Here is a 55,918-nt window from a genome sequence, read left to right as displayed (position 1 = left end):
CGGCGTCACCCGCGGTGTGTTCCGTGCGGACGTCGACGCCCGGATCGCGACGTTCGGTCTGGTCGGCATGTGCGCGTGGGCGTACCAGTGGCTCAACCTGAGCGGCCCGCTGAGCGTCGACGAGGTGGCCCGCCAGTTCAGCGCGATGGTCCTGGAGGGCCTGTACGCCTGACGAGCAGGGCGAACCCTTGAATTGGCCGCACTCGGTGTGGTAGATACCTTCCAGTCGGAATGATTGGGGGGTTCGTGACTCGAGCGGTTCGGGCAGGCATGGACTTCGTCACGGCGCTGGACCGGGGCAGCCTCGGCGGGCTCGCCCGGCTGTGCGCGCCCGGCGCGACCTGGTGGGTCGACAGCGGACCCGACCGGCGCGGCGGCGACCCGGAAGTATCGCCCGGCGGCAGCGGACGGTTCCCGCTGCACGGGCTGATGCTCATGGACGACAAGCTCACCCTGATGCGGTCGCTCGGGCCGAAGGCGTTCCCGACCGGCTGCCGGCAGGTCCCGCGCCGGGTGATCGCCGGGACCGGCACGTCCGTCATCGAGGTCGAAGGCCACGGCGTGCACGCCTCGGGCCTGGACTACGCCAACCGGTACGCGTTCGTGTTCGACGTCGACGCGGCCGGGGCGATCGTGTCGGTGCGCGAATACCTCGACACCATCCACGCCCAGCACGTCGTCGGCGGCGCCGCCCCGGTGCCCCGCACCACCCTGGACCGCGTCCCGCCGCCCGGCGCGCAACGACCGCAGAGCCGGGCGGAGGAGCTGGCGCTCGCGCTGTGGCCGGCCCTGGAGGCCGGTGACATCGCCGCGTTCGGTGCGCTGTTCGGCGTCGGCGCCACGTGGTGGACGGACTCCGGGCGGGACCGGGAGCGCGGGCGGCTGCACCGTACCGGCGACATCGCCGCGAACGGTCCGTTCCACGGCACCGTCGCCATCGCCGACAAACTCGCCGCGATGCGGGCCAGGATCGCCTCCGGTGCCTACGCCTCCGCCGCCGTCGCGGTCACCGCGCACCGGTGGGTCGCCGACGACACGCTCGTCGCCATCGAGGCGAGCGGCGACGCGACCCTGGGCGGCGGGCTGCGGTACCAGAACCGCTACCTGTGGGTCGTCGACGTGCGACCGGACGGCATCGCGCAGGTCCGCGAGTACTGCGACACCCTGCACATCGCCGACCTGATGGGTTACAGCGCATGACCGGGCTTCCCTACACGGACCTCAACCACGTCCTCACCACCACGCGGTCGGTGCGGCTGCGGCTGGACTACGACCGCCCGGTGCCGATCGACGTGATCGGCGAGTGCCTCCAGCTCGCGTTGCAGGCCCCGACCGGCGGCGCCGCCGAGGACTGGCGCTGGGTCGTGGTCGGCGACCCCTCCCTGAAGGCCGAGCTGGCCCGGCTGTACCTGGACGCCTATCTGGAATACGTGCACAAGCCGCTGCACAGCGCCGAGGGCACCGAGAGCCGGACCGTGCGGGGCCGCCTCGGCGGGGTCGACGAGCTCGGCGCGGTCAGCGCCCGGACCGCGCGGATCCTCAGCGGCGCCGAGCACCTCGCGCACCACATCGGCCGGGCGCCGTTCCTGGTCGTCCCGTGCGCGACCCGGCCCAACCCGGCCAAGGGCGGCCCCGGCACGCACTCGGCCGTGTACGGGTCGCTGTATCCGGCGATCTGGCAGTTCAACCTCGCACTGCGGGCCCGCGGGCTCGGCACCGTCATCACGACCCTGCACCTGCACCACGCCGCGGCCGCGGCCGCGCTGCTCGGCATCCCCGACGACGCCCTGCAGATCACCATGCTCCCGATCGCCTACACCCAGGGCACCGACTTCAAGGTCGCCGCCCGCAAGCCCGTCAGCAGCGTCGCCTTCCTCGACCGGTGGGGCGACCCGCTGCCCTACGAGGACAAACCCGTCGACCGCCTGACGGGAGAGGACACCACATGAGCGAGTTTTGCGAGCGAATCATGTTGCAGTGCGGTCTGGTGCCTCATGGCGCCGGCGAGCGGAGCGAGGTGGCGGCATGAGCGTCCCCGCCGTGATCACCGACATCGACGAGGTCCTGACCACCACCCGCGCGGTGCGCCGCCGCATGGACTTCACCCGGCCCGTCGACCGCGCCGTCGTGGAGCACTGCCTGCGCCTGGCCCAGCAGGCACCGATGGGCTCCAACCTCGAGGACTGGCGCGTCGTCGCGGTCGACGACCCCGCGCTGAAACGCCGCATCGGGGCGCTGTACACCGAGGTCTGGCACCAGACCGTCGAAGGGCCCCTGGCCGGCGGTGAGGCGGCGACGACCACCCGGCTGTCGCCGTCGGTGCGGCCCGACCCGGTGTCGCAGGACCGGCAGGCGCGGATCCTGACGGCCGTCAAGTACCTCGTCGACCACCTCGAGGAGGTGCCGGTCCTGGTCGTGCTGTGCAGCACCAAACCCGTCCCGCAGCGCCCGCTCGGCGGCACGGCGTCGGGCTACTACGGCTCGATCTTCCCGTTCGCCTGGTCGTTCCAGCTGGCGCTGCGCTCCCGCGGCCTGGGCTCGGTGATGGCGACCGCCCTCGCGCACAAGGCGAAACAGGTGCAGGAGGTGCTCGGCCTGCCCGAGGACTGGCGGCCGATCACGCTGCTGCCGGTCGCCTACACCAAGGGCCTCGACTTCCGGCCCGCCGCCCGCGCCGACCTCGCCGACGTGACGTTCTGGAACGGCGCCACCGAGCGGGCCGGATCCGCGCTCACGACAGAGCCGTCCGCGTGAGGGCCGCGTTCGTCACCGAGCCGTCCGCGGCAGACCCCGTCGCCGCCATCCAGGTCGGCGAACTCGACACCCCGGCCGTCCCCGACGGCTGGGTCCGCGTCGACGTGCGGGCCGGCGCGCTCAACATGCACGACCTGTGGACACTGCGCGGCGTCACCCGCCGCCCGCACACCGGCCCGCACGTGCTCGGCAGCGACGCCGCCGGGGTCGCCGAGGGCCGGGACGTCGTGGTCTACCCGGTGCTGCCCACGTCCGACGGCCGGGCCGTCGCGCACGCGACCCTGCTGCCCGACGCCGGCCACGGCGTGCTCGCCGAGCACATCGCCGTCCCGGCCGGGCACGTCGTGGCGCGTCCCGAGCATCTGGACTGGGCGGAGGCGGCGAGCCTGCCGACGGCGTGGCTGACCGCCTATCGGATGCTGTTCACCAAGGCCGCCCTCGCACCCGGTCAGGTGGTGCTGGTGCAGGGCGCCGGCGGGGGAGTGGCGACCGCCGCGGTCAGCCTCGCCGCCGCGGCCGGCGCCACGGTCATCGTCACCTCCCGGTCGGCGGAGAAACGCGAGCGGGCCCTCGCGCTCGGCGCCGCCGCGGCCCTCGAGACCGGCGCGCGGACCCCGCAGCCCGCCGACGTCGTCATCGAGACCGTCGGCGCCGCGACGTTCGAGCACTCGACCCGCTCCACCCGCGTCGGCGGGACGATCGTGGTCTGCGGCGGCACCAGCGGCTTCACCGCGAGCCTCGACCTCACCCGGCTGTTCGCCCGGGAGATCACCGTCCACGGGTCGACGATGGGGTCCCTGGAGGAGTTCCGGGCGCTGCTCGGCTTCGTCACCGAGCACCGGCTCCGGCCGGCCGTCGACAGCACCGTCGACCTCGCCGAGGCGTCCACCCAGGCCGCCCGGATGCTGTCCGGCGCCGCCTTCGGCAAACTCTGCGTGCGTGTCGCATGACCGCGGTCGTGATCACCCGTCGCGGCCCGGCGCTGTGGGCGCGGATCGACCGGCCCGGCGCCGGCAACGCGTGCAGCTCCGCGGTGATGGACGGCCTCGACGAGTGGCTCGCCGCAGCCGCGGATCCCGGCGTCCGGGCCCTCGTGCTCACCGGCACCGGCCGCAGCTTCTGCGCCGGCGCCGACCTCACCGAGGCCACGGCGCTCCTCGGTGATCTGCCCGCGCTGCGCTCGTTCCTGGACCGGGGCCGGAAGCTGGTCCGGGCTGTCTTGGCGGCAGGTGTACCGACGATCGCCGCCGTCAACGGTGCGGCCTTCGGCGGCGGCCTGGAGCTGCTGCTCGCCTGCGACATCGCGGTCGCCGCGGACACCGCCCGGATCGGCGACCGGCACATCGCCGTCGGTCAGGTCCCCGGGTGGGGCTCCAGCGTGCTGCTGCCGCACGCCGTCGGCCCGGCGCTCGCCAGGCGGCTGCTCATCGCCGGCGAGACCTGGACCGGCGAGGAGGCCGCACGCCGCGGACTCGTCAGCGAGGTCGTCCCCTCGGCGGACCTCGACCGGCACGTCGACGCACTCGCCGAGCGGATCGCGACCCTCGACGCGGCGGCGGTGCGGCGGATGCTGCGGGTCGCCCGGCCGGTCATCGCCGCCGACGCGTGGGACCGCGAATGGAACACCCTCACCGAGCACGTCGCCGCCCTCGCCACCGAACCGGAGTGACCATGCGACCCGTCCGCCTCACCACCGTGCCCGCCCCCGACGACCTGCTCGGACTGGTGGGCCAGGACCTCGGCGCCAGCGAGCCGCAGGTGGTCACCCAGGACCAGGTGGACCAGTTCGCCGACGTCACCAAGGACCACCAGTGGATCCACGTCGACGTCGAACGCGCCCGCTCCGGCCCGTTCGGCACCACGATCGTGCACGGCTTCCTGACCCTGGCCCTCGTGCCGCGCCTCCTCGCCGACATCCTCGAGGTCCAGACGTACTCGATGGGCGTCAACTACGGCATGGACCGGGTCCGCTTCGTCAAACCACTCCCACCCGGCGTCCAGATCCAGGGCACCGCCACCCTCCTGTCCGCGAAACCGATCGATGCCGAAGCCGGCCGCCCCGCCGGCGTCCAGGCCAAGGCATCGGTGGTCGTGGAGTTCACCGAGACCGGCGAGACCTGCTGCGCCGCGGAAATCCTCTTCCGCTACTACAGCTGACCCCGCCGGTCCTGACCCCTCGCCCCGACGACGGCCGATGAGCACGTCGGGGCCGGGCGGGCGCGGCCCGAGCGTCACCGCCAGTACCCACGGATGCGCCAGGAAGCCCGCCGCCCAGGCACTGAGCCCGGGCCCGCCGGCCGGCTCGACCGCGGGCGGCACGCCGATCGCCCGCTCGACCATCAGCGCGTTCGTGGCGTTCGCCTCGCCACGGCCGGATACGACCGGCGCGAGCATCACCAGCTCGCCCTACCGGTAGATCCTCACCGAAGTCGAGCCCGGCCTCTTCGCTCTCACCCAGAAACGGACGTTACCCTCCGAACCGCCTCTCAGCGGTGAGGTCGGCCAGTAGGTACTCGCCTTTGCGTGCTGCTGAAAACGGCCCGGGCCGGCCAAGCGGGCGCCGCGGTGCTGGGCGCCCGCTTGGCGGGTCAGCCGTTGTTGTCGATCAGGCCGGCGATCTCGTTGTAGATGAGGTGGGCCTTTGCGCCCTGGTTCGCCGGGCAGCCGCCGAGGTGGTGCAGGGCGACCACGCGGTGGGTGCCGCTCAGCACCGGCGAGCCGGAGTTGCCGCCCGAGGTGTCGCAGCTGTAGCTGATGTTGTACGTGTTGTAGTTCGCGTTGCTCACGGCGCAGGTCGGGCCGTTCTGCGTGTTCTCGAAAATCGACAGTCGCTTCGGGTTGCCGTCGCCGTGGCCCGGGATGTAGATGCGCGTGCCGGTGGTGGTGGCGCTCGTCGCCAGGTAGAGCGTGCCGAAGCTCTGGATGTTGGCGAAATTGTTCACCGAGTACAGCGTGTAGTCCAGCTGGCTCGAGCCGCCGCTGCTCACTTTGTACAGCGTGGCGCCGCTGACCTTGGTGCCGGCTCCGGGATTCCCGCCGCCGCACGTGGCGCACTGGTAGTTGAACTGCATCTCACTGGCGGTGACGGCGGCCTGCGTCGAGAAGCAGTGCTTGTTCGTCAGCATCCGGTTGGTGTTGCCGACCCGCCAGGTGGTGCACAGCCCGCCGCCGCCGATCAGCAGCCGGGCCACGGCCTGGCCGCGGGCGTACTCGGTGGGGTGGCTGTTCTGGTAGCACACCACGTCGCGGCGGGCGTCGGTGCTGCAGACGGACATGATGGAGAAGTTGTACCGGGTGATCTCCGCCTGGTCGTAGCCCCGCCAGAAGCGGTCGACGGTGACGGCGTTCGCACGGGAAGCTCGCTTGCTGTGCACTGTCACCACCGCGGTGTCGCCCTCGACCGACATCGCCCAGAAGCCCGGCTGCCCGTCGGTCGTGTAGTCCGAGCCGGTGTCCCGGCTCAGGTTGCGGTCGTACCGGTAGCTTTCCCGGCCGTCGGGGCTCGACACGGTGACGTATTCGCCGCGGGCCAGCCGGAGGGCACTGATGTGGACCTTGACGTAGGTCGCGCCGGGATGCGAGATGACCTGTGTGCGGCCGGTGGCGGCATTGGCCGGCGCGGCGCCGATGGTGCGAAGTTCGCCGACGGTCGTGACGCCCTCCGCCGAGAACTGGTCCGATGCAGATGCGCGCACGGAGCCCGGCGCGACCGGCTGCACCTCGGCGTGGGCGGCCGACGTCGGCAGCAGACCCAGCCCGAGCACGCAGGCACTGCCTGCGACTGCCGCGGTCCGCAGCCAGCGCAGTACATGTCTCATCGTTCCTCCCCAGGAATCGGCACCTGTAGATGCTTCCCGCCTTCATACAGGAGACCGCAACGACATACAACAGTATCGATGCGTACGACGACGCGCCTGGAGATAGCAGTTTGCTCATATCGCGCGCTCGTACCGACGACAGCGCATGCGATCGGGGAATGGGATTGGTGCTCAGAGTTTGTAGTTGCCGGGCGGCAGCGGACCGGGGCTGGTGCCCGGCAGGTTCGCCAGCAGCGGGCCTCCGTACGTCGCGGCGTCAGTGGGATGGCGCCAGCCGACGTCCAGACTGATCGTGGCCGCGAGGTCGTTGGCCTCAATGAACTCCCACATTTCGTCGCTGAAGTCGTCGTCGCGGCCGAGATGTTCCTCGGGCCGGCCGGGCACACCGTTGTCCCGCATCCACTGCCGCTCGATGGGCAAGGGTTCACCGGACGACTGCTGCGGATCGATGCTGCTGAACCGCCGGACGGTGGCGCCGTTGCGGGCGACCAGCCACGCCGATCCATCCCCCTGTGCGCCGAAGTAGAACGCGTGGGCCTCCCCGTACTCCGCACTCAACCGCTCCAACGTCACCTTCACGTCGTTGTGGCGTTTGCCGAAGGCGTTACATCCGGGCCCGACGACAGGCGTCCAGCCGTTGACCGCCGGGCCGACGTAGACCTTGCCGGCGTCGCGATCGCAGTGCTCGAGGATGTCAATGACGCTGCAAGCCAGGTCATACGTCACAGGCCGCGGACCGGTCAGGCCGATCGATGCCATCACCGCTGTCTGGTCGTTACTGGGGATGCACCACCAGTACGTCCAGCACGACATCACCGGCCGTAGAGCATCGTTCCGCCGCCGGATCCGGACCAGCCGCTCCACCGAAGCGATGTCCGCGGGCTCCAGCGCCGCCTCGCCACCCAGATAGGCCAGCGCGTCGAGCGCTGTCAGCCGCAGGTGTCCAGGACCGTCACGCCGGACGGCGCGCAACGCCGCCAGCGTCTCCGGCGTGTCGTCGAGACGGCGCAGGATTCTCCCGCGCCCTTCCGAACGCGCTGCGGCGCGCAACTGCTCCAACACCTCGCGAACATCAACCACGCGGACAACCTAGCGCCTCCGACGCAGGTCCCTCGGCCTCAATTCCAGCAATTGACCTTTGCCCGGCAAGCGACACGGATGGCATGCCTCAGGCCAACATCAGCCACACTGACATGCCGCGAAGTGTCCGCGACGTTCCGTGACGAGCCTCTCGGTTGCCTTGTGTTCCTGGCATCCATTCGCGCCGATGAGTGCGCCTGCCGGTCGTCGTCGGAACGTCGTACCCGACCGTTCAGTCGACGCGGATGTGCAGCGCGGTGGTGTCCGGTTCCGCGGCGAAGCGCGCGGCGAACTCGTCCTGCAGCGAAAACAGTTCGGCCATCGGCGCCGGTCCGCGGGTGGTGGCGGCGAGGTCCTGGTGCGCTTCCAGGGACCACAGGAACGGGTAGACCGTGATGCCGTGCGACAGCGGCAGCGCGCGGGTCTCCGCTTGCCAGCCCGTCCATCGCAGCGACTCGTAGAACTGCGTTGTGCCGCCCTCGGCGATCCACGACAGCCAGGCGCCATGACCTGCGCCGAGGGATTCCCATGCCAGGGTGTCGGGGGCGAAGTAGCAGACGTCGCCGGCGTTTCCGGGCCGGCCGGACGCCGCCGGATCGGCGCCGTTGACCTCGAACCGCCCACCGAGGACGTCATGACCCACCACGAGCGAAGCAGGCGGTCGACCGTCACCGGGCAGGCCGTTGGCATGCGCCAACGACGGCAGGCCGGCCTCATCACCGCCGCCGAGCACCCTGAGCCAGCCGTCGTCGACGAGCAACCCGCCGGTGTGCAGCGCCAAGGCGCCGAGCCGGGACCGGCTGGAAACCTGCAGCCGATACAGACAGTCCCGGCCGGCCCCGGCAGCAACCGGCAGAATGGTGACCTGCGGATTGGACAGCAGGTGCGCCTCCAGGGCCGGCCACGCGGGCTCCGGCGTCGCTGTCAGCTCTTCCACACCGCGCATCCGATCATCATGCCCTGCGCGATGCGCACTGCGGCGAACGGGCATCCAACGTGATGTTCATGGCTGCCGGTCGGGCGCTGCGGCTCGGCAAGCGCACTGTCCGTGCCGAGGTCAGCGCGGCTGATCACGGGCCAGGGAACCTACTCGCGGACCACCCGGTCGATGCGGCGGTCGGGGATGATCCACATGATCGCCGCGCCGACGAAACACGCCAGGGCGATCCAGACGCCGATGCGTCCGCTCCGGTCGATCGACAGAGCGCTGAGGGCCCCGGCGAGGTAGAGCACGGGGGAGAGCTTGCCCTTGAGGTCACGGCCGACGGCCCGCCTCAGCGGCGAGTCCGGTCCCTGCCCTCGGATGATCACGGTTTGGAGCACGAAGTACGCGATGGCCGCGGCGAGCAGGTTCAGGCCGTACATGACGACCGGGGTCGGCTCGAACCTCGACTCGTCCATCCAGGCCGTCGTGAACGGGAACAGCGACAAGCAGAACAGCAGTGCCAGGTTCGCCCACAGCACGCCGCCGCCGACCTGCCGCACCAGATGGAACATGTGATGGTGGTTGTTCCAGTAGATGCCCACATAGACGAAGCTGAGCAGATAGGTCAGCAGCCCGACGCCGGTCGTGTGAAGAAGCCCGGCGAGGTCGTGATCCTCCGGCACCTTCAGCTCCAGCACCATGATCGTGATGATGATGGCGAGCACGCCGTCACTGAACGCTTCGAGTCGACTGGTCCTCACCGCCCTGCCGCCCGTCGCCCGTTGAGGATCCACTTGTTCGACGCTGTCATGTCCTGCCCCTGTTGCTGATGGCCGATACCGGCTGGGGACCGTGGTCGCCGGTCTTTGTGTCGTCACCGGCCAAGACCGGGCAGCCGTGGAATCTGTGACACCCCGCCGGCGTGTCACACGTCGCCGGGCTGCCCTGTCATGACTGGTGTTCACCCGCGCACCGCATGGAGGAAAAGATGAGTTTCCCCGCCGGCGACGAGACCTTCCTGCATAGGCTCGAGCACAACGTCAGGGCAGAGTTGGCACAGGCCGAGACCAGCCCGCTCGATGCCGCCCTCGCAGTGCCGATCGACGAGTGGATGTTCGACCCGGCGGATGCCGAGCGCGAGGAAGTGGGCCTCCGCAGCCTTCTCGGCGCAGTCGAGGCCCTGGAAGGCGGCCCACGACCCGCCGAGCGGGACCGCGACCGAGGTGCCTGAGAGCTGGCAGCCACATGGCCGCCCGCGACCGTTGTCTCAGGCTGGTGCGCGCTGTGGACCGGCCCGCTACGGGCTGATGCCGCCGGGCGCAGCGTGCGAAACGCCTCGACGGCCGGCTCGCCGCCGGCCCCATCGGCCCGGCCGACCTGCTCACCTTCAGTACACCTCGAAATATCTGACGACCGTCGGTCACAACCGGCGGTGCCGTCCGGTCATAGCTGACGCAGACAGGTAAACCCGCAACAGAGGGAGCGAAAGACATGAAGATCGCCGTGCTGGGTGGCACCGGGCTCATCGGGTCGCAGGTCGTCAAGATCCTGCAGGCCGAGGGGCACGATGCGGTGCCGCTGTCCCCGTCGAACGGGGTGGACCTGCTCACCGGCGAGGGCCTCGACATCGGGCTCAAGGGCGCCGACGTCGTGCTGAATCTGACCAACTCGCCGACCTTCGACGAGGCATCGGCCGACTTCTTCCGCACCACGATGGACAACCTGCTGGCGGCCGCGCAGCGCGAGGGCGTCGGCCACACCGTGATCCTCTCGATCGTCGGCGTCGACCAGGTGCCGGACCTCGCCTACTACCGCGCCAAGGTGCTGCAGGAGGAGATCCTGAAGGCCGGCCCGGTGCCGTACTCGATCGTCCGCGCCACCCAGTTCTTCGAGTTCGTCGACGCGATCCTCTCCTGGACCGCCGACGGCGACACGGTGCGGCTGCCCGGCACGCCGGTGCAGCCGATGGCGTCGGCCGACGTCGCGAAGGCGGTGGCCGACGTCGCCGTGGGTGCGCCGCTGCAGGGCACCCGGAACGTGGCCGGCCCGGAGGTCTTCACGCTCGACGAGTGGGGCCGCGCCGCGCTGGCCGCCAAGGGCGACCAGCGCACGGTCGTCGTCGACCCGACCGCCGGCATGTTCGGCGCGGTGTCCGGCGACGTCCTGACCGCCCCGGAGGGCGCAGTCCTCGCGAAGACCGCCTACCGCGACTGGCTGACCCGCTAGGCGCCGTGATCGGCGGCCGGCGCCTCGTCGAGGTGCTGGCCGCCGATCACTTTCAGAAGCTCGAGTTTCTCGCTGCTCTCGCTGCCGGGTTGCGCGGTGTAGACGACCAGCTGCTGCGACTGGTCCGGATCGATCAGCCGCTGGCAGTGCAGGTCGATCGGCCCGACCTCCGGGTGCATGAGCCGGACCTGGCCACAGTAACGGCTCGCCACCGGGTGCTCGCGCCAGAGCGCGGCGAACTCCGGGCTTTCCGCGAGCAGCGCGCCGACCAGCGCGCCCGCCCGGGAGTCCTTGCCGTCACGGATGTACGACTCGTGCAGGTCCGCGACGATGAGCGGCCCTTCCGCGGGCCGGAGCAGCCGCGTCGCCGGGTCGGTGAACCAGCGATAGTGCAGACTGCGCGCGAGACCGTTGTGGACGCTCTCGTCGCCGATCAGGGCGACGGACAGCGGGGTCTGCAGCAATGTATCGCCGAGCGGGCTCACCACCTGCGCCGCGGCATCTCGCAGACCGTCGAAGACGCGCATCATCCCAGGGTTGACGTGGTTGTCGGTGGAGCGGCGCGGAGTGGCGTACCCGGCCAGCCGGAAGAGATGGTCACGCTCCTGCATGGACAGTCGCAACCCGCGGGCGAGCGCGCCGAGGATCTGCTCGGAGGGGTGTGGGCCGCGCGGCTGCTCGAGGCGGCTGTAGTAGTCGATCGACATGTCGGAGAGCACCGCGACCTCTTCGCGGCGCAGGCCGTGCGTGCGCCTCCGCCGGCCGCGGGGCAGCCCCACATCCTCCGGTTGCAGGGCTTCACGACGGGTGCGCAGGTACTCGGCCAGCCGTTCACGGTCCATGCTCACACCGCCGCGAACTCGACACCGGCGAGACGCTGCGAGACGTCCCACAACCTGGCGGCCCCGGCCCCGTCGCGTGCCGGACGGTAGAGGTCCAGCTCGGCCGGACCGCCGGTGAACTGGCCGAACCCGTCCGGGCCGTAGAAGTGGCCACCCTCCGCCTCGGGGCTGGTGGCCGCGTACAGTGCCGGGAGCAGGCCCCGGTCGACGCCCTGGACCAGCACGCCCCAGCTCGCCAGGCGCCGCATGACGGCCTCGATCGGCGAGGGCTTCTCCCGGCCCAGGTTGGGGCCGGTGGCGTACAGGCCGGTCAGGGTCGTGCCCGGGTGGGCGGCGTTGCTGACGATTCCCCACCCGGCCGCTCGCGAACGCCGGTCGAGCTCGAGCGCGAACATCAGGTTCGCGAGCTTCGACTGGTTGTACGCCCGGACCGGTGCGTACGACCCCTCGCTCTGCAGGTCTTCCCAGTTCAGCTTGGCGTGCCGCGCCGCGCTGCTGGTCATGGTCGTCACCCGGGCCCCGCCGGCGCTCAGCAGTGGCAGCAGCCGGCCGGTGAGCGCGAAGTGCCCGATGTGGTTGGTCCCGAGCTGCAGCTCCAGGCGGTCGGCGGTGACGTGCCGCGTGGCCGGCGCCATCAGCCCGGCGTTGTTGATCAGGATGTGGATCGGCCGCCCTTCGGCGTTCAGGGCGTCCCCGAGCGCCTCGACCGACGTCAGCGCGGCCAGGTCGAGCTCGCGGAGCGACACGTGGGCGCCGGGCGCCTCAGCGCGGATGCGGCGCAGCGCGGCTTCGCCCTTTGCCTCGTCGCGGACCGGCAGGAGGACCTCGGCACCGGCCGCGGCCAGGCGGGTCGCCAGGCCGAGTCCAAGGCCACTGCTCGCTCCGGTCACCACGGCGAGCCGTCCGGTCAGATCAACGGTGTTGTGCATGGCCACCTTCTTCATGCCTCAACGCTGACGCCGCTGGTCGTTCGCAGCCATGTACTGCCAGTACAAGGCTGCGCCGTCAGCCGGTTCCAGGCAGCGGGACACAGTGCAGACAGGCAACCTCCGTCTTCTGTCTCTCGCTGCCAGCAGCCATGACAGGGCAGGCGCTCACGCTGTGACAGTGGCGAACGCCGCGATCTTGTGAGGGTTCATCATCCACAGCACCTGATCGATACCGGTCTCGGAGGCGTTGATCGTGACCATGCCGAGCAGCGCGTCGCCGCGGCGCATGACCGCGCTGGTCTGCCCGTTCGTCGTGACCCACCGCACGTCCACGCCCTCCCAGTACCAGCTGGAGAACGCCGCCGTGTACCTCGCCACCCGGGCCGCACCCACGACCGCCTTGCGGGAGATCTGACGCGCGCCGTTGCCGTCGGAGACGCTCGCCACCTCGGCCGCGAACAGCTTCTCGAGCATCTCGAGGTCGCCGGTGCGGGCGGCATCGAGGAAGGTCGCCAGCAGCCGCCGCTGCGCGGTCTGCGGCACCGGGAGCTTCCGCCCGCCGGCGACGTGCTTGCGCGCCCGGCTGACCAGCTGGCGGACGGCCGGCTCGGTGGACTGCAGGATCGCGGCGATCTGCTGGTACGGGTAGTCGAACGCCTCCCGTAGTACGTACGCCGCCCGCTCGTGCGGCGTGAGCTTCTCCATCAGCATCAGCACCGCGAGCTCCAGCGCCTCCCCGCGCTCGGCGCCCAGCAACGGGTCTGCGCTCGTGTCGACCGGCTCCGGCAGCCAAGGCCCGATGTACGTCTCGCGGCGCGCCCGGGCCGACTGCAACTCGTTGATGGCCAGCCGCGTCGTGGTCGTCGCCAGAAACGCCCCCGGATTGTTGACGACGCTGCGATCGGTCGTCTGCCAGCGCAGCCAGACGTCCTGCACCAGATCCTCGGCCTCGCTGACGCTGCCGAGCATGCGGTACGCGATCCCGAACAAGCGTCGACGCACGCCCGTGAAAATCGACGCCGCGTCGTCGAGATCTCCCACCACCGGCTGTTCCCCCAAGGTCGTTTGCGACTCCCAGGCTAACCGCTGTCCATCACTCGCGAGCCTGAGCGCCGGTCGCATACCGCCTGTTCCGAAGTGCGGCTTCCAGCCGGTCGCGGACGTCGGGCTGGGTGGCGATCCGCTCGTTGAGGACCGCCAGCCGCTCCAGCGCGACCCGCAGCCCCGCGCTGGAGGGCGGCGCGGCGGCGACATCGCCGTCCAGGCATGGCAGAAACACGCGGACATCTGCGCGGGCCCGTCCTCGGCGGTGACAACCCGGTGGATTCCTGTTCGCGGGCGCACAGCGATCCACCGGGTTGTCCGCGCGGTTGACTGCTACCTGCGCAACGGCTTCGAGCACCGCTGTGGGAGTCCGCCGGACCCTGGCGGGAGCTACTCCGTGGGGCCGGTGGGGGCGACGAAGCGGCCGCGGTAGAAGGACAGGGCCGGGACCTTTGTCGGTTTCAGGTGTACGTGGTCGATGTCCAGCAGGACGATGACGTGGTCGCCGCTGGTGATCACGTCGTCGCGGACGCCGGCCAGGATCGCGGGGGTGCCGGGCAGGAGGGGGACGCCGTCGGGGCCGGGGGACCAGGAGACGCCGCTGAGCTTCTCGGCGCCGGACAGGCCTGAGGTGGCGAACCGGCGGGCGATGTCCTCCTGGTCCTGGCCGAGGATGTGGATCGCGATCCGGTCCGCGGCGACGAGCACCTTGAAGCTCGACGACGAGGTCGCGACGCAGAACAGCACCTTGGCGGGGGAGAGGGAGACCGACGTGAACGAGTTGACGGTCAGCGCGGCCACGGCGCCGCCGGCGGCCGTCGCGGTCACGGCGGTGACGCCGGTGGGGAAGTGCCCGCAGACCTGGCGGAACTCGGCGGAGTCGAAGAGGGGCTCGGTCGTCATCGGTCCACCGCCGGGTGAGAAGAGTGAGGAGCGTCGGGGCGCAGGCCGCCTTCGAGCTGGACCAGGCAGAGGGTGTGCCCGCCGGGGTCCTTCACCAGGTGGAGCCGCCCGTGCGGGCTGTCGACGGGGCCGACGGTCGGCATGCCGCCCAGGTCGGACACCCGCGTCAGCGCGTCGTCGAGGTCGCCGGCGTTGAAGTACGTGATCCACTTCGACGGGATGATGTTCGGCCACTCGTTGTCCAGTTCCAGGACGCCGGCGACGGGGACGTCGCCGAGCATGAGGACCGTGTACGGACGGGCGGTCGGCGAGTCGTCGCGCTGTTGCGTGGTGTAGCCGAACAGGTCCTGGTAGTAGGCGACCGAGCGTTGCGGCTCGCCGGTGTCCAGTTCGTTCCAGCACAGGGCGCCGACGGTGTTGAGCGTCTGCACCCCCGCGCGGGACTCACCCTGGTACAGGCCGAACGCCGCGCCGAACGGGTCGATGACCACGGCGCCGGTGCCGGCCGCCGGCAGGTAGCGCGGCGGGGTGACGAGCTCCCCGCCGAGCGTGACCGCCTGGTCGGCGCAGCGTGTGACGTCGTCGACGGCGAAGTAGGCGATCCAGCCCCGGGGGCGTCCGCCGTGCAGGCCCGCGGCGTCGGAGATGCCGGCGACATCGTGCCCGTCGACGCTGCACATCCGGTACGTGGTGGCGCCGAGCTGCTCGTGCCGCACGGTCCAGCCGAGCAGCTCGCGGTAGAAGTCCTCGGCCTGCTGCGGGTCGGTGGTGCACAGCTCCACCCAGACGGCCTCGCCGGCCTGGAACGCCCGCGTCACGCGGTCACGCTCGCGACGATCGTGCGGGCGGAGACCTGGTAGGCGTGTTCGGGGGAGCCGGTGGCGAGGCTCGACTCGACCACCTCGACGACCGCGCGCAGGGTGTGCGGCGGCACGGCGGCGAGCGCGTCGACGAGGGTGTCGACCTCGCTGTCGAGGTCGTCGGCGGCGACCACCCGGGCGACCAGCCCCCAGCCGAGCAGCTGGGTGGCGGTCGCGGTGCTCGCGCCGGTCACCAGTGCGTACGCGTGTGGGCGGGGCAGCGCCTGGGCGATCAGGTGGCCGACGCCGGCGGGTGCGAAGCCGAAGCGGGCCTCGGGCAGCGACAGCCGGGCGTCGGCGGCGGCCACCGGCAGGTGGATGGCGCCGAGCAGGCCGACGCCGAAGCCGATGACTTTTCCGCGGACCGCGCTGACCACGGGCACCGGCAGCCGCCTGATGCGGCCGAGTGCCGTGTCGCTGTCGCGGAGCCCGGCGGCGACGGCCTCCTGGCCGGCGCCGGCGAGCGCGCCGAAGGACGTGGTGTCCCAGCCGCCGCAGAAGTGCCGGCCGGCCATGTCGAGCCGGATCACGGCGCAGGCGTCGTCCGCGGCGGCGGTCTCCATCGTGGCGACGAGCTCGGCGAGCGCGTCGTCGTCGAAGCAGTTGCCGCGGGCCGCGTTGTCGTAGCGGACGCGGGCGACGCGACCGTCGTGTTCGCGGGTCAGGTTGATGGCCACGGGCGGATCATACATACCAGTCGGTATGAACACAACGATGCTGGCAGACGTGGGTGTGTCACACGACCGTCACGGAGGCGACACCGGTTCGACCTGTTGACTTGATACCGGCTGGTCGGTACTTTGTGGCCAGCGTCACGGCCGCGCCCTGCGGCGACATGACGGGTCCATCGTTGTGAAGGACGTCCATAATGCTCATGAACTCCTTGCGATCCCGGCGGCCGTTGGCGCTGGTCGCCTCCCTTGCCCTCGCGAGCGCCAGCCTCACCGCCTGCGGTGACTCGGAGCCCGGCACCGCGCAGTCGGCCGGCCCGTTCACCGTCCGGGCGCTGCTCGCAGCCCAGCCCGCCACCCTCGACCCGATCGTCGGCGCGCGGTCGGCCCAGATCGTCTGGGCCACCATGATCGAGCCGCTGATCAACACCGACGCCAGCCTCAAGCCGATCGACACCGGCCTGCTCACGAGCTGGACCCGCACCGACCCGACCACCTGGACGTTCAAGGTGCGGCCCGACATCAGCTTCAGCAACGGCGAGAAGGCCGACGCGGCGGCGGTCGCCAACACCCTCACGCTCACCCGTGACACCGCGGCGTCGCAGCTCAAGTCGTACTTCACCAACGTGGCCGACATCCAGGCGCCGGACGCGACCACGGTCGTGGTGAAGACCAAGACCTCCCAGTACAACTTCGCCGACCTGCTCACCACCGTCTACCTGGTGCCACCGAAGTACTACCAGGAGAAGGGCACGGCGGGCTTCGCCGCCGCCCCCGTCGGCACCGGCCCCTACGTGTGGGCCGGCTCGAACGCGGGCCGCGACATGTCGGTCAAGAAGAACCCCGACTACTGGGGCTCGAAGAAGGCGATCAACGACGGCATCACCTTCACCTGGGCGAACGAGGCCGCACAGCGGCTCGCCCTGATCCAGAGTAAGAGTGTGGACGTCTCCTTCGACCTGCCGCCGGCCCAGGCCACCACGGCCAAGAAGGCGGGCATCGCGGTGACGAGCACCGAAACCGCTATCAAGATCATCGCGTTCCTGGACTCGACGAAGGCGCCCTTCGACGACCCGAAGCTGCGCGAGGCGGCCGCCCTGGCCATCGACCGGGACGCGATCGTCAAGGGCATCTTCGACGGCCAGGCCGTCGCCGACGCCGGCCTGCTCAACGTCAGCCCCGGCCAGAAGCCGGCGCAGAGCGTGACCGCCGACCCGGCCAAGGCCAAGGAGCTCGTCGGCGCTTCGGCCCCGGCCGTGCAGATCCACTACCCGGCGGCGCAGTACACCAACATCGAAGAGGTCTCCCAGGCCGTCGGTGGCGCCCTCGAGAAGGCCGGCTTCAAGGTCACCTACGTGCCGATCGACTACGGCACCCTCGTGAAGCGGGTCGTCGGCCGCCAGGTCCCCGGCATCGCGATCTTCGCCGGCGTGCCCAACGTCGCCGTCCCGGACTTCTTCACCAGCGGCTTCATGAAGACCAAGTCGATCACCGGCAACTGCCCGGACGCGAAGATCGACGAGCTGTCCCAGAAGGCCCTGGAGCAGACCGACGCCGCGGCGGCTGCCCCGATCTACGAGGAGCTCAACACGATCGGCGTGGTCGAGAAGCACTGCTACGTGCCGCTGTACCGGCAGGTGTTCAACTACGCCACCGCCGGCAGCGTCAAGGGTCTGGTGTTCGGTCCGCTGAACACCGTCGACTTCACGCAGACGACCCGCTGACAATGTCCGACGTCGTGCAGAAGGGGATGCCGGGCGGCGACGCCCGGCACCCCCGCGCCCTGGAACAGACCGCGGACCCGGAGCGGGGCGCGCCGGTGCTGGAGGTCGACGACCTGGTCGTCGAGCACCGCAACCGGCGCACCGGCGAGGTGTTCCGGGCCGTCGACCACGTGTCGCTGCGCATCGGCGCCGGCGAGAGCGTCGCGGTCGTCGGCGAGTCGGGCTCGGGCAAGACCACCCTCGCGATGGCCGCGACCGGGCTCGGCACCCGCGGCGAGGGCGACATCCGGCTGCTCGGGCACTCGCTGTCCTCGGTCGGCCGCAAGCAGCTGCGCCGGCTGCGGCCCGAGGCGCAGGTGGTCTTCCAGGACCCGCACGGCTCGCTCGACCCCCGCCAGTCCGTGCTGTCCGGGCTGCGGGAGCTGCGCTCGCTGCAGCCGGAGCGCACCTCGTGGATCGAGGACACCGCCCTGCTGGAGCGGGTCCGGCTGGAGCCTTCGATCCTCGACCGCTACCCGCACCAGCTCTCCGGAGGACAGGCGCAACGGGTGTGCATCGCCCGGGCGCTGCTGATGCGGCCCCGGCTGATCGTCGCCGACGAGCCGACCTCCGGCCTCGACGTCTCCGTGCAGGCCGACGTCCTCGCGCTGCTCAAGGAGATCCGCGCGACCACCGGTGCGGCCCTGCTCATGATCAGCCACGACCTGGCCGTGGTCCGCTCGGTCTGCGACGTCGTGCACGTCATGTACCACGGCCGGGTCGTCGAGTCCGGGCCCTGCGAGACGGTCTTCGCCCGGCCCGAGCACGAATACACCCGCGAGCTGCTCGCCGCGATGCCAGGCGCACGATGGAGGTCCCGGCAGTGAAGACCGGCACAGTGAACAACGTCGCGGTCCCGATGGCCAAGCCCGGCACGCCCGGGAAGAACGGCAAGAAGGCGCGGGCCGGTGCGCTGCGCCGCGCCGCAGCCCGGGTCGCCGCCCTGCTGGCGTCGCTGCTGATCGCGCTGAGCATGGCGTTCATGCTCGGCCGGCTGTCCGGCGACCCGACCACGACCATCCTCGGCCCGATGGCGACCCCCGAGCAGCGCGAGGCCCTGCGCCACGAGCTCGGCCTCGACCGACCGCTGCTGGTGCAGTACTTCGACTACCTCAAGGGCGTCTTCACCGGAGACCTCGGCGATTCGCTGCAGTTCTACCAGTCGAACACCTCGATGATCATGGACCGGCTGCCGTTCACGCTGCAGCTCGTCGCGGGCGGCATGGCCCTCGCCATCCTCGTCGGTGTCCCGCTCGGCGTGCTCGCCGCCAGGCGCGAGGGCACCTGGTGGGACCGCGCCGCGTCGACGGTCGCCCTGCTCGGCCAGTCCGTGCCGGTCTTCTGGTTCGGGATGATGCTGGTGGTGCTGTTCGCCGTGAACCTCGGCTGGCTGCCGGCCGGTCAGTCCGGCACCCCCGCGCACCTGGTGCTGCCGGCGCTGACGATGTCGGTGTACCCGATGGCCCAGATCGCCCGCCTCACCCGCGCGTCGATGAGCGAGGCGCTCGCGGAGCCGTACATCGACGCCGCCAAGGCCCGCGGCATCACCGGCCGCCGGGTGGTGTGGCGGCACGCGTTCAAGAACGCCATGATGCCGATCCTCACCATCGTCGTGCTGCAGACCGGCATCCTGCTGTCCGGCGCGGTCGCCGTCGAATACGTGTACTCCTGGCCCGGCCTCGGGCAGCTCGCCCTGCAGGCCATCCAGTTCCGCGACTTCCCCCTGGTCCAGGCGATCGTCGTGTTCGGCGCGCTGGTCTTCGTCCTGCTCAATCTGCTCGTCGACGTCATCCACTCGATCGTCGACCCGAGGGTGAGGTGAGAGCGTGAGCCAGCTCGAGCTCGAACTCAAAGCGGCGGAGGCGCCCCGCCGGTCAAAACGGACGTCGGTGTTCTGGCTCGCGCTGCCGATCGCCGTGGTCGCCGTCGCCGTGTTCGTCCTGCCGCTGACCGGCCTGCTCCCCGCCGCCGGCCAGGACCTCGACGCGACCCGGCAGGCGCCCGGCTTCCTGTCCGGCGGCTCCTGGTCACACCCGCTCGGCACCGACAAGCTCGGCCAGGACCTGCTCACCCAGTTCATCGAGGCGGGCCGGCTGACCATCATGATCGGCCTCGTCGGCGCGATCGTCGCGATCGGCCCCGGCACCCTGCTGGGCCTGCTCGCCGGGTACTTCCGCGGCTGGGTCGACCGGGTCATCTCCGTGCTCATCGACGCCCAGCTGGCCCTGCCGTTCATCCTCGTCGCCCTGGCGATCATCGCGAACCGCGGCAGCTCCCTGCCGGTGCTGTTCCTGGTCCTCGCGCTCACCGGCTGGGCCGTCTGCGCCCGCGTCACCCGCTCGGCGACGATGGTCATCCGAGAACGCCAGTTCGTGCTCGGCCTGCGCGCCGCCGGGGCGTCGGAGCTGCGCATCGTGTTCCGGCACATCCTGCCCAACCTCGGCGGCACGATCGTCGCGCTCGGCACGCTGCAGGTCGGCACCGCGATCCTGATCGAGAGCGCGCTCAGTTTCCTCGGTCTGGGTGTGGTACCCCCGATGAACAGCTGGGGTTCGCTGCTGGCCGCCGGCCAGGACGAGCTGAGCACGGCCTGGTGGATCGCGTTCTTCCCCGGCCTCGCCGTCACCGTCCTCGTGCTGCTGGTCAACCTGCTCGGCGACGCGCTGCTCACCCACTACGACCCCCGCAAGAGGCGCCGATGACCAGCCTGCTGCACGTGTCCGGCCTGTCCATCTCGGCCCGGCTCGCCACCGGGCACCTCCGGCTGCTCGACGGTGTCGACCTCGACGTGGGCCGCGGCCAGATCGTCGGCGTCGTCGGCGAGTCCGGCAGCGGCAAGACCACCCTCGCCCGCGCCGTCGTCGGCCTGCTCGAACGCAACGTCACCGTCGAGGCCGGCGCCGTCGAACTGGCCGGGGACGTGGTGGTCGGGCCCGGCGTCGACCGCACCGACCGGATCCGCGGCACCGCCGTCGGCATGGTCTTCCAGGACGCGTCCCGGTCGCTGAACCCGCTGATGAAGGTCCGCACCCAGCTCGGCGAGGTGCTGCGCCGGCACGTCCGCGGCATCACCAAGGCCGACGTCGAGCGGCGCTCGGTCGAGGTCCTCGAGCAGATGCGGATCAGCGACCCGGCCCGGGTCCTGGACAGCTACCCACACCAGCTGTCCGGCGGGCTGCGCCAGCGGGTCGCGATCGGCCTGGCCGTCGTCACCCGCCCGTCGCTCGTCATCGCCGACGAGTGCACCACCGCGCTCGACGTCACCACCCAGACCAAGGTCGTCGGCCTGTTCCGCACCCTGGTCGACGAGCTCGGCATCGGCCTGCTGTTCGTCACCCACGACCTGATGCTCGCCAGCGACCTCTGCGACCGGATCGCGGTGATGAGCCGCGGCCGGGTGGTCGAGCAGGGCGGCGTCGAGGACGTGCTGGACCGGCCGCAGCAGGACTACACCCGGCGGCTGCTCGCCGCCATCCCCTCATGGACCTGACCCGTGGAGCGAGTTGTGCCTGATCAGGGAATCGAGGCGTACGCGGCGTACCTGCCCGCCTACGTGCTCACCGACAACCGGCTCGACGCCGGTGGCCCGCCGAGGACCGGTGGCCCGTCCCGTGGCGTCGCCGCCTATGACGAGGACGTCGTCACGATGGCCGCCGAGGCGCTGCGGCACCTGACCGCCGCCGGCGGGCCGCTGCTGCTGGCCACGACGACCGCGCCCTACGAGGCGAAGACGGCCGCCGGGATCGTGCACGAGGCCCTCGGCCTGGACCCGGGGGTCAGCGCCGTCGATCTGCGCGGGCACCGCTCCGGGGCGACCGCCCTGGACCTGGTGCTGCGGGCCGGTGCCCTCGCCGCCGCGGCCGACGTGCGCACCACCCGCCCCGGCGCCCCCGACGAGCTCGGCCAGGGCGACGCCGCCGCCGCGTTCGCCGGTGGCGGCGCGAGGGCCGCGGCACTGCTGGGACGGGCCGGGCACACCACCGAGATCCTCGAACGGTGGCGGCTGCCCGGCGAACGCCACGACCGGGTCTGGGACGAGCGGTTCACCGCCGAGATCCTCGCCGCCGCCGGCGTCGACGCGGCCCGACGCGCCCTCGCCGAGGCATCGCTGGACGCCGTCGACCACGTGGTGGTGTCGTCGTCGAACCCGCGGGCCGCGGCCGCGCTCCGCAAGGCGCTGCGCGGCGCCGGGCAGGACGCCGCCCTGGAACGCGCGACCGGCTTCACCGGCGCCGCCCACCCGGGGCTGCTGCTCGCAGCGACCCTCGACGACGCCGAACCGGGGCAGACGATCCTGCTGCTGTCCGCGACCGAGGGCGCCGACGCGTTCGTGTTCCGCGTCGGCGACGGGATCCGGGAAGCCCGCACCGGCCCGCCGGTCCGCGAGCAGCTCGCCGCGCGGCAGCAGCTCGGGTACGGCCGGTACCTGCGCTGGCGCGGCCTCCTCGACGTGCAGGGACCGGCCCGGCCCGCGGCACCCGCGCCGGCGGCACCGCCGATGCACCGCCGGGCCGGCTGGAAGTACCGCCTCGAGGGCAGCCAGTGCGGCGCGTGCGGCCGGGTCACCACCCCGCCGACCCGGGTCTGCGCCGCCTGCGGCATCAACGCCAGTGAAAGCCGAATCGGGGCGACGGCGGCGCAGCGAGACGCAGGCATCGCCGGGGCGGGCGAGGCGAAGGTGTCGCTGCGGGACAGGACCGCCCGGGTCGTCTCCGTGACCCGCGACCACCTGACCACGATGCCGGAGCCGGAGGTCGCGGTCGTCATCGCCGACGTCGACGGCGGCGGCCGGCTCAGCGTCTACGCCACCGACGTCCCGCCCGGCGACGTCACCGTCGGCATGGCGATGACCCCGGTCTTCCGCCGGCTGTGGACCACCGACGCGATCCACAACTACTTCTGGAAACTCCGCCCGGCGCCGCTTACGGAAGGTCAGTGATGGGCAGCAGACGCACCACCCACGACGTCGCGATCATCGCGATGGGATGCACCCCGTTCCGGGACCACTGGAACTCCTCCGCCGACGACCTGCTCGTCGACGCCGTGCAGGAGTGCGTCGGGTCGCTGGAGTCGGTCACCCTCGACGACGTCGACGCGTTCTGGGTCGGCACCCAGGGCTCCGGCATGTCCGGGCAGACCCTGGCCCGGCCGCTGCGGCTGACCGGCAAGCCCGTCACCCGGGTCGAGAACTACTGCGCGACCGGCTCGGAGGCCTTCCGCAACGCCGTGTTCGCGGTCGCCTCCGGCGCCTACGACATGGTCATGGCGACCGGCGTGGAGAAGCTCAAGGACTCCTCCTTCTCCGGGCTGTCGGCGGTGTACCCGCCGGACGACGGCACCGCCGTGGACTGGACCGCCCCCGCCGGGTTCTCCCTGCTCGCCCCGGCCTACCAGGAGGCGTACGGCGTCGACGCCCGCGACATGCGCAGCGCCCTGACGAAGGTCGCGATGAAGAACCACGCGAACGGGGCCCTCAACGACCGCGCCCAGTTCCGCAAGGCCGTCACCGTCGAGACCGTCGAGAACTCGCCGAGGATCGCCGGTCCGCTCGGCGTCATGGACTGCTCCGGGGTGTCCGACGGCGCCGCCGCGGCCATCATCGTGCGGGCCGAGGACGCCCACCGGTACACCAGCAAACCCGTCTATCTGAAGGGGATGAGCTTCGTCGCCGGATCCGGTGCGGGCCTCGCCTCCGACGGCTACGACTTCACCAGCTTCCCCGAGGTCGTCGCCGCGGCCCGGCAGGCCTACGAGCAGGCGGGCGTCACCGACCCGGCCGCGCAGATCTCCCTCGCGGAGGTGCACGACTGCTTCACCCCGACGGAGGTGGTACTGATGGAGGACCTCGGGTTCTCCGAGCGCGGCAAGGCGTGGCGTGACCTGCTCGACGGCCGCTACGACCTCGGCGGGGGACTGCCGGTCAACACCGACGGCGGTCTGAAGTCCTTCGGCCATCCGATCGGCGCGACCGGGCTGCGGATGATGTTCGAGTGCTTCACCCAACTGCGCGGCGACGCCGGGGCCCGCCAGGTGCCGGACGCGAAGCTCGCCGTCGCGCAGAACCTCGGCGGCCAGCCGGGCTCCTGCGTCGCGTTCGTCGCCGTCCTGGGCAGCGAGCGATGAGCGGGCCGGAGCGAAGCGGAGAGGCCGCTCATCATGGTCACAGTTCGGAGCTCAGGCGCACGGAGCGAAGCGGAGGGCGAATGAGCGGGGTTCGGCTGGACGGGCGGGTCGTGATCGTCACCGGGGCGGGCAACGGCATCGGCCGGGCGCACGCCCTGTCCCTCGCCGAGCACGGCGCGTCCGTGGTGGTCAACGACCTCGGTGGCGGCCTCGACGGCACGGGCACCGGCGGCGCGGCGGACAAGGTCGTCGAGGAGATCCGCGCGGCGGGCGGCACCGCCACCGCGTCGACGGACTCCGTGGCGACGTCGGCGGGCGGGGCGGCCCTCGTCCAGACCGCGGTCGACGCGTACGGCAAGGTCGACGCCGTCATCCACAACGCCGGCATCCTGCGCGACCGGACCCTGGCGAAGCTCACCGACGATGACGTGCAGGCCGTCCTCGACGTGCACCTCACCGGCGCGTTCAACGTGCTGCGCCCCGCCTGGCCGATCATGGCCGCGCAAGGGTACGGCCGGGTCGTGCTCACCAGCTCGTCGTCCGGGCTGCTCGGCAACTTCGGCCAGTCCAACTACGGCGCCGCGAAGGCCGGCCTCGCCGGGCTGATGCAGGTGCTGTCCCTGGAGGGCGCCCGGCGCGGCATCCTGGTCAACACGATCGCCCCGACCGCCGCGACCCGGATGACCGACGGCCTGCTCGGCGAGCTCGCCGACCGGTTCGACCCGCGGCACGTCGCCGCCGTCGGCACGTTCCTCGCCTCGGAGCAGTGCACCCTCAACCGGCACATCCTCACCGTTGGCGGCGGCCGCGTCGGCCGGATCTTCCTGGGTGTCACCCCGGGTTGGTACGGCGGCGACGAGCCGGCCTCGCCCGACGACATCCTCGGCGCGCTCGACGAGATCTGTTCCCTGGACGACTTCATCGTCCCGGACAGCGGCGCTGACGAGGTCGAACTGATCCAGAAGGTACTTTCCGGAAAGTGAGTGTGTAATGCCGGTCAGCGAAGTGCACCACGTGGCCATGACCGTGTCCGACGTGGACCGGGCCGCAGACTTCTACGAAAAGGCCCTGGGCTACCGCAGGACCCTGCGCAGCGACGTCGGCGGGCCCGGGATCGAGGTCTCCCTCGGCCTCCCCGCCGGCACCACCGGCAAGGTGCAGTACATGCAGGGGCCGAGCAAGATCGGGCAGCTCGAGCTCATCGAGTGGAGCGGCACCAAGACCAGGACCGCGACCGCTGGGCACCTCGAGCTCGGCACGTTCCTGCTCAGCTTCGAGGTGCCCGTCGAGGAGATCGGCGACCTGCACCGGCGGATGACCGAGCTCGGCGCGGAATGCCTCGGCGAACCCAACCGGGTGCTGCTGGACAACTACGGCTACATCACCGCGTTCGCGGCCCGCGACCTCGACGGCAACCTCCTCGAATTCGTGTCGCTGCCGAGCCGGGAGGAGATCCTGGCGTACCGAAGCGGAACCGCGAACTGATGGGCGCCGCCAACTTCGCCGAGACCCTGCGGCTGCAGGCGCTGCGGCGCGCGGACCGGGAAGCCCTCGTCGACGGCGCCGACCGCTGGACCTACGCCCAGCTCGACGCCGACGTCGACCGGCACGCCGCGGCCCTGCTGTCCGCCGGCATCGGTGCTTCGGACCTGGTCGGGGTGCTCGGCCGCAACACCGCCACCTACGTCCTGGAGCTGCTCGCCCTCGCCCGGATCGGCGCGATCTCCGTGCCGCTGAACTGGCGGCTGCACGTCACCGAGCAGACCTACGTCATCAACCAGGCCGGCATCACCTGCCTGCTCTACGACGACGACTTCGCCGACACCGCCGCGGAGCTCTGCGCCAAGACCGGGATCGCGACCGCGGTCGCCAACGGCGCACAGGTGGTCGGCGACGCGCAGCCGCTGTCCGCGCTCCTCGACCGGCAGCCGGCCGGGGTCCGGGTCCCCGACGCCGAGAAGGTGCCCGGGGACATCCACCGGCTGCTGTACACCTCCGGGACCACCGCGCACCCGAAGGGCGTCATCCACACCTGCGGGAACCTCACCGCCAACCACCTCGCCCAGGTCCTCGAACTGGAGCTGACCCAGCACGACCGGATCCTGATCTCGGCGCCGCTGTTCCACGTCAGCGGCCTGGAAGCACCCGGCCTGGCGATCTTCACCGCCGGCGCGACGATGGTGCTCACACCGACGTTCAAGGCCGACGACATCGCCCGGATCGCGACCGGCGAACGCATCACCGGCATGGTCCTCGCCGCGCAGATCCTGTTCGGCCTGCTCGACCTGCCCGAACCCCCGGACCTGTCGGCGCTGCGGTACCTGCTGTTCGCCGGGGTCGCACCCACCGTACGGCGCGACGTGAAGCGGCGCCTGCCGCACGTGCGGCTCATCGACACGTTCGGGATGACCGAACTGTGCAACGGCGTCTGCTACATGGACGCCGCGCACGAGGAGAGCAAGATGGGCGCGCTCGGCGCCCCGTTCCCCGGCGTGCACATCAGGATCGTCGACGATCACTTCCGGCAGGTCCCGCCCGGCACCGAAGGGGAGATCATCATTCGCGGCGCGAAGATCTCACCCGGGTACTGGAACGACGAGGAGACCAACCGGCGCTCCCGCCGCGACGGCTGGTTCCTCACCGGCGACGTCGGCCGCATCGACGCCGACGGCTACCTGTGGTTCGTCGACCGGCGCACCGACCTGATCAAGTCCGGCGGCGAGAACGTCGCCGGCGCCGAGATCGAGCGGGTCATCGCGCAGCACCCGGACGTCGCGGAGGTCGCCGTCATCGGCGTCCCCGACCCGCAGTGGGACGAGGTACCGAAGGCGTTCGTCATCCTCCGCGACGGCGCCACCGCGACGGCTGACGACATCCGCGCGCACTGCGCGGCGAACCTCGCCAAGTTCAAGGTGCCGAAGTATGTCGACGTCGTTGCATCGTTGCCGCGCAACGACTCCGGCAAGGTCCTCAAGCGTTCATTGAGGCAGTCATGAGCACCGCGAACATCGCCGCGATGCTCGCGGGCAACGCGTTGCGCTTCGGTGGCAAGGACGCGCTCGTCTTCGAGGGGCGGCGGTGGACGCACCGGCAGCTCGACGACGACGTCAACGCGCTCGCCGCCGGGCTGTCCGCTTCGGACGTGCGGCAGGGGAGCCGGGTCGCGATCATCGCGAACAACGTGCCCGAGTTCCTCATCCTGTCCCTGGCGCTGTCCAAGCTCGGCGCCGTCTTCGTGCCGCTCAACTACCGGCTCACCCCCGGGGAGCTGGCGCACCTCCTCGAGCACGCCGGAGTTCAGGCGGTCGCGACGGTACCGGAGTTCGCCGGCCTGACCAACGCCGCGATCGCCGACCTGCCCGACGTGCGCCGCCTCGCCCTCGAGCCGATCTCCGCCGCGTGGACCGACCTGCGGGCCCTCATCGAGGCGCACCGGGGGGAGCGGGTCGCCGACGCCGACCTGGCCGACGACGCCCTGCAGCGCATCATCTACACGTCCGGCACGACCAGCCTGCCCAAGGGCGTCATGCTCACCCACGGCAACGTGAACATGAACATGCACGCCCAGATCGTCGAGCTCGGCCTGCGCCCCACCGACCGGATCCTCAACTTCGCGCCGCTGTACCACGTCGGCGGCACCGACCTGCCCGGCTACGGCATCTGGCACGTCGGCGGCTGCATGGTGCTGCAACGCCGCTTCGATCCTTCGTCGGTGCGGCAGGCCATCGAGGCCGAACGCATCACCGGCATGGTCATGGCCGCCACGATGCTCGACATGGTCCGCCGCTCCGACACGCCCGCGGACCTTTCGTCGGTGCGGTGGCTCATCTACTCGCAGGTGACGTCGGCGCTGTTCGCCGTCGCCAGGGAGCTGTTCCCCAACGCGCGGCTGATCGAGGGCTACGGCCTCACCGAGACGTGCAGCGGCCTCACGTACCTCGACCAGGCCCACATGGAGTCCAAGCAGGGCTCCGTCGGTATCCCGGTGCCGTGGGTGCAGGTCAGGGTCGTGGACGCCGACGACAACGACGTGCCGGTGGGCTCGAACGGCGAGGTGGTCGCCCGCGGCCCGAAGGTCAGCCCCGGCTACCTCGACGACCCGGCCGCGACCGCCCACGCCTTCCGCAACGGCTGGTTCCACACCGGCGACGTCGGCTGCTTCGACGCCGACGGCTACCTGTACATCCGCGACCGCCTCAAGGACATGATCCGCAGCGGCGGCGAGAACATGGCGAGCGCGGAGATCGAGAACGTCCTCGCCGACCACCCCCTCGTCCTCGCCGCCTCGGTGATCGGCGCGCCGCACCCCAAGTGGCAGGAGGTCCCGGTCGCGTTCGTCATCGGCCGGCCCGGCCTGACCGCCGAGTCACTCATCGAGCACGCCCGTCAACACCTCGGCAGGTTCAAGGTCCCGAAGGAGATCTACCTCGTCGACGAGTTCCCCACCAACCCGTCCGGCAAGGTCCTCAAACGCACCCTCCGCGACCAACGCCCCACGCTGCACCCCGACTGGACCTACGAGCCGCTTCCGCACGACTGACAGCCATCAGCTCCCGCTGCAACGCGCGGGTGGACAAACCCACGATCACTCTCGTCATGGCTGCGATCACGTCGGTTCGGGCGCGCTCGTCGTCAAGGTCGACTTGGATGCGGTGCGAACGGCCGGTTCGGTCGGTCCTTGCACATCGGTCCTACACTCCCCGGCCGTGGCTCTCGGCGATTTCCGTGAACAGCTGATCACAGACCTGGTGATGCACCCCAACGTGCCTGAGGACCTGCTGGTCGCGATGGCGGCGACGCACGACGCCGAGACCCAGCGGCGGATGCTCTCGCCCTACGGTGCGCTGGCGCCGAAGGTGTTCCAGGTGCTCGCGGACAGCCCGCACACCCTCGTGCGGTTGGGGCTGGGCCGGGTGTCCGGCGTGCCCGACGACGTCCTCGTCCGCCTCGCCCGCGACCCGGTGCCGGACGTCCGGTGGGATCTGCTGTCCCGGCCGCGCTGGGTGCGTGCGACGCTGGCGCGGTACAACCCGCCCGAGGTCTACGAGATCCTCGCCGCCGACGAGTCCCGCAACGTCCAGCATCGGCTGCTGGCCAGTGCCGAGGCGCCCGAGGAGGTACGGCGCGCGGCGGCCGTCCGGCTCGGCTGCCCGGACGTGTTCGACCTGTACCGCGGCGACGACGTCACCGCCGCCCGCGCGCACGCCCGCCTGGCCGCCGATCCCGACCTGTGGACGTGGGTGGTGGAGTGTGACCGGTTCCCGATTCCGGCGCCGCTGGTGCCACGGCTGATCGCGGACGACCGCTCCCGGCGGCCCGAGGTCATCGTGCGGATGCAGCTCACGGCCGAAACGGCGGCGACGCTCGCCGGTGATCCGGACAGAAACGTCCGATTCGCCCTGGCCCGCAACCCGAGCCTGCCGGCGGAGACGGTGCCGGTGTTGCTCGCCGACGACGATTTCGCCGTGCGGTGGCTCGCCGCCGCCAACCCGGCGCTGCCGGCCGAGCTCCTGCGGCGGCTGGCCGCCGACCCGGACCGGGACGTGCGGGCCATGGTGGCGAGCAACCCCGGCCTGCCGGCCGACGTGCTCGTGGACCTGGCCCAGGACGAGGATCTCGACGTCCGCCTGGGCGTGGCGAGCCAGCCCGGCCTGCCCGCCGGAATGCTGACGAAGTACCTGTACCACGACGTGGCCGGGCACCTCGAACGCCTCGACTGGGTGGTCGAGGCACCGCTGGACGAGGTCCTGCACTACGCCAGCAGCGACAGCCTCATGCACCGGTACTCCCTGGCGCACCGGACCGACCTGCCCGACGACGTGGTGGCAACGCTCGCCGCCCACGGTGCGCCGGAGGTCCGGTTCGAGGTGGCCCGAAGCAACCGCGACCGGGTGCCGGTCTCGCTGCTCGTCGAGCTGCTGTGGTCCGGGATGGGCATCGGCCATCGCGAGCCGGCCGCCGTGGCGTTCGCCGACGATCCGCGGCTGCCGGGATTCCTGTTCGAGGAACTGCTGCGCTCGCCGCGCAAAGGCCATCGGGAGGTCGTGTTCGCGTCGCGCTGGATGGACGCCGAGCGGCTCGCGCGGCTCGCCGAGGACAAGGACGAGGAGATCGCCGCGGTGGCCCGCCGGCGGCGGCCGCGGACGTTCGACGAGATGACCGCGAAGGTGGCGGCCGACCTCGCCGATCCGAAGCGTCGCCGGCAGGCGGCGGCGGCGAAGGACCTGCCGGCCGAGCTGCTGTGGCGAATCTGGCGCGAGTCAGCGCCAGCGTGACCGGACGGCACCCTGTCCAGGCGATCCTCCGCACCAGGGACGCGGCCCGCGAGTCGGGCGCGGCGATGGGTCGTGGTGTGTTGAACTGGGCCATGCAGATGCGTCCCGCGGAACTGGCGGCAATCCGTGCCGGCGAGGTCGACGTGGCGTTCCGCCGGTGGGAACAGCCTCGTGTCAAGGTCGGCACCCGGATGCGTACGGCGGTCGGGCTGGTCGAGGTCACGTCCGTCGACCGTGTGCCGGTGAGGTCGCTGACGGCCGCGGACGCCCGCCGGGCCGGCGCGGCGTCGCTGACCGCGCTCCGGCAGGGACTGGACCGCCTCCACTCCGACCGGCCGGTGTATCGGATCGGGCTACGGTACGTGGGTGACGACCCGCGGCACGCGCTGCGGGAGGCGGTGCCCGACGCCGCGGAGATCGACACGATCGTCGCGTGGCTCGACCGGCTCGACCGCGCCTCACCGACCGGGCCCTGGACCCGGGCAACGCTGCTGCTGATCGACGAACTGCCGGCCACTCGGGCACCCGACCTCGCACAACGGATGGGCCGCGACACCCCGGCGTTCAAACAGAACGTGCGCAAGCTCAAGGAGCGCGGCCTGACCGAATCGCTCGACATCGGCTACCTGCTTTCGGCGCGCGGCGCCGCCGTCCTGGACCACGAGGGTCATCCCCGGGCGACCCCGGGCCGGCCGGTGCCGGAGCCGGGCATCCCGCTGCCACGCCTCGGCGCGGCCGCGACCCGCGCGCTCACCACGCACGGCGTGACCCGCCTCGAACAGGTCGCCGAGCTCAGTGAGGCCGAGGTGCAGGCACTCCACGGCGTCGGGCCCTACGCCCTGCGCCAACTCCGAGCCGCGATGGACACGGCCGGGCTGGCCTTCCACAACGGTCCTGCCGCATCACCGCAGGTCACCGTCGTGCCAGAGACGTCCTGACCATCAGGTCGCGAGCCGCCACCGGCAGGGGCCGGACGATCTCGCCCTGCTTGACACGAGGCACCCATCCGCCGCGGTCCGCGACGGCGGCGACCAGGCAGTATTCGTCGGCGACACCCGCCACGCGCGCGACGGACCCGATGGGCATGGCGTCGTTCCTGTCACGGGCCGCCCGCAGCGGTCGCGTGCCTCTATCCAGGACCTGCCGACGACGGACGGCGTGGCGGGCAACCGGGGCCGGGTGGTGCGGGTCTATCTCACCGGTGGGCGTGTACGTTGCGGGCCGGAGGATGGATGCGCGGGATGGCTCGTGGCGGTTGGCTGTTGCTCGCGCCGTGGCGGCGGGCGCCGTTGTTGCTGGTCCGGCGGCCCAGTGTGGCCGTGGCGATCGCGGTCGCGACGGCGGTGGCGGTTCTGCCGGCGGCGGCCGGGCCGGTGTTCCTGTCGTCGGCGGGGAGTGCGACGCTGCGGCGAGGATCTCCCCGGTGTGCCCGGCGGCCCTGGGATCGCAGGTGATCGCTCCAGAGCGGCCCGTCGACCCCACCGTGCTGGCGGCGGCGGTGGCGCAGGAGGCGGAGGCCGCGGCGGAAGGGCTCGGCGACCCGGCCGTGACCCTGGTCAGCGCGGAGGTGGCGGTCGGCGACAACAGGGTCAACATCGCCGGGCGGAACGGCTTCGAAGGACACGTCCAGCGGATCGCCGGCGGTCCCGGCCACGGGTTGTGGCTGCCTGACCGGTTCGCGGCCGAGCACGGGCTGCGGCCCGGGGACACCCTCACGATCTCCCCGAACGTCGAGGAGTGGAGCGCCGACAACGTGCGGCGGGTCTGGGAGCCGACGGCGGTGCCGGTCGTGGCGATCTACCGGGACCTGCGTGAGCGGTCCGGCGACGACCCGTTCTGGTGCGGCATCTCGACGCTGTACCGCGGCGATCCGGCCCAGCAGGCGGGCGGCCTCGGCAGCGACGTGCCGGTGCTCGACCTTCTCCTGGCTGATCGGGCGACCATGCTGGCGGTCGCGAGCGGCGCGCACATCCGGACCGCCCAGCGCATCGAGCGGGCTCCGGCGACGATCGACCTGACCGCGCCCGAGGCGACCCGGCTCGCCGCCGGCATCACCGCGATGCACGACCAGCTGCGCACCACCGCGTACGACGACCGGATCCTGTACCGCACCGCCCTGCCGCCGCTGGCGGGCCGGGCGGCGCTGGTCGAGCGGGAGCTGCGCGGGTCGGTGCTGCCGATCAGCGCCGGCGGTCTGCTGGTGGGGCTGTCGGTCGTGATGGCGGCGGGCGCGTTCTGGGTCCGTCGCCGTGAGCGGGAACTCATCGTCCTCGCCACGTTCGGCGCGACCGCGCGCTGGCTGGGGGTCAAGGCCGCCCTGGAGGCGTTGCCCGCCCTCGCCGCCGGTGCCGTGGGTGGCTGGGGGCTGGCCGGGCTCCTGGTCGCACAGGTGGGGCCGAGCAGTGACGTGTCGGGCGCGGCGCTGGTGCAGTCGATGCTCGCCGCGGCGGCCGCGTTCCTCGCCGCGACGGCGGTGCTCGGCGTGACCGCCGGTGTCGCGTGCCGGCCCCTGACCGGCGAGTCCACCCCCAGAGCGCGGGTCCGGCGCCGGCTGGCCGCGGTGCCGTGGGAGCTGTTGCTGCTCGCGGCGGCGGCAGGCTACTGGTTCACCGGCGGTGACCGGTCCATGGTGCGGCTCGCCAGCCAGTACGGGACCATGGTGCAGATCCCGGGGAAGCTGCTCGTCGTGCCGATGCTGGCGATGCTGTGCCTCTGCGTCCTCGGCGCGCGCCTGGCGACGGCGGCGGTGCGGCGGCGGACCCGCACGACGACGACGGCGCGGTCGGCGGTGCGGCTGCTGTACCGGCGGCGGCTGCGGCACTCCGCCGCGGCGGCGGTGACCCTGGCCCTGATCACGGCGGTGCCCGTCGCGGTGGCGGTCTACGGCGCGACGGCGACCAGGACCGTCAGCGCCACGCTCGCCGCGCAGGCCAGGCTCGGCGCCGGCAGCGACGTGGTGATCACCCTCGCCGAGCCGGGTGCGGTCCCCGCCGTCCCCGCAGCGCTGCGCGGCCGGGCCACGCCGGTGCTGCGCGTGGACTACGTGCAGCTCGACGACCGGCAGGTGTCGCTGCTGGCGGTCGACCCGGCGACGTTCGCCGACATCGCGTTCTGGGACGACCGTCTCGACGACACCACGCTCGCCGAGGCGACCCGCGGCCTGGGCGCACCTGTCAAGGCGGCGATCGCATCGGCGCCGGTGCCGGACGGCGCGGCCACGATGACGTTCGGCGCCGACCCTCCGGTCGACCTCGAGGTCACGTCCCTGTCGACGCTGCCTGCCCCGCGCGGCGGGTATCCGGTCCTGCTCGTCGACCGGGCGGCCGTCGGTCAGGAGGTGCTGGCCCGCGCCGTTCCCCAGTTGTGGGTGCGCGGCGACCCGGCACCGATCCGCGCGGCCGTCGACGCGGCGGGCCTGCGGGTCGTGTCGTTCTCCGTCGCCGGCGACCGCCACGCGAGCACGTTCTACCAGCCGGTGACGTACACGTTCGCCTATCTGTCGGCGCTGTCGCTGCTCACCGCGACGGTGGCGATGGTGGGCTTCCTGCTGTACCTGGAGTCGCGGCTGCGCGTGCTGCGCCGCGGGTACGTGATGCTCCGGCTGATGGGGCTGCGCTCCGCGGTGCAGGGGTGGCTGCTGCTGGCGGAGTTCGCGGGTTCCCTCGTCGCCGGGTGCGCGGCCGGGCTCGGCCTGGCGGTCACCGCCGCCGTGGCGGTCCGCGACCAGCTCAACGTCGACCCCGCCGCGCCGCCGGGCACCGTGCTGTCCTTCCCCTGGTCGGTGATGGCCGGCCTGCTCACGGCGGTCGGCTGCTTCGCCGTCCTGGTGGCGGTGGTGACCCATTGGCGGCTCACCCGCAGCCGGATCTCGGAGGTACTGCGTGACATCGACTGAACAGGGCGCCGGCTGCGTGGGTGTCTCCCGCTCGTATCGTGTCGACGGCCACCTGGTGCCCGCCCTGGTGCACGTCGACGTCAGCGCCCCGGCCGGCATGATCACCGCGGTGATCGGCCCGTCGGGCTCCGGCAAGTCGACCCTGCTGCGCCTGCTGACCGGCATGGACAGCCCGGACGAGGGCACGGTCACGATCGCCGGGCAGGACATCGGCACGCTGTCGGCGGCCGGCCGTGCCCGGCTGCGCCGGTCGCGGCTGGGCCTGGTGCGCCAGGACCCCGGCGACAACCTCCTCGCCTATCTGACGGTCCGCGAGCACCTGCGGCTCGCCGCACAGATCCGCGGTGTGCCCGAGGTGACCGGCGAAGCGCTGCTGGAGCCGCTCGGCATCGCCGGCAGGGCCGGGCATCTGCCCCACCAGCTGTCCGGCGGCGAGCGGCAACGGGTCGCGATCGCGTTCGCCGCTGTCGGTCCGCCGTCGGTGCTGGTGGCGGACGAGCCGACCGGCCAGCTCGACCACGGCAACGTCGACGCCGTGGTCGCCGCCCTACGGGTCATCGCCGACGCCGGCGTGGCGGTCATCGCGGCCACCCACGACCCCGCCGTCTGGCAGCGCGCCGACCGGGTGGTCCGGCTGCAGGCCGGCCGGGTCGTTCAGGAGGCGATGTGATGACGCCGGTGGTGACGACCCACTCGGTCACGCGCCGCTACCCGGGCGCGGGAAGGGTCACCGCGCTCGACGGGGTCTCGGTGGAGATCCACGCCGGCGAGCTGACCGTCGTGGCGGGCCCGTCCGGCTCGGGCAAGACCACCCTCATCAGCGTCCTCGCCGGACACGAACCCCCGGACACCGGCACCGTGACGACGCGGCTCGGCAGCCGGTGGCACGAGACGAGCTTCGTGCCGCAGTCCCTCGCCCTCCTGCCGGAGCTGAGCATCCGGGAGAACGTCGAGCTGCCCGCGCTGCTGTCGACGCACACCGGCTACCCGACCGGCGAGCTGCTGCGGACCCTCGACATCGCCCACCTCGCGGATCGGCTGCCGGCGCAGGCGTCAGGCGGGGAGCAGCAGCGCGCGTCCCTCGCCCAGGCCCTGCGCCTGTCGCCCGTGCTCCTGTTCGCCGACGAGCCGACCGGCCATCAGGACCCCGCCCGCGTCCAGCTGCTCCTGGACGTGCTGCGCTCCCACGCCCACACGGGCCACGCCGTGGTCGTCGCGAGCCACGACGAACAGGTGATCGCCGGCGCCGACCGGGTCCTGACCCTGCACGACGGCCGCCTCGCCGCGGACACCCGCCGCGCCGCCGGGAACCTGGGCGGTGTGTCGCAACCGCGGTGAGGTCGAACCCCAGTGCCGCGACCTATCGTGCGTCCTCGATGCGTCCGGCGGTGCTCGCGGTGTTGCGGAGCAGGGCGAGGGTGTGCACGAGGTTGAAGCGCCGGGTGCCGCGGCCGAGCTCGTCCCACGGCTTCTTCCACGACATCCGCCGGACCACGTCCCAGGCTGTCGCGCTGCCGTCGGTCAGGCCGCGGACCGCGTCGACCTCTGCCCGGTGGAAGGCCTTGAGCTCCTCGGCGCGGGTGGCGACGTCGCGGTACGGGAACTGGTGCGCCGGGCAGGCGATGGTGGCGCCGAGGTCCCGGATGCGGTCCAGGGAGGCGAGCAGGTCGCCGGCGGGGTCGTCGCCGGTGCGGCTGACGATGGCGAGCTGGGTCGGGCCCTCGGCCATCATCGTGTCGCCGGTGAAGACGATGCCGCGGGTGTCGTAGTAGACGGTGTGCCCGTATGTGTGGCCCGGGGTGTGCACGGCGCGGATCGTGACGTCGCCGAAGTCGAGCTCGGTGCCGCCGGCGGGCAGTGTGGCGTCCAGGCGCAGCGACTCGTGGTGCTCGGCGACCTTCACCGCGTCGGCGTACATGCTGTCCACGACGTCCTGCGGCGCGCCGGTGAGGTCCAGGGCGGTGCCGAGCTGGTCGAGGAAGCCGCCGCGGAGGCGGTGCATCCCGGCGAAGTCGTCGGCGGCCCCCATCAGGACGCGGGCGCCGGACACGGTGCGGACCCGGTCGGCGAAGCCGACGTGGTCTGGGTGGTTGTGGGTGATGAGGACGGTGGAGATCGCCTCGACGGTGTGCCCGATCGCGTTCAGGGAACTGCGGAACGAGGCCCAGCAGGACGGGTGGTCGTAGCCGGCGTCGACGAGGACCAGCCCGGCCCGGGTCTCGATCAGGAACACGGTGACGGCGCGCAGCGCGCTGCCGGAAAGGGGGACCGGGACGGCCCACACACCCTCGATGACCTGGGCGGGGGCCGGGACCTCACGGGCGCGGTAGCTGGCGGCGTGCGCCTCGCTCACGGGTATGGACATCGTGGGGGAGCTCCCTTACTGTTGGGCAACAACATACCGGATGGTCGGAATTTAGTTCAAGGAGTCCGATGACCGAGGACCGGACCGGTTTCCGGCTGTGGGCAGCCGCCGAACCGGACTTGTGCGCGATCGTGACCGCCGACGACCGGCGGATCTCCTACGGCGCGCTGTTCGCCGAGGTCAACAGGATCTCGCACGCGTTGCGCACCCGCCTGGGGCTGCAGGTCGGCGACACCGTCGCGGCGGTGATGACCAACAGCCCCGGCATGGTCGCGCTGTACCTCGCGGCGATGCAGTCCGGGCTGTACCTGGTGACGCTCAACTACCACCTGACCGAGCCCGAGGTCGCCTACATCCTCAGCGACAGCGGGGCGAAGGTCGTCGTCGGCTCCGAGCGGGTCAAGGACGTCGTCACCGCCGCGACGCCGCCCGGCGCGCAGCTCTTCATCGACGGACCCGACGGCCTGTCCGGACTCACCGACGGCATGCCGGACACCAGCCCGCAGGACACCCCGGCCGGCTCGCTGATGATGTACACCTCCGGCACCACCGGTCGCTCCAAAGGGGTGAAGCGCCCGCTCAGCGGCATCGACGCGGACACCGGCGCGCGCACCTACGTGTGGCTGTTCAACGAGTTCGGGATGCAGCGCTCCGCGTTCGCGTCGTGGCTCGTGTCGGCGCCGCTGTACCACTCCGCCAACATCACCCCGGCGATGGGCGCGCTGCACGCCGGCGGGACCCTGGTCCTGATGGACGGCTGGACCCCGCAAGGGTTCCTGCGCCGGGTCCAGGAGCAGCGGGTCACCGGCACCAGCATGGTGCCGACGCACTTCTACCGGCTGCTGCAGCTGCCCCGCGAGGAGCGCGAGCGCTACGACATCTCCTCGATCGCCTACGTGCTGCACGGCGCGGCGCCGTGCCCGCGGGAGGTGAAGCAGCGGATCCTCGACTGGTTCGGGCCGGTGGTGTACGAGTACTACGGCTCCACCGAGGTCGGCACCACCGTCGCCCGGCCGCACGAGTGGCTCGCCCACCCCGGCACCGTCGGCCGGCCCGCCTCGATCTCCACCCTGAAGATCCTCGACGAACAGGGCGCCGAGGTCCCCGTCGGGCAGACCGGCATCGTGTACATGCGGCAGGGCAACGACAAGGTCGAATACCACAACGACCCGGGCAAGACCGACGGGTCCCGCCGCGACGGCCTCATGACGGTCTGGGACGTCGGGCACGTCGACGAGGACGGCTTCCTCTACATCACCGGCCGGGCCGCGGAGCTGATCCTGGTCGGCGGGGTCAACGTCTACCCGGCCGAGATCGAGGCGGCGCTGCTCACCCACGAGTGGGTCGCCGACGCGGCCGTCATCGGCGCGCCCGACCCCGAGTTCGGCGAGGTCCCGCAGGCGCACATCGCCCTGCTCGGCGGCGCACCCGAGCACGGCACCGTCGTCGAGGCGCTGCGGGCGCACCTGGAGACCCGGCTGGCGAAACCGAAACGCCCCCGCACCTACGTGCTGCACGAGGCCCTGCCGCGGGACCCGAACGGCAAGCTCTACAAGACCCGGCTCAAGACAGCGGAGGAGGTCACCGCCCATGGACTTCGATGACAGCGACACCGACCTGGCGTTCCGGCGGGAGGCCGGCGGCTGGCTCGACGAGGCGCTGCGCGACGTGCCCGACCAGGAGGACCTGACCCAGGAGCAGCGCGAGCACTGGTCGCGGATCTGGCAGGACCGGCTGTGCGCCGGCAACTGGGCCGGGCTGTCGTGGCCGGCCGAGCACGGCGGGCGCGGCCTGGACTCCCTCGCCCAGGCGATCTTCAACGAGGAGGCGGCCGTCCGCGGCGCCCCCTACCCGCTCAACGGCGTCGGGATGATGCTGGCCGGGCCGACGATCATCGCGCACGGCACCCGCGAGCAGCAGGCCCGGCACCTGCCCGGCATCCTGCGCGGCGACGAGTACTGGTGCCAGGGCTTCAGCGAGCCCGGCTCCGGCTCGGACCTGGCCAGCCTGCGCACCGCCGCGACGAAGGTGGACGGCGGCTGGCTCGTCAACGGGTCGAAGATCTGGACGTCCAACGCACACAACGCCTCCAAGTGCCTGCTGCTCGCCCGTACCGACGCCGCGGCGCCGAAACATCAGGGCATCAGCTACCTGCTGGCCCCGATGGACAAGTTCACGGTGCGCTCGCTGGTGATGATCAACGGGGACACCGAGTTCAACGAGATGTTCCTCGACGACGTGTTCGTGCCCGACGAGGACGTCCTCGGTGGTGCCGAGCTCGGCTGGAAGGTCGCCCTCACCACCCTCGCGTTCGAACGCGGCAGCATGGCGCTGAACCTGTGGGTGTGGGCCCGGCAGGCCGTCGACCGGGTCATCGACGTCGCCCTCGAAAGCGGCATCGTCGACGAGCTCGGAGGCGGTGACACCGCGTTCCTCGACACGATCGGCCAGCTGCAGTGCGACGCCGAGGCGGTCCGGATCGGCTCGATGCGGATGCTCGGCGAGACCCAGGCCGGCGGGGTACCGGGGCCGGAGACCTCGGCGCTCAAGAGCCTGTGGGCCGGGGTCGTGCAGAACGCCAACCGGCTCGCGGTGCAGCTCGACGACAGCGGCGGGGTGCTGCTGGACGGTCCGGGTGCCGCCGCCCGGATGCGCCGCTACCTGCGCGCCCGCGCGCACACCATCGAGGGCGGCACCGAGGAAGTCCAGAAGTCGATCCTCGCGGAGCGGGTCCTGCACCTGCCCCGTTCACGCTGAGCGGAGCCCCGGCATGCGCGCGACATTCACCCAGGAACAGCTGGAGATCGCCAAGACCGTCCGGTCCCTCGTGGAGGGGGAGGGGGTCACCGCCCGGGACGCCCTGGAAGGCGGCTGGCGGGCCCCGGCGTGCGACGGCCCGCTGCTGCGCGACTTCGGCCTGCTCGGGGTGCCGGAGCCGGCCGGTGGCATCGGCTCGGACCTCATCGACCTGCTCGTCGCCGTCGAGGTCCTCGGCGAGCACCTGGTGCCGAGCCGGTTCCCGGCGCACGCCGCCGCGGTGCAGCTGCTCAGCGGCTCCCCGCTGCCCGAGGACGTCCTGTCGGGGGAGCGGGTGCTCACGCCGGCGATGGACGGGCCCTCGCTCGTGCGGTACGCGGCCCAGGCCGACGGTCTCGCGGTCCTGCGGCCACGGGGAGTCGGGATCGCCGCGGTCACGGGGGTCGTCCCGCGGCAGTCGCTGGACCCGTCGGTGCCGCTGTCCGACGTCACCCTCGCCGGGCCGGCGGAGGTCACCCCGGCCGGCGCCGGGCCGTGGCGGGCCATCCTGGTCGTGGCCGCCGAGCTGTGCGGGGTCGCGCAGGGCGCCATCGACCTCGCCGCCGAGCAGGCCCGCACCCGTGAGCAGTTCGGCCGGGTCATCGGCTCCTACCAGGGGGTCGCGTTCCAGCTCGCCGAGGCCGCCACGGTGCGCAAGGCCGCCTGGGACCTCACCCTGTACGCCGGGTGGGCGGTCGACAACGGCCGGGCCGACGCGGAGATCCAGGTGCACGCCGCCAAGGCCGCGGCGGGCCGGGCCGCGGTGTTCGCCGCCGAACGCTGCATCCAGGTGCACGGCGGCATGGGCATCACCATGGAAGCGGACCCGCACCTGTTCCTGCGCCGCGCGCTCGTGCTCGACGCCGTGCTCGGTTCGGGTGCGTCGCACCGCCGCCGGGTGGGCGCGCTGAGGGTCGCGGCCCACTCGTCGAAATAGGCCGCTGGCCTGCGTTTTGTCTTGCGAAGCCCAGCACGGTACCAGTAACATACCGGCTGGTCGGAATAAACGAGGAGAGATCGTGAAGTTCGGCATCATGAACCTGTTCCCGGTGAACGAAGGCACATCGGACCACCAGGTGCTGCGGGAGACGCTCGACGAGATCCAGCTGGCCGACGAGCTCGGCTTCGACTCGATCTGGCTGGCCGAGCATCACTTCTCCAAGTACGGCATCCTCGGCAGCCCGATCAACTTCGGCATGGCCGTCGCGGAGCGGACCAAACGCATCACCATCGGCACCGCCGTGCTCGTCCTGCCGCTGCACCACCCGCTGCGCCTGGCGGAGGACATCGCCGCCCTCGACGTCCTCAGCGGCGGCCGGGTGTCGATCGGCGTCGGCCGCGGCTACCAGCCGTCGGAGTTCGCCGGCTTCGGCGTGCCCCTGGAGGAGTCCAAGCAGCGCTACCAGGAGACCCTGGAGATCCTGCGGCTCGCCCTGTCGCAGGAGAACTTCTCCTACCACGGCGAGATCTTCCACTACGACAACATCACCACCTACCCGCGGCCGCACACCCCGGGCGGGCCGCCGATCCTGCAGGGCACCGTCTCGCCGGACAGCTTCCGCGAGCGCGGCGCCGTCGGCGAGTCGATCATCACCTCGCCCAACTTCACGCCGCTGGGCATCATGCAGAAGAACTTCGCCCTGTACCAGCAGGCCATGCGCGACAACGGCTTCGACATCACCACCTACGACCTGCCGTTCATGCAGCAGGTCTGGTGCGGCGACGGTGAGGCGGGGCTGCGTCAGGCGGCGCAGGCCGCGATGCAGTACTACAAGTCGGTCGGCAAGGTCATCCCCGGCTCCGAGGAGGCGATCGAGAAGGAGCGCGCCTACTACGCGGCCGTCGCCAAGAACATCGAGCTGCTGACCCTGGAGCAGACGCTCACCCACGGCGGCAACTTCGGCTCCGCACAGCAGGTCATCGACACCATCGAGATGCTGCGCGAGCAGCTCGGGATCAACCACTACATCGGCTGGCTGCGGATCCCGACGCTGGACCGCGCGGCAGCGCTGCGCTCCATGGAGGAGTTCGCCGCCAAGGTGATCCCGCACTTCCGCGCGCAGTCCCAGCCCCAGCCCCAGCACAAGACCGCGGCGGTCGTCGGGTGAAGATCAGCTGCTTCCTGAGCGCCCAGTTCGACCCGTCGGCGTCCGCCACCGCCGGCATCGACGACGTGCTGGCCCAGGCTGCCGCGGCCGAGGCGGCCGGGTTCCACGCCGTCTACCTCGGCCACCACTACCTGGCGAAGTCGGCGTTCGTGCAGCCGATCCCCCTCGCGGGCTACCTCGCCGCGGCCACCTCCCGGGTCCGGATCGGCTTCGGCGTGCTCGTCGCGCCGCTGCTCAACCCGATCGCCCTCGCCGAGGAGCTCGCGTCCCTGGACGTGCTGTCCCGCGGGCGGCTGACCGTCGGCCTCGGCGCCGGCTACCGCAAGCGCGAGAACGCCGCCTTCGGGGTCGCCTGGGACGACCGGCTGCGCCGCCTCAGCGACTACGTCCCGCTGCTGCGCGCCCTGTGGAGCGGCGCGACCCTCGACGCCGCCGGCACCTGGGGCGAGGTCCCGGGCGCGTCCCTGGCGCTGCGTCCCGTGCAGCCCGGCGGGCCGCCGCTGTGGATCGGCGCGTTCGCCGAGGCCGCCGTGCGCCGCGCCGCCCGCCTGGACGCGCCCTGGCTCATCGGCCCCAAAGGCGACGACGCGGAGCTGGCCCGGCTGCTCGCCGTCTACCGCGGCGTCCTCGCCGAGCACGGACACAGCCCGGACCGCGAATACCCGATGAGCCGCGAGGCGGCCGTCGGCGACACCTACGCGACCGCCGCCGCCGGTGTCCGCCCGCACCTGCAGCGTCAGTACGCCGGCTACAAGTCCTGGGACGACGCCCAGTCCATCGACCTGGACCGGTACCTCGCCGAGGACTGCCTGGTCGGCTCCGCCGACGAGATCGTGGCGAAGCTCCGCCGCTGGGAGACCGGGCTCGGCATCACCGAGGTGTCGCTGCGGCACCAGTTCGTCGGCGCGAGCCAGGACGAGGCCATGGAGCAGCTCGCCCGTTTCGGCGCCGAGATCATCCCGCGCGTCTCAACCCCGATCGAGGTGGCGTCGTGAGCGGCCAGCGCAGCGGCTCGGGCCGCGAACCATGTGACAGCACTGGCTCGGGCCGGCGCCGGAGCGAAGCGGAGGTGGCGGCATGAGCGGCCAGCGCAGCGGCAACCTCGCCCGCATTCTCGAGGGCCGCGCCGCGGACCGGCCCCACGTGCCCGCACTGTACGGCGACGACGGCCGGTCCTGGACGTTCGAAGAGGTCGACCGGCTCGCCGGTGGCGTCGCCGCCGCGCTGCGCGCCGAAGGGGTGACGGCGGGGGACCGGGTCGCCTGCTACCTCACCAACGGCCCCGAGATCGTCTTCTTCCTGTTCGGCGCCTGGAAGATCGGCGCCGTCCCGGTCACCGTCAGCAGCCTGTACAACGCCGCCGAACTCGCCGAGTCCCTCGCCAAGACCGCGCCGCGGCTGCTGGTGGTGGACGACAGGCGCCCGGACGTCATCGCCGGGTTGCTCGCCGGCGGCCCGGACGTCGAGGTCCGGGCCGCCGTCGGGGCGGTCGCCGGGGTACCGGAACTGGCGTGGCGGCAGCAGGTCAGCGTGCCCGCCGTGGACGTCGCCGACGACGCCGAGGCCTGCATCCTGTCCACCGGCGGCACCACCGGCCGGCCGAAGTCGGTCAGCGTCACCCACGGGGGCACCCGCGCCTCCCTCGAACGCCTCGCCCGGGTCTCCACCGGCAGCGACGCCGAAGGTACCGCCGCCGCCGACGCCAAGGCGAACCTCATCGCCCTGCCGTTGTTCCACAGCGGTGGCCAGCACTCGCTGCTCTTCGCGTTCTTCGTCGGCCGGCCCGCCGTGGTCTGGGAGCGCTTCGGCGTCGACCGGCTCGCCGAGCTGATGGACCGGTTCGCCTTCGACAACTTCTTCTTCCTGCCCACCATGGTCTTCGACATCGTGCACGCCGACCGGGACCTGCCCTTCGCCGGCGTCAAGTCCGTCCTGGTCGCCGGGCAGGCGATCTCGTGGCCGGTCCGGCGCGCCTTCGAGGAGCGCTACCACGTGCCGATCCTGGTCAACTACGGCTCGACCGAGGCCGGTCACATCGCCGGCTGGAACGGCCGGGACATGAAGGCCGGCAAGTGGAAGCCCGGCTCCGCGGGCCGGGTCTACCCCGGTGTCGAGCTGGAGATCCGCGACGGCGACGGCACGGCCCTGCCGACCGGCGCCGAGGGTGAGGTCGTCGTGCGGTCCGAGCTGACCAAGGGCTACGTCGACGACGCCGAGGCGTCCCGCGAGCTCGTCCAGGACGGCTGGGTGCACACGGGTGACATGGGCTACGTCGACGAGGACGGTGTGCTGTTCCTCGTCGGGCGGAAGCGGGACATGATCAAATGTGGTGGGTTCCAGGTGTGGCCCGAGGAGATCGAGGACGAACTGCGGGACCATCCGCTCGTCCGTGACGTCCGCGTGCTCGGCCGGCCCGACGACCGGCTCGGCGAGATCCCGGTGGCGCTCGTCGTGCGCGGCGAGGACGACACCGTCGCCGACGACGAGCTCGCCGAGCGGATCGTCGCGTTCGCCCGCGACCGGCTCGCGCACTTCAAGACCCCGCGGCGGATCGAGTTCGTGCCCGCCCTGGAACGCAGCAGCACCGGCAAGATCAGCCGGGCCGCCGGAGAGGGGCACCGATGAAGTTCGGGATCATGGCGTCGCACCAGTATCCGCACGGCGACGACCTCGGCAGACACCTCAGCGACCTGTTCGGCACCGTCGAACTCGCCGCCGAACTCGGCTACGACTCGGTCTGGACGATCAACCACTTCCAGTCCAACCTCAACACTCCGCAGCCGATCTCGATGACGGCGAGCCTCATCCCGCGCTCCGGCGACATGCTCATCGGCACCGGCATCCTGCTGCTGCCGATGTTCCACCCGGTGCACGTCGCCGAGGAGTTCGCCACCCTCGACCACCTGTCCGGCGGCCGGGTCGTCCTCGGCGTCGGCGCCGGCTACCGCGAGAACGAGTTCGCCGCGTTCGGCATCGACCCCGACACCCGCTTCCGCCGCCTCGACGAGAGCCTGCGGCTCATCCGGGCGCTGTGGGGCGGCGAACCCGTCACCACCGACGGCGAGTTCTACCCGCAGACCGACGCCACCATCGGCATCCGGCCGCTGACCCCGGGCGGGCCACCGATCTGGATCGGTGCCGGCGGCAAGAAGGCGGTCCGGCGCGCCGCCCGGCTCGGCGACGCCTGGTACGCGCCGGGCAACTCGCCGAGCAAACGGTTCCTGCCCGAGCATCTGGCCGTCTACAACGACGCCCTGGCCGAATACGGCCGCGACCCTGGGAGCGTGTCGCGGCCCGTCGGTGTCGAGCTGTACTGCGCACCGACCACCGAACGCGCCGTCGAGGAAGCGCTGCCGCACGCCCGGGTCGAGTACTCCACCTACGCGGAGTACCCGGCGCTGCGCTGGCAGCGTGACCGCTTCGACGAACTGGTCCGCAACACGCTGCTGCTCGGCTCGCCCGAGTTCCTCATCGAACGCATCAGCGCGCTGCGCGACCTGGGCTTCGACCATCTCATCTTCCGGCCCGGCTGGCTCGGCATGCCCACGGACCAGGTCCGTGCCTCCCTGCGGCTGTTCGCCGCCGAAGTGTTCCCCGCCTTCGATCATTAAGGATTTCACCGTGAAGAAGACCGAAGCCGAGCTCCTGGAAAACCAGTGGGACGTCGAGAACATGGAGGTCGACCCGGAGGTCCTCGCCAAGTACGTCCGGTACGACGTCGACGAGGCGCGCTCCGTCGCCACCATCACCTTCGACCGTCCGGACCGGCTCAACGCGATCCCCGTCGCCGCGTTCGAGCGGGTCGGTGACCTGGTCCGGGAGGCCGAGGCCGACGACCGGGTCAAGGTCATCGTGTTCAAGGGCGAGGGCGAGCACTTCGGCACCGGCGCCGACGCCGCCGAACTCGGCCACTACATCGGCTACAAGTCCGGCACGGACAAGGCGTCGCGGCGCCGCCCGGCGCAGCGGCAGCGCATCCTGCCCGACCGCAACGTGCTCAGCTCCGGCTTCACCCGGCCCATCATCGAGTCGCTGAAGGCCACCATCTGCCAGGTCCAGGGCTACTGCTACGGCGGGCACTTCCAGATCGCGCTGTCCGCCGACATCGTCATCGCCGCCCCCAACGCCCGCTTCACCCACCCGGCGTTCCGCTACCTCGGCCCGGCCCCGCAGGACATGTACCACTGGATCGAGAAGGTCGGCCTGACCACGATGAAGGACGTCATGCTCACCATGCGCGCCATCGGCGCCGAGGAGGGCGAGCGCAAGGGTCTCGTGACGAAGGTCGTGCCCCACGAGGACCTGCAGCGCTGGGTCGACGACTACGCCGACGCGATCGCCGTGATGCCCCTGGACTCGCTCATGATGGGCAAGTCGATGATGCAGATCGTCATGGAGGCCCGCGGCAAGGGCCTCGGCGCGATGACCGGCTGGGTCGGGCACGGCTGGGCCACCAACGTCAGCTTCGAAGAGGGCGACTGGAACTTCCTCAAGGAGCGCCGGGAGAAGGGCATCCGGCAGGCCCTCGAGGACCGGGACCGGATGGTCGCCCCGTACTTCCGGCTCAGTGAGTCGCGGTCGCAAGAGGATCCCGCGTGAAGTTCGGCATCCTGCTGGACCACCAGTACGAGCCCGGCGACGACCTGCACCGGCGCACCGGTGAGATCGTCGAGTACGTCCAGCACGTCCGTGACCTCGGCTACGACTCGGTCTTCGGCATCCACCACTACCTGTCGTCGCTGTCCACACCGCAGCCGCTGCCGCTGCTGTCGCGCCTGATCGACCACTCCGGGACGATGGAGCTCGGCACCGGCATCCTCATCCTGCCGCTCGGGCACCCCGTGCACTGGGCCGAGGAGATCGCCACCATCGACCAGATGTCCGGCGGCCGCTTCGTCCTCGGCGTCGGCTCCGGCTACCGCGACGACGAGTTCGCGTCGTTCGGCATCGAACGGCGCACCCGGGTGTCCCGGATGAACGAGGCGCTCGACGTGATGCGGCAGCTGTGGACCGGCGAGCCCGTCACCCACAAGGGCCAGCACTTCGAGCTCGACGGGGTGCGGTGCAGCGTTCTGCCCGTGCAGCGGCCGCACCCGCCCGTGTGGGTCGGCGCCAACGGCCCGATCGGCATCGCCCGGATCGCGAAACAGGGCCTGCCGTGGCTCGCCCCGTCCAACGTGCGGCGCAACTGGGCCGTCGGCAACCTCGCCGACTACCGCGCCCAGCGTCTTGCTTCGGGGTTCTCCGACGACGGCGCGGTCTTCCCGATCCACCGGGACCTGTGCGTCGCCGACTCCTTCGACGCCGCCTACGACATCGCCGGCACCGCCGTGCGCCGCTCCTACGGCGAGTACGTCCAGTACGGCATGGACTACTTCGAGACCCAGTGGGAAGGCATCAAGGAGAAGGCACTGTTCTTCGGCTCGCCCGACGACATCGCCGCGAAGGTGCAGGACTTCGCCGACGCCGGCTTCAACCACTTCGTCTTCCGGGCCCAGTGGCTCGGGCTGCCGATCGCCCGTTCGATCGAGATCGTCGAACGGTTCGCCCGCGAGGTCATGCCGAGGTTCCGCCCATGAAGATCGGTCACGTCATCGTCCCCGCCGCCTCGCTGGACGCTCAGCTGGAGTTCTACACCGCGCTCGGGCTGACGACCCGGTTCCGTGACGGCGACCGGTACGCCGCGATCACCGACGGCACGGTGACCATCGGCCTCGCCGATGCCACGCAGCAGCCGGTGCCCGGCCGGACCGTGCTGAGCATCCAGGTCGACGACCTCGCCGCGCTGGGCTACTCCGGCGACGACCTGGTGACCGGACCGCACGAGCGGCGTGTGCTGGTCACGGACCCGGGCGGCAACCCCGTCGTGCTGTACGAGCGGCTGCCATGACCGACCTGGCGCGGATGACCGTCTCCGTGCTCGGCGGGACCGGGCCGCAGGGACGGGGACTGGCCCGCCGGTTCGCCGCGGCCGGTCTCGACGTCGTGCTCGGCTCACGGGCCGCCGAACGGGCCGTCGCCGTCGCCGCGGAACTGCCCGGCCGGGTCCGCGGAATGTCCAACGTGGACGCCGCGTCGGCGGGGGACATCGTGGTGGTGGCGGTGCCCTGGGACGGGCACGCCGAGCTGCTCGCCGGGTTGGCTCCGGCGCTCGCCGGGAAGATCGTGGTGGACTGCGTGAACCCGCTCGGCTTCGACAAACAGGGCGCGTACGCGCTGAGCGTCGAGGAGGGCTCGGCCACCCAGCAGGCCGCGGCGATCCTTCCCTTGTCGACCGTCGTCGGCGCGTTCCACAACGTGTCGGCCGTGCACCTCGACGACCCCTCGCGGTCCACTGTGGACACCGACGTGCTGGTGCTCGGCGACGACCGGGCCGCGACCGACCTGGTGCAGGAGCTCGCCGGGACCATCCCCGGGGTCCGCGGCATCTACGGCGGCCGGCTGCGCAACGCCCATCAGGTCGAGGCGTTGACCGCCAACCTCATCTCGGTGAACCGCCGGTACAAGGCCCACGCCGGCCTGCGCATCACCGACGTCCAGCTCACGGAAGGCTGAACGTGGAACTCGCCAACACCGCCGCCATCGTCACCGGTGCCGCGTCCGGCCTCGGCGCGGCCACGGCCGCCGCGCTCACCGCGGCGGGAGCGACCGTGCACGGCTTCGACCTGGCCGACTTCGACGGCACCGCGGGCTTTGCCGGCATGCGGGTCGACGTGACGGATCCTTCCGCCGTCCGGGAGGCCGTCGCGGTCGTGGCGGGCGGCCCCGCACCGTTGCGGGTCGTGGTCAACTGCGCGGGGATCGCCCCGTCGGCCCGGATCCTCGGCCGCGCCGGGGTGCACGACCTGGCCATGTACGCCAAGGTCGTGCAGGTCAACCTGATCGGCACGTTCAACGTCATGGCCCTGGCCGCCGAGCAGATCGCGGCGACCGCACCCGACGCGCACGGCCAGCGGGGCGTCATCGTGAACACGGCGTCGGTCGCCGCGTACGAGGGTCAGGTCGGGCAGGCCGCGTACGCCTCCTCGAAGGGCGGCATCGTCGGCCTCACGCTGCCCGCCGCCCGGGACCTCGCCCAGCACGGCATCCGGGTCATGACGATCGCCCCGGGCATCATGCTCACCCCGATGCTGGAGACCGTCTCGGAGGAGTACCGCAAGGGCCTCGCCGCAGGCGTCCCCTTCCCGGCCCGCCTCGGCACCCCGGCCGAGTACGCCGCCCTCGCCCTGTCCATCGTCGCCAACGACTACCTCAACGGCGAGGTCATCCGCCTCGACGGCGCCCTGCGGATGTCCCCCCGCTGAACGCCCGGATGCTTCCGAGCCGGGCCGGCGTGTAGCGCGCCGGCCCGGTCGCAGCGTGGTGCCGGGTCAGGTGACGTCGCGGCGCATGGGGAGGACGACGGCGATGAGGGACGCGGCGAGTGCGTACACCGTGAGCAGCAGCGCGCCGGCGGCCGGTGGCAGCAGCTGGACGGCGGTGCTGCCGAGCTCCTGGGACACGGCGTCGGCGAGGTAGGTGGAGCCGGTGAGGGAGGCCGTGGCGCCGCCGGGCAGCAGCGGGTAGAGCGCGTTGACGCCGGGGATCAGCATGAGCAGCGGTTCGCCCATGTACAGGTAGCCGACCACGACACACAGGGCTGCGACCTGGTTGCGCAGCAGGGCGCCCACACCGACACCGATCAGCAGGTAGACGAGCATGGCGAGGCCGATGCGGGCGAGCAGCGTGAGCACGACGCCGGCCGGCAGGCCGAGCGGGACGCCGCGGACGGCGGCGACGGTGAACAGGGCCGCGGCGGCGGTGCCGGCGAGGATCAGCCCGTAGGCCAGTCCGGCGCCGCCGTAGGTGACGAGCTTGGCGGCGAGCACCTGCCAGCGGCGGGGCACGAACAGGAACGTGACGGCGGCGGTGCGGTGCCGGTACTCGGACGTGACGGCGAGTGCGCCGACGGCGGCCGGCACGAACGCGGTGTACCCGAGAATGCCGAGGACGGAGCGGATGCCGGTTTCGGTGTCCAGTCCGGGCATGGGCGGGTCGAAGTGCTCCGGCCCGACGACGGCCATCGCGCCCATCAGGCCGCCGCCGACGAGGGCCGCGGCGAGCAGCAGCCCGCTCCACACGCGGGTGGCGAGCAGCCGGCGGATCTCGGCTCTGATCAGGTGCCGCATGTGGTGACCGCCTTGTCGTTGGTCAGGTGCTCGTCGTTGGTCAGGTGTTCGTCGTTGGTCAGGTTGAGGAAGAGGTGCTCGAGACTGGGGTGCTCGGTGACGAGCTCGTGCACTCGCAGCCGGTGCGCGGCGGCGAGGTCGGCGATGCCGGGCGCGTCCAGTCCGCGTACGCGGAGACGGCCGCCACCGACGGCCTCGACCTCCGGTGGATCGCCGTCCGCCCGGCTGCCCCGCAGGACGGTGGTCAGCCGGTCGGCGTCGGGGGAGTGCACCAGCACCGCCGGCGGGCCGGCGAGCCGCGACAGCGGGCCGGCGGCGAGGAGTTCGCCGCGCCGGATCACCACCACGTCGTCGACGAGCTGCTGCACCTCGCTGAGGACGTGGCTGGAGATCAGGATGGTGCGTCCCTCGTCGGCCAGCCGGCGCAGGTACCCGCGCAGCCACAGCATGCCCTCGGGGTCCAGGCCGTTGGCCGGCTCGTCCAGCAGGAGCACCCGCGGGTAGCCGAGCAGTGCGGTGGCGAGGTTGAGCCGCTGCCGCATGCCGGTGGAGAACCCGCGGGTCCGCCGGTCGGCGGCCTCGGTGAGGTCGAGCAGGTCGAGCAGCTCGGTGACCCGGCTGTCGGGATAGCCGCCCATCGCGGCGTAGACCCGCAGGTGGTCCCGGGCGGTGTGGCCGGGGTGGGACGCACTCGCGTCGAACACCGCGCCGACGGTGCGCGACGGCCGGCGCAGCTGCCCGTACGGCCGGCCGTCGATCGTCGCGGTGCCGGACGTCGGCGACACGAGCCCGGTCAGCATGCGCATCGTGGTGGTCTTGCCGGCACCGTTCGGGCCGAGGAAACCGGTGACCACGCCCGGCTCGACGGTGAACGTCAGGTCGCGGACGGCGGTGACCGTGCCGTACCGCTTGGTCAGGTGCGAGACCTCGATCATGCGTGGGCCGCCACCGCGCGTGCGATCGCGTCCGCCGTCCCGGCCGCGGCCGGGACACAGAGCACGACTTCGTCGAACTCCCCGCCGGTCGACGACCGGTCCAGGACCAGGTGCAGTCCAGGCTCGTTCCTGCGCGCCGCCACGAGCTGACGGGGACCGCCGTACAGACCCCAGACACCGATCTTGAGGAAGCCGGACACCACGAGCCCGCGCCGGGCGCCGCGTGCCAGACGCAGCGGTTCGGCCACGAGCGACGCGTGCCGGACCCCGGCGACCGGGATCGCCAACCGCTCGCGCCCGATCCAGAGCCGCTCCCACCCGGTGAACCGGACGTTGACGAAGTGGTCGGTAACCGTGACCGATGCCATCAGTCACTCCCTTCCCTCGTGTCAGCCGCTGGCGGCCGGTCGGCCGGCAGCAGGATGGTGGCCAGGAGGCGAGGCACCCGGCCCTTGCCGGGCTCGTTGCCGAGCAGCGGCCCGATGACCTGGTTGAGGTCGGTGGCGAACTTCGCCAGCTCCGCGTCGCTCAGATGGAGCACGATCTGCTGGTACCCGGCCCCGTCCGCGGCGAAGTCGATCCGCTCGCGGGCGAGGTAGCGCGAGAACTCGGACAGCAGGCTCGACACGAACGCGGTGAAATACCGGGCGTGGTCCTCGGGCGAGGCCGTTGCCAGCGCCGCCGCGTCCAACGTCGCCCCGTCGGCGGGCAGTGCGTAGACCCGCTCGACGGTGCCGCGAACCTTGCGTTGCTCCACCACTTCGAGAAGCCCGGCGCCGGCCAGCGTGGCCAGGTGCCGGTACAGCGTGGCGGGCGGGATGTCCGGCAGCAGCGCCCTGAGGTCCTGCGTGGTCAGCCGGGTGCCGGCCGCGGCCCTGAGGATCCGGATCCGCACCGGGTGCAACGCCAGATCAGCCCAACGTTCCCTTGACATCTCCACAAGGAGACGTTATCACTATCGATAATGATAATAAAAGCGGACAGCGCTGGCGCGAGGTGCTGTTGGGCAGGTCCGGCGTGCGCCGCATCGTTGTCGCGGCATCCTTCAGGTGTCCAGTTGCTACCGCGATCGTGTGCTTCGGGAGTGGACCTCAGTAGTTCGTCGATGATGGCGGCGGTGCTCGGCGCGGTCGAGGACGGGCGCCCGTCGGCGCCGTGGAGGCGATCACCCGGGAGCCGGCAAAGGCCCTCGACGCGCGGTCGGCGTCGGGCGGAGTGCCGATCAGGGTGTCCACCATTGATCGACACGTTCACGTAACCGGTTGTGCCGGGCCTCGGGTCCGCTGGCCAGTTCGATGATGTCGAGGAGCAGGCCGCGCCCGTCTGGGTGGTCCGCGCAGGCACGGATCAGGTTGACAACGTGCAAGCGTGGTGTTGCCGAGTATTGGACGCTTCCGCGGATGTCTGGGGGCAGTTGGCTGATGAGTTGGTGGCGGGCGTTGTCGTTCAGCATTTCCGGGTAGTCGAGCAACGCATCGGCGATCGCTCCGATCGCGCGGACCGACAATCGCGTCGGAGGTCCGTGATCGAGACGGCGCGGTGGTGTGCTGGTGATCGGATGCGCAGCAGTGATCACGTTGGCGTCGATGGTGGGGATGCCCCTGGCGTCGTCCGGAATCGGGGCGCCGCGATGGTGCAGGAAGTCGGTGAGGAGACCGGCGGCGAGGCGGAAGCATTGCCATCGGGTCGCTGTCGGGAGGTTGTCCAGTCCGCTGTGCAGCAGTGCAGCTGCCGTCAGCGAGAGCTGGAACTGGTCGTTCCAGGAGTCGTGCCAGCCGTCGGTGGCGAACGGAGCGCTCGCGGCGGTGCGGACACTGTCGATGAGATCCGAAACGAGTGGCGGCAGGTGTGCACGCGCTGTGTTGCTCGGCGTGATCAGATAGCGCACTATCCAGTGTTGCTGCTCGGCGCCGGACCTGGTGATCCATGGGGTGAGCGCGGACATGAGCAGGGTCGCGGGATCACGGCTCAGCGGCGCTACGGGTCGATAGTCGGCGTAGTCGATCACGCGGAACAGCTGCGGAGCTGCCGTGGTGCCGTTCTGTGGAACCAGGATGTTGCCGGTGTGAAGGTCGCCGTGGGACGGGCCGGCGAGATAGGTCATGCGTTTCGTGGCGAGGCCGGCGGAGGCTGTCGGCATCGGGTTGGCGACGATGCCGTCTTCGTCGATCGAGAGCCATGCAGATCGTGGGATCGCGAGACGGCCCGCTCCGATGGCGTCGGCACCGATCGCGGACTCGTCGATTTCGAGGTTGAGAAAGTCGAGCACGGACACGTTTGCGTGCTCGTGACGGGCTGGGGCGGCCCATTCGGTCAGGATCTTGCCGATGATCAGCGCGCAGGCCGCGGGCATTGCGGCATCGGAGAGGTCGCGGGCGGGCCGGACATGGTCGAGGCTGCCACCGGCGATGTGCTGGAGCAGCCCGACACCGCCGTTCGGGGTTTCGAAGACGCCGGCGTCCGTCAGCTCCACCATGTGGGTGTCCCGGAACGCGGCAGGCGCGTCGTGGAGTGCGGCGGCGTGCAGTCTTGCCTCGGCTGTCGCGTTGCCGGCTGGCAGCCATTTCAGGATGGCTTTCACCGGCCGCCGGGGCGGAAAGCCGCGATGCGTCACGGTGACGGAAATGAGTCGTGCGGCGGTGAAACCGGATGTCTGCCAAAATGGCTCCGCCGCCTCAATGGTACGGCCGGTGCGGTGGGCCCACGCACGGAGTTCGGTCGCGGCGGGCACACCGAGAATTGCATCGAGTGGATCTGTTGCTCGCCCGTCGTTGATCGTCATGTGTGTGGCGCCCTCCCGGCATTGCCGTGCAGCGTGAAGGTGCCGGCAGTGCGCTGGTATCAGTATCGCCCGTCATGAGCATTCGGGGTCGGTGCCCGTCACGTCCAGTTGAAGTTATGATGCTACGACGTATCGCCGCACACCAATGCCGTTCGGCAATCCGCCACGTGCGGGGCGAAGCGTCGGTCTGAGCGTCGCCGGTCGGCGCTTGCACACTTGGAGGCGGCGGGTGGAAGCTGCGCAGGCGGCCGGCCAGGACACGGTGATTGAGTCGGACCTGGTGGACGTGGCGTCGATGCCGCTGGAGGAGGTTCTCCACGCCGACGGGTCCGCGTTGCGGCACGCGTTGGAGAGACTCGCGCAGCAGCGGCGGGATCCAACGCTGGTGGTCGTCGCGAGCCACGGCAATGCGCTGCCGTGAGCGAGTTCCGGTGGCCGTATGTCGGTCTGAACCGGGACCGGCTCGAAGCTGACGGCTGGCGGGCGACGCCGTTCTCTCAGTTCGTGCTGAAGGTGGCTCAGCGATGCAATCTCGCCTGCCAGTACTGCTTCGTGTACACGAAAGCCGACCAGAGTTGGCGAACCCGACCACCGCATATGCCGGAGCCGGTGCTGCGCACCGCCCTCGACCGCATCGCCGAGCACGTCGAAACCCACGCGCTGGAGCACGTGACGGTGATCCTGCACGGCGGCGAGCCGATGCTGCTCGGCGCGCATCGCCTCCGCGACATCGCCCGGGCAGTCCGGGCAGCGCTGCCGGCTTCGTGCACGTCGACGGTGTCAGTACAGACCAACGGCGTCCTGCTGGATGAGGCGGCGCTGGATGTGCTGAGCACGGCGGGCGTCAGGATCGGAGTCAGCGTCGACGGCGACGAGCAGACCCACAACGGACGCCGGCCGTTCCACCACGGCGGCGGAAGCCACGCCGCGACGACGCGGGCGTTGCGTCTGCTCGCCGAGCCCAAGTACCGGGCTATGTTCGCTGGCGTGCTGTGCACCGTCGATCCCAAGAGTGATCCGCTCTCGTGCTACGACGCCCTACGCGCCACGGGCGCAACCACGATCGACCTGCTGCTGCCACACGCGACATGGGACGACCCGCCGGCAGGGCGGGCCGGCGCCGCGTTCGGCCAGTGGCTGGCCCGGATCTTCGACGCCTGGTACGAGCAGCCCGGCGATGTCCGGGTGCGGCTGCTCGACGACATCATCCTGCAGATTCTCGGCGGCGCCGGCAGCAGCGAGCAGGTCGGGGTCAGTCCGGTCGCGGTTGTGGTGGTGGAAAGCGACGGCGCCATCGAGCAGGTCGACTCGTTGAAGGCCGCCTACAGCGGGGCCGCCGACACCGGGCTGCACGTGGACCATGACCCGTTCGACGCAGCCCTCCGACACCCTGGCGTTCTCGCCCGGCAGATCGGCCTGCGGGCGCTCAGCAGGCAGTGCCGGTCCTGTGCCGTCGTCGACGCCTGCGGTGGCGGCCACTACGTCCACAGGTACAGCGCCGACGCCGGGTTCGCGAATCCATCGGTGTACTGCGAAGACCTGCTGCATCTCATCACGCACATCAAGGCTCGCGTGACGGCTGACCTCGACGCCGCGACGGCGCCCTGAGCGTGGACCGGATCTCGATCACAGCGGCGGACCTGGCGGCCATCGCCGCAGGCACTGCCTCACCGGCACTCGTCCAGGTGCTGCATCGGGCGCAGCACAGCAAGAGCAAGCTGATGTTCCGGCTGGCATTGCGGGCACAAGAGCGACACCCAGGATTCGCTCTCGCGGCCCGGACGCTGCTGGACGCCGAAGCCGCGGCACCGGCCGCGATCGCGGAACTGCTACGGGAACCGTTCATCGGTGTCTGGGCCGGCCGGTGCGTCGAGCGGCCCCTCGACCCTGCGGTGCTGGCCACCATGCAGGGCCTCGCCGTGGCCGCGGCGATGCGGGCCGGACTGACCGTTGACGTGCCCATCACTGCAGTTCACGGACAGGTCGTACTGCCCGCCACGGGCGCGCTGACGCTGCCGGAGTACGGCCGCGGACCTATGACTGCGAAGATCGTCGGCGGCCGGTGTGAACTCGGCGGTGTCACGATGACCGTGGACGCCGACTTCCACGCCGGTCGGGACGGCGGCAGTTGGCGGTACCGGCGCAGGATCCGCGCCGTCAGCGCGGACTGTGTCCTCGACGTGGCGGTCGAGGACCAGGATCCCGTTCGGGACTGCTACGGCATGCCGGTCAGCGACCCACTTTCTCACGCCGACCGGCGGCACTGGTCCGCGCAGATCGCAGGTGCATGGGACCTGCTGGTCGCATTCCATCCGCAGCCGGCCACGGAGATCGGCGAGTACCTCAAGGTTCTCGTACCACTCGCCGACCGTGTCGGGGACGCCTCACTCAGCGCCACGTCGCGGGATGCGTACGGCGCTGTCGCCCTTACCGCACCTGCCGACTCGACCACGCTTGCCGTTGCTCTGCTGCATGAACGGCAGCACGCCCTGTGCAACGCGGTCCTCGATTTGGTGCCGCTGGTCCGGACCGGCGGGCAGGCTCGCTACTTCGCGCCCTGGCGGCGTGACGCCCGCCCGGCCGACGGGCTGCTGCACGGGACGGTGGCGTTCTTCGGTGTCGCGGACGGTTGGGCCGGCTTCCTGCAGTACCCGCC

59 protein-coding genes (2 of these 59 only partly in view) are annotated in these 55,918 nt (G+C 71.5%); 41 read left to right on the top strand and 18 right to left on the bottom strand.

The genetic code is table 11. The features are described 5' to 3' along the window. From ABZS58_RS27650 to ABZS58_RS27615, 8 genes are all read left to right on the top strand, one after another. Positions 1-172 carry the final stretch of a TetR/AcrR family transcriptional regulator gene (locus ABZS58_RS27650; protein ID WP_354786120.1) on the top strand. It extends 467 nt beyond the left edge of the window, so only the last 172 of its 639 coding nucleotides appear in the window; its start codon lies off the left edge, out of view; it ends in the stop codon at positions 170-172. Between the two features lie 98 nt (positions 173-270). Continuing rightward, the gene (locus ABZS58_RS27645) at positions 271-1,200 is read left to right on the top strand and encodes a hypothetical protein (protein ID WP_354786119.1); all 930 of its coding nucleotides are present in this window, start codon (positions 271-273) and stop codon (positions 1,198-1,200) included. Next, complete coding sequence (locus ABZS58_RS27640; RefSeq protein WP_354786118.1) at positions 1,197-1,949, top strand: nitroreductase family protein; 753 nt, start codon at positions 1,197-1,199, stop codon at positions 1,947-1,949. Before ABZS58_RS27645 ends, ABZS58_RS27640 begins: the two co-directional genes overlap by 4 nt. Before the next feature lie 76 nt (positions 1,950-2,025). Further along, complete coding sequence (locus tag ABZS58_RS27635) at positions 2,026-2,754, top strand: nitroreductase family protein (RefSeq protein ID WP_354786117.1); 729 nt, start codon at positions 2,026-2,028, stop codon at positions 2,752-2,754. After that, complete coding sequence (locus tag ABZS58_RS27630; RefSeq protein WP_354786116.1) at positions 2,751-3,704, top strand: zinc-binding dehydrogenase; 954 nt, start codon at positions 2,751-2,753, stop codon at positions 3,702-3,704. Before ABZS58_RS27635 ends, ABZS58_RS27630 begins: the two co-directional genes overlap by 4 nt. After that, complete coding sequence (locus ABZS58_RS27625) at positions 3,701-4,423, top strand: enoyl-CoA hydratase/isomerase family protein (protein ID WP_354786115.1); 723 nt, start codon at positions 3,701-3,703, stop codon at positions 4,421-4,423. Before ABZS58_RS27630 ends, ABZS58_RS27625 begins: the two co-directional genes overlap by 4 nt. A gap of 2 nt (positions 4,424-4,425) precedes the next feature. Continuing rightward, the gene (locus ABZS58_RS27620) at positions 4,426-4,911 is read left to right on the top strand and encodes a MaoC family dehydratase (RefSeq protein WP_354786114.1); all 486 of its coding nucleotides are present in this window, start codon (positions 4,426-4,428) and stop codon (positions 4,909-4,911) included. A gap of 37 nt (positions 4,912-4,948) precedes the next feature. Continuing rightward, positions 4,949-5,170: a hypothetical protein gene (locus ABZS58_RS27615; protein WP_354786113.1), complete on the top strand. Its 222-nt coding sequence runs from the start codon at positions 4,949-4,951 to the stop codon at positions 5,168-5,170. 172 nt (positions 5,171-5,342) lie between these two features. Here ABZS58_RS27615 and ABZS58_RS27610 read toward each other — a convergent pair whose 3' ends face one another. From ABZS58_RS27610 to ABZS58_RS27590, 5 genes are all read right to left on the bottom strand, one after another. Continuing rightward, on the bottom strand, positions 5,343-6,572 hold the full coding sequence (locus ABZS58_RS27610; RefSeq protein WP_354786112.1) for a serine protease: 1,230 nt from the start codon (positions 6,570-6,572) through the stop codon (positions 5,343-5,345). Positions 6,573-6,743: 171 nt separating this feature from the next. Continuing rightward, positions 6,744-7,652 carry a hypothetical protein gene (locus ABZS58_RS27605; protein ID WP_354786111.1) on the bottom strand — a complete coding sequence of 303 codons (909 nt, stop codon included), beginning with the start codon at positions 7,650-7,652 and terminating at the stop codon, positions 6,744-6,746. Between the two features lie 232 nt (positions 7,653-7,884). After that, complete coding sequence (locus ABZS58_RS27600; protein ID WP_354786110.1) at positions 7,885-8,598, bottom strand: DUF2625 family protein; 714 nt, start codon at positions 8,596-8,598, stop codon at positions 7,885-7,887. Next, positions 8,577-8,726 carry a hypothetical protein gene (locus tag ABZS58_RS27595; protein ID WP_354786109.1) on the bottom strand — a complete coding sequence of 50 codons (150 nt, stop codon included), beginning with the start codon at positions 8,724-8,726 and terminating at the stop codon, positions 8,577-8,579. The genes ABZS58_RS27600 and ABZS58_RS27595 overlap by 22 nt, the downstream gene beginning before the upstream one ends. Before the next feature lie 12 nt (positions 8,727-8,738). Further along, on the bottom strand, positions 8,739-9,338 hold the full coding sequence (locus ABZS58_RS27590; RefSeq protein ID WP_354786108.1) for a TMEM175 family protein: 600 nt from the start codon (positions 9,336-9,338) through the stop codon (positions 8,739-8,741). Positions 9,339-9,565: 227 nt separating this feature from the next. On the opposite strand from ABZS58_RS27590, the gene ABZS58_RS27585 reads away from it, so the two are divergent. Both ABZS58_RS27585 and ABZS58_RS27580 read left to right on the top strand, forming a co-directional pair. After that, positions 9,566-9,808, top strand: coding sequence for a hypothetical protein (locus tag ABZS58_RS27585; protein WP_354786107.1), 243 nt, complete (start codon positions 9,566-9,568; stop codon positions 9,806-9,808). Positions 9,809-10,068: 260 nt separating this feature from the next. Beyond that, positions 10,069-10,803, top strand: a complete 735-nt coding sequence (locus ABZS58_RS27580; protein WP_354786106.1) for an SDR family oxidoreductase — start codon at positions 10,069-10,071, stop codon at positions 10,801-10,803. On the opposite strand, the gene ABZS58_RS27575 is transcribed toward ABZS58_RS27580, so the two are convergent. The 7 genes from ABZS58_RS27575 to ABZS58_RS27545 all read right to left on the bottom strand — a co-directional run bounded on the left by ABZS58_RS27575 (position 10,800) and on the right by ABZS58_RS27545 (position 16,058). Further along, on the bottom strand, positions 10,800-11,645 hold the full coding sequence (locus ABZS58_RS27575) for a helix-turn-helix transcriptional regulator (RefSeq protein ID WP_354786105.1): 846 nt from the start codon (positions 11,643-11,645) through the stop codon (positions 10,800-10,802). The two genes, ABZS58_RS27580 and ABZS58_RS27575, sit on opposite strands and share 4 nt — an antisense overlap. A 2-nt stretch (positions 11,646-11,647) precedes the next feature. Further along, entirely contained in the window at positions 11,648-12,589 is a 942-nt protein-coding gene (locus ABZS58_RS27570; RefSeq protein WP_354786104.1) for an SDR family oxidoreductase, read from the bottom strand. A 150-nt stretch (positions 12,590-12,739) separates the two neighbouring features. Then, positions 12,740-13,615, bottom strand: a complete 876-nt coding sequence (locus ABZS58_RS27565) for an RNA polymerase sigma-70 factor (protein ID WP_354786142.1) — start codon at positions 13,613-13,615, stop codon at positions 12,740-12,742. A 52-nt stretch (positions 13,616-13,667) separates the two neighbouring features. Next, on the bottom strand, positions 13,668-13,853 hold the full coding sequence (locus tag ABZS58_RS27560) for a hypothetical protein (protein WP_354786103.1): 186 nt from the start codon (positions 13,851-13,853) through the stop codon (positions 13,668-13,670). A 155-nt stretch (positions 13,854-14,008) separates the two neighbouring features. Further along, entirely contained in the window at positions 14,009-14,521 is a 513-nt protein-coding gene (locus tag ABZS58_RS27555; protein ID WP_354786102.1) for a flavin reductase family protein, read from the bottom strand. Continuing rightward, positions 14,518-15,339, bottom strand: a complete 822-nt coding sequence (locus ABZS58_RS27550; RefSeq protein ID WP_354786101.1) for a VOC family protein — start codon at positions 15,337-15,339, stop codon at positions 14,518-14,520. The genes ABZS58_RS27555 and ABZS58_RS27550 overlap by 4 nt, the downstream gene beginning before the upstream one ends. Further along, positions 15,336-16,058 carry an enoyl-CoA hydratase/isomerase family protein gene (locus tag ABZS58_RS27545; RefSeq protein WP_354786100.1) on the bottom strand — a complete coding sequence of 241 codons (723 nt, stop codon included), beginning with the start codon at positions 16,056-16,058 and terminating at the stop codon, positions 15,336-15,338. The genes ABZS58_RS27550 and ABZS58_RS27545 overlap by 4 nt, the downstream gene beginning before the upstream one ends. Positions 16,059-16,255: 197 nt before the next feature. Here ABZS58_RS27545 and ABZS58_RS27540 point away from each other — a divergent pair, with 197 nt between their 5' ends. The 16 genes from ABZS58_RS27540 to ABZS58_RS27465 all read left to right on the top strand — a co-directional run bounded on the left by ABZS58_RS27540 (position 16,256) and on the right by ABZS58_RS27465 (position 35,446). Then, on the top strand, positions 16,256-17,776 hold the full coding sequence (locus ABZS58_RS27540; protein WP_354786099.1) for an ABC transporter substrate-binding protein: 1,521 nt from the start codon (positions 16,256-16,258) through the stop codon (positions 17,774-17,776). A 2-nt stretch (positions 17,777-17,778) separates the two neighbouring features. Then, positions 17,779-18,642 (top strand): ABC transporter ATP-binding protein, encoded by an 864-nt coding sequence (locus tag ABZS58_RS27535; protein WP_354786098.1) that lies wholly within the window; start codon positions 17,779-17,781, stop codon positions 18,640-18,642. After that, a complete protein-coding gene (locus ABZS58_RS27530) occupies positions 18,639-19,637 on the top strand; it encodes an ABC transporter permease (RefSeq protein ID WP_354786097.1) in 999 nt (332 codons plus the stop codon). The genes ABZS58_RS27535 and ABZS58_RS27530 overlap by 4 nt, the downstream gene beginning before the upstream one ends. Before the next feature lie 4 nt (positions 19,638-19,641). Continuing rightward, positions 19,642-20,517 (top strand): ABC transporter permease, encoded by an 876-nt coding sequence (locus tag ABZS58_RS27525; RefSeq protein WP_354786096.1) that lies wholly within the window; start codon positions 19,642-19,644, stop codon positions 20,515-20,517. Further along, positions 20,514-21,305, top strand: a complete 792-nt coding sequence (locus tag ABZS58_RS27520; protein WP_354786095.1) for an ABC transporter ATP-binding protein — start codon at positions 20,514-20,516, stop codon at positions 21,303-21,305. The genes ABZS58_RS27525 and ABZS58_RS27520 overlap by 4 nt, the downstream gene beginning before the upstream one ends. 15 nt (positions 21,306-21,320) lie before the next feature. After that, entirely contained in the window at positions 21,321-22,754 is a 1,434-nt protein-coding gene (locus ABZS58_RS27515; protein ID WP_354786094.1) for a zinc ribbon domain-containing protein, read from the top strand. Next, positions 22,754-23,938, top strand: a complete 1,185-nt coding sequence (locus ABZS58_RS27510; RefSeq protein WP_354786093.1) for an acetyl-CoA acetyltransferase — start codon at positions 22,754-22,756, stop codon at positions 23,936-23,938. The genes ABZS58_RS27515 and ABZS58_RS27510 overlap by 1 nt, the downstream gene beginning before the upstream one ends. Positions 23,939-24,018: 80 nt before the next feature. Then, positions 24,019-24,921, top strand: a complete 903-nt coding sequence (locus tag ABZS58_RS27505) for an SDR family NAD(P)-dependent oxidoreductase (protein ID WP_354786092.1) — start codon at positions 24,019-24,021, stop codon at positions 24,919-24,921. A gap of 7 nt (positions 24,922-24,928) precedes the next feature. Further along, positions 24,929-25,423, top strand: a complete 495-nt coding sequence (locus tag ABZS58_RS27500; RefSeq protein WP_354786091.1) for a VOC family protein — start codon at positions 24,929-24,931, stop codon at positions 25,421-25,423. Next, on the top strand, positions 25,423-26,934 hold the full coding sequence (locus ABZS58_RS27495) for an AMP-binding protein (protein ID WP_354786090.1): 1,512 nt from the start codon (positions 25,423-25,425) through the stop codon (positions 26,932-26,934). Before ABZS58_RS27500 ends, ABZS58_RS27495 begins: the two co-directional genes overlap by 1 nt. Next, positions 26,931-28,478, top strand: coding sequence for an AMP-binding protein (locus ABZS58_RS27490; RefSeq protein WP_354786089.1), 1,548 nt, complete (start codon positions 26,931-26,933; stop codon positions 28,476-28,478). The genes ABZS58_RS27495 and ABZS58_RS27490 overlap by 4 nt, the downstream gene beginning before the upstream one ends. Before the next feature lie 166 nt (positions 28,479-28,644). Then, entirely contained in the window at positions 28,645-30,213 is a 1,569-nt protein-coding gene (locus tag ABZS58_RS27485) for a hypothetical protein (RefSeq protein ID WP_354786088.1), read from the top strand. After that, positions 30,210-31,151, top strand: a complete 942-nt coding sequence (locus ABZS58_RS27480) for a hypothetical protein (protein ID WP_354786087.1) — start codon at positions 30,210-30,212, stop codon at positions 31,149-31,151. The genes ABZS58_RS27485 and ABZS58_RS27480 overlap by 4 nt, the downstream gene beginning before the upstream one ends. Before the next feature lie 512 nt (positions 31,152-31,663). Next, a complete protein-coding gene (locus ABZS58_RS27475) occupies positions 31,664-34,108 on the top strand; it encodes a hypothetical protein (RefSeq protein ID WP_354786086.1) in 2,445 nt (814 codons plus the stop codon). After that, positions 34,095-34,778, top strand: coding sequence for an ABC transporter ATP-binding protein (locus ABZS58_RS27470; RefSeq protein ID WP_354786085.1), 684 nt, complete (start codon positions 34,095-34,097; stop codon positions 34,776-34,778). The genes ABZS58_RS27475 and ABZS58_RS27470 overlap by 14 nt, the downstream gene beginning before the upstream one ends. Then, on the top strand, positions 34,778-35,446 hold the full coding sequence (locus ABZS58_RS27465) for an ATP-binding cassette domain-containing protein (protein ID WP_354786084.1): 669 nt from the start codon (positions 34,778-34,780) through the stop codon (positions 35,444-35,446). Before ABZS58_RS27470 ends, ABZS58_RS27465 begins: the two co-directional genes overlap by 1 nt. A 22-nt stretch (positions 35,447-35,468) precedes the next feature. On the opposite strand, the gene ABZS58_RS27460 is transcribed toward ABZS58_RS27465, so the two are convergent. After that, positions 35,469-36,473 (bottom strand): MBL fold metallo-hydrolase, encoded by a 1,005-nt coding sequence (locus tag ABZS58_RS27460; protein WP_354786083.1) that lies wholly within the window; start codon positions 36,471-36,473, stop codon positions 35,469-35,471. A gap of 68 nt (positions 36,474-36,541) precedes the next feature. Between ABZS58_RS27460 and ABZS58_RS27455 the strand changes: the two genes are divergently transcribed. From ABZS58_RS27455 to ABZS58_RS27400, 12 genes are all read left to right on the top strand, one after another. Further along, on the top strand, positions 36,542-38,077 hold the full coding sequence (locus ABZS58_RS27455; protein ID WP_354786082.1) for an AMP-binding protein: 1,536 nt from the start codon (positions 36,542-36,544) through the stop codon (positions 38,075-38,077). Then, positions 38,064-39,230: an acyl-CoA dehydrogenase family protein gene (locus ABZS58_RS27450; protein WP_354786081.1), complete on the top strand. Its 1,167-nt coding sequence runs from the start codon at positions 38,064-38,066 to the stop codon at positions 39,228-39,230. Before ABZS58_RS27455 ends, ABZS58_RS27450 begins: the two co-directional genes overlap by 14 nt. A 13-nt stretch (positions 39,231-39,243) precedes the next feature. Then, positions 39,244-40,206 carry an acyl-CoA dehydrogenase gene (locus tag ABZS58_RS27445; protein ID WP_354786080.1) on the top strand — a complete coding sequence of 321 codons (963 nt, stop codon included), beginning with the start codon at positions 39,244-39,246 and terminating at the stop codon, positions 40,204-40,206. 82 nt (positions 40,207-40,288) lie between these two features. After that, positions 40,289-41,377 (top strand): LLM class flavin-dependent oxidoreductase, encoded by a 1,089-nt coding sequence (locus ABZS58_RS27440; RefSeq protein WP_354786079.1) that lies wholly within the window; start codon positions 40,289-40,291, stop codon positions 41,375-41,377. Then, entirely contained in the window at positions 41,374-42,372 is a 999-nt protein-coding gene (locus ABZS58_RS27435) for an LLM class flavin-dependent oxidoreductase (RefSeq protein ID WP_354786078.1), read from the top strand. Before ABZS58_RS27440 ends, ABZS58_RS27435 begins: the two co-directional genes overlap by 4 nt. 82 nt (positions 42,373-42,454) lie before the next feature. Then, positions 42,455-44,002 (top strand): class I adenylate-forming enzyme family protein, encoded by a 1,548-nt coding sequence (locus ABZS58_RS27430; RefSeq protein ID WP_354786077.1) that lies wholly within the window; start codon positions 42,455-42,457, stop codon positions 44,000-44,002. After that, on the top strand, positions 43,999-44,988 hold the full coding sequence (locus tag ABZS58_RS27425) for an LLM class flavin-dependent oxidoreductase (protein ID WP_354786076.1): 990 nt from the start codon (positions 43,999-44,001) through the stop codon (positions 44,986-44,988). The genes ABZS58_RS27430 and ABZS58_RS27425 overlap by 4 nt, the downstream gene beginning before the upstream one ends. A 10-nt stretch (positions 44,989-44,998) precedes the next feature. After that, the gene (locus ABZS58_RS27420; RefSeq protein WP_354786075.1) at positions 44,999-45,976 is read left to right on the top strand and encodes an enoyl-CoA hydratase/isomerase family protein; all 978 of its coding nucleotides are present in this window, start codon (positions 44,999-45,001) and stop codon (positions 45,974-45,976) included. After that, positions 45,973-46,956: an LLM class flavin-dependent oxidoreductase gene (locus tag ABZS58_RS27415; RefSeq protein WP_354786074.1), complete on the top strand. Its 984-nt coding sequence runs from the start codon at positions 45,973-45,975 to the stop codon at positions 46,954-46,956. The genes ABZS58_RS27420 and ABZS58_RS27415 overlap by 4 nt, the downstream gene beginning before the upstream one ends. After that, complete coding sequence (locus ABZS58_RS27410) at positions 46,953-47,267, top strand: hypothetical protein (RefSeq protein ID WP_354786073.1); 315 nt, start codon at positions 46,953-46,955, stop codon at positions 47,265-47,267. The genes ABZS58_RS27415 and ABZS58_RS27410 overlap by 4 nt, the downstream gene beginning before the upstream one ends. After that, the gene (npdG, locus tag ABZS58_RS27405) at positions 47,264-47,932 is read left to right on the top strand and encodes an NADPH-dependent F420 reductase (RefSeq protein ID WP_354786072.1); all 669 of its coding nucleotides are present in this window, start codon (positions 47,264-47,266) and stop codon (positions 47,930-47,932) included. The genes ABZS58_RS27410 and npdG overlap by 4 nt, the downstream gene beginning before the upstream one ends. Before the next feature lie 2 nt (positions 47,933-47,934). Beyond that, positions 47,935-48,681 carry an SDR family NAD(P)-dependent oxidoreductase gene (locus tag ABZS58_RS27400; protein ID WP_354786071.1) on the top strand — a complete coding sequence of 249 codons (747 nt, stop codon included), beginning with the start codon at positions 47,935-47,937 and terminating at the stop codon, positions 48,679-48,681. 66 nt (positions 48,682-48,747) lie between these two features. On the opposite strand, the gene ABZS58_RS27395 is transcribed toward ABZS58_RS27400, so the two are convergent. The 5 genes from ABZS58_RS27395 to ABZS58_RS27375 form a co-directional block, all read right to left on the bottom strand. After that, positions 48,748-49,545, bottom strand: coding sequence for an ABC transporter permease (locus tag ABZS58_RS27395; RefSeq protein WP_354786070.1), 798 nt, complete (start codon positions 49,543-49,545; stop codon positions 48,748-48,750). After that, the gene (locus ABZS58_RS27390; RefSeq protein WP_354786069.1) at positions 49,533-50,480 is read right to left on the bottom strand and encodes an ATP-binding cassette domain-containing protein; all 948 of its coding nucleotides are present in this window, start codon (positions 50,478-50,480) and stop codon (positions 49,533-49,535) included. Before ABZS58_RS27390 ends, ABZS58_RS27395 begins: the two co-directional genes overlap by 13 nt. Continuing rightward, positions 50,477-50,848, bottom strand: coding sequence for a hypothetical protein (locus ABZS58_RS27385; protein ID WP_354786068.1), 372 nt, complete (start codon positions 50,846-50,848; stop codon positions 50,477-50,479). The genes ABZS58_RS27390 and ABZS58_RS27385 overlap by 4 nt, the downstream gene beginning before the upstream one ends. Further along, positions 50,848-51,414 (bottom strand): helix-turn-helix domain-containing protein, encoded by a 567-nt coding sequence (locus ABZS58_RS27380; protein ID WP_354786067.1) that lies wholly within the window; start codon positions 51,412-51,414, stop codon positions 50,848-50,850. The genes ABZS58_RS27385 and ABZS58_RS27380 overlap by 1 nt, the downstream gene beginning before the upstream one ends. Positions 51,415-51,702: 288 nt before the next feature. After that, positions 51,703-53,262, bottom strand: coding sequence for a hypothetical protein (locus ABZS58_RS27375; RefSeq protein ID WP_354786066.1), 1,560 nt, complete (start codon positions 53,260-53,262; stop codon positions 51,703-51,705). A 229-nt stretch (positions 53,263-53,491) separates the two neighbouring features. Between ABZS58_RS27375 and ABZS58_RS27370 the strand changes: the two genes are divergently transcribed. The 3 genes in view from ABZS58_RS27370 to ABZS58_RS27360 are tightly spaced (at most 2 nt apart) and all read left to right on the top strand, a layout consistent with a single transcriptional unit that may run on beyond the window. Next, complete coding sequence (locus ABZS58_RS27370) at positions 53,492-53,683, top strand: hypothetical protein (RefSeq protein WP_354786065.1); 192 nt, start codon at positions 53,492-53,494, stop codon at positions 53,681-53,683. Beyond that, positions 53,680-54,870 (top strand): FxsB family cyclophane-forming radical SAM/SPASM peptide maturase, encoded by a 1,191-nt coding sequence (locus ABZS58_RS27365; protein ID WP_354786064.1) that lies wholly within the window; start codon positions 53,680-53,682, stop codon positions 54,868-54,870. Before ABZS58_RS27370 ends, ABZS58_RS27365 begins: the two co-directional genes overlap by 4 nt. 2 nt (positions 54,871-54,872) lie before the next feature. Continuing rightward, positions 54,873-55,918 carry the 5' portion of an HEXXH motif-containing putative peptide modification protein gene (locus ABZS58_RS27360; protein WP_354786063.1) on the top strand. It continues 235 nt past the right edge of the window, so only the first 1,046 of its 1,281 coding nucleotides appear in the window; the start codon lies at positions 54,873-54,875; its stop codon lies off the right edge, out of view.

This window comes from Dactylosporangium sp. NPDC005555, from assembly GCF_040605635.1.
Lineage (GTDB): Bacteria > Actinomycetota > Actinomycetes > Mycobacteriales > Micromonosporaceae > Dactylosporangium.
The sequence above is the reverse complement of the archived record's forward strand: the minus strand, read 5'-3'. Positions and strand labels throughout refer to the sequence as shown.

Excerpts from the sequence above, each read along its gene's own strand:
- ABZS58_RS27645 (WP_354786119.1), top strand. The coding sequence starts at position 271 with ATGGACTTCGTCACGGCGCTGGACCGGGGCAGCCTCGGCGGGCTCGCC.
- ABZS58_RS27640 (WP_354786118.1), top strand. The coding sequence starts at position 1,197 with ATGACCGGGCTTCCCTACACGGACCTCAACCACGTCCTCACCACCACG.
- ABZS58_RS27635 (WP_354786117.1), top strand. The coding sequence starts at position 2,026 with ATGAGCGTCCCCGCCGTGATCACCGACATCGACGAGGTCCTGACCACC.
- ABZS58_RS27625 (WP_354786115.1), top strand. The coding sequence starts at position 3,701 with ATGACCGCGGTCGTGATCACCCGTCGCGGCCCGGCGCTGTGGGCGCGG.
- ABZS58_RS27620 (WP_354786114.1), top strand. The coding sequence starts at position 4,426 with ATGCGACCCGTCCGCCTCACCACCGTGCCCGCCCCCGACGACCTGCTC.
- ABZS58_RS27615 (WP_354786113.1), top strand. The coding sequence starts at position 4,949 with ATGAGCACGTCGGGGCCGGGCGGGCGCGGCCCGAGCGTCACCGCCAGT.
- ABZS58_RS27610 (WP_354786112.1), bottom strand. The coding sequence starts at position 6,572 with ATGAGACATGTACTGCGCTGGCTGCGGACCGCGGCAGTCGCAGGCAGT.
- ABZS58_RS27600 (WP_354786110.1), bottom strand. The coding sequence starts at position 8,598 with ATGCGCGGTGTGGAAGAGCTGACAGCGACGCCGGAGCCCGCGTGGCCG.
- ABZS58_RS27585 (WP_354786107.1), top strand. The coding sequence starts at position 9,566 with ATGAGTTTCCCCGCCGGCGACGAGACCTTCCTGCATAGGCTCGAGCAC.
- ABZS58_RS27580 (WP_354786106.1), top strand. The coding sequence starts at position 10,069 with ATGAAGATCGCCGTGCTGGGTGGCACCGGGCTCATCGGGTCGCAGGTC.
- ABZS58_RS27575 (WP_354786105.1), bottom strand. The coding sequence starts at position 11,645 with ATGGACCGTGAACGGCTGGCCGAGTACCTGCGCACCCGTCGTGAAGCC.
- ABZS58_RS27570 (WP_354786104.1), bottom strand. The coding sequence starts at position 12,589 with ATGAAGAAGGTGGCCATGCACAACACCGTTGATCTGACCGGACGGCTC.
- ABZS58_RS27555 (WP_354786102.1), bottom strand. The coding sequence starts at position 14,521 with ATGACGACCGAGCCCCTCTTCGACTCCGCCGAGTTCCGCCAGGTCTGC.
- ABZS58_RS27540 (WP_354786099.1), top strand. The coding sequence starts at position 16,256 with ATGAACTCCTTGCGATCCCGGCGGCCGTTGGCGCTGGTCGCCTCCCTT.
- ABZS58_RS27535 (WP_354786098.1), top strand. The coding sequence starts at position 17,779 with ATGTCCGACGTCGTGCAGAAGGGGATGCCGGGCGGCGACGCCCGGCAC.
- ABZS58_RS27520 (WP_354786095.1), top strand. The coding sequence starts at position 20,514 with ATGACCAGCCTGCTGCACGTGTCCGGCCTGTCCATCTCGGCCCGGCTC.
- ABZS58_RS27510 (WP_354786093.1), top strand. The coding sequence starts at position 22,754 with ATGGGCAGCAGACGCACCACCCACGACGTCGCGATCATCGCGATGGGA.
- ABZS58_RS27505 (WP_354786092.1), top strand. The coding sequence starts at position 24,019 with ATGAGCGGGGTTCGGCTGGACGGGCGGGTCGTGATCGTCACCGGGGCG.
- ABZS58_RS27500 (WP_354786091.1), top strand. The coding sequence starts at position 24,929 with ATGCCGGTCAGCGAAGTGCACCACGTGGCCATGACCGTGTCCGACGTG.
- ABZS58_RS27495 (WP_354786090.1), top strand. The coding sequence starts at position 25,423 with ATGGGCGCCGCCAACTTCGCCGAGACCCTGCGGCTGCAGGCGCTGCGG.
- ABZS58_RS27490 (WP_354786089.1), top strand. The coding sequence starts at position 26,931 with ATGAGCACCGCGAACATCGCCGCGATGCTCGCGGGCAACGCGTTGCGC.
- ABZS58_RS27465 (WP_354786084.1), top strand. The coding sequence starts at position 34,778 with ATGACGCCGGTGGTGACGACCCACTCGGTCACGCGCCGCTACCCGGGC.
- ABZS58_RS27460 (WP_354786083.1), bottom strand. The coding sequence starts at position 36,473 with ATGTCCATACCCGTGAGCGAGGCGCACGCCGCCAGCTACCGCGCCCGT.
- ABZS58_RS27455 (WP_354786082.1), top strand. The coding sequence starts at position 36,542 with ATGACCGAGGACCGGACCGGTTTCCGGCTGTGGGCAGCCGCCGAACCG.
- ABZS58_RS27450 (WP_354786081.1), top strand. The coding sequence starts at position 38,064 with ATGGACTTCGATGACAGCGACACCGACCTGGCGTTCCGGCGGGAGGCC.
- ABZS58_RS27445 (WP_354786080.1), top strand. The coding sequence starts at position 39,244 with ATGCGCGCGACATTCACCCAGGAACAGCTGGAGATCGCCAAGACCGTC.
- ABZS58_RS27430 (WP_354786077.1), top strand. The coding sequence starts at position 42,455 with ATGAGCGGCCAGCGCAGCGGCAACCTCGCCCGCATTCTCGAGGGCCGC.
- ABZS58_RS27425 (WP_354786076.1), top strand. The coding sequence starts at position 43,999 with ATGAAGTTCGGGATCATGGCGTCGCACCAGTATCCGCACGGCGACGAC.
- ABZS58_RS27410 (WP_354786073.1), top strand. The coding sequence starts at position 46,953 with ATGAAGATCGGTCACGTCATCGTCCCCGCCGCCTCGCTGGACGCTCAG.
- npdG (WP_354786072.1), top strand. The coding sequence starts at position 47,264 with ATGACCGACCTGGCGCGGATGACCGTCTCCGTGCTCGGCGGGACCGGG.
- ABZS58_RS27395 (WP_354786070.1), bottom strand. The coding sequence starts at position 49,545 with ATGCGGCACCTGATCAGAGCCGAGATCCGCCGGCTGCTCGCCACCCGC.
- ABZS58_RS27390 (WP_354786069.1), bottom strand. The coding sequence starts at position 50,480 with ATGATCGAGGTCTCGCACCTGACCAAGCGGTACGGCACGGTCACCGCC.
- ABZS58_RS27385 (WP_354786068.1), bottom strand. The coding sequence starts at position 50,848 with ATGGCATCGGTCACGGTTACCGACCACTTCGTCAACGTCCGGTTCACC.
- ABZS58_RS27380 (WP_354786067.1), bottom strand. The coding sequence starts at position 51,414 with ATGTCAAGGGAACGTTGGGCTGATCTGGCGTTGCACCCGGTGCGGATC.
- ABZS58_RS27375 (WP_354786066.1), bottom strand. The coding sequence starts at position 53,262 with ATGACGATCAACGACGGGCGAGCAACAGATCCACTCGATGCAATTCTC.